This window comes from Plantactinospora sp. B6F1 (assembly GCF_040120695.1).
In the GTDB taxonomy this organism is placed as follows: domain Bacteria; phylum Actinomycetota; class Actinomycetes; order Mycobacteriales; family Micromonosporaceae; genus Plantactinospora.
Genome location: NZ_JBEEAC010000031.1, coordinates 1 through 57,671, shown reverse-complemented (window position 1 = coordinate 57,671; position 57,671 = coordinate 1). Strand labels below are relative to the sequence as shown.

General features: G+C 70.5%; 44 protein-coding genes and 1 pseudogene (1 of these 45 running past the window's edge). 16 read left to right on the top strand and 29 right to left on the bottom strand.

All coding sequences use genetic code 11. From position 1 onward, the window contains the following. The 4 genes in view from ABNF97_RS27725 to ABNF97_RS27710 are tightly spaced (at most 36 nt apart) and all read left to right on the top strand, a layout consistent with a single transcriptional unit that may run on beyond the window. Positions 1–612 carry the 3' portion of a hypothetical protein gene (locus ABNF97_RS27725; RefSeq protein ID WP_349340333.1) on the top strand. The gene continues 504 nt to the left of window position 1, outside the view, so the window shows 612 of its 1,116 coding nt (coding positions 505–1,116); its start codon lies off the left edge, out of view; it ends in the stop codon at positions 610–612. A 1-nt stretch (position 613) separates the two neighbouring features. Next, entirely contained in the window at positions 614–1,732 is a 1,119-nt protein-coding gene (locus ABNF97_RS27720) for a protein phosphatase 2C domain-containing protein (protein WP_130463371.1), read from the top strand. Next, positions 1,729–2,877 (top strand): hypothetical protein, encoded by a 1,149-nt coding sequence (locus ABNF97_RS27715; RefSeq protein ID WP_349340332.1) that lies wholly within the window; start codon positions 1,729–1,731, stop codon positions 2,875–2,877. The genes ABNF97_RS27720 and ABNF97_RS27715 overlap by 4 nt, the downstream gene beginning before the upstream one ends. Positions 2,878–2,913: 36 nt before the next feature. After that, positions 2,914–3,576: a vWA domain-containing protein gene (locus tag ABNF97_RS27710; RefSeq protein WP_349340331.1), complete on the top strand. Its 663-nt coding sequence runs from the start codon at positions 2,914–2,916 to the stop codon at positions 3,574–3,576. An 84-nt stretch (positions 3,577–3,660) separates the two neighbouring features. Here ABNF97_RS27710 and ABNF97_RS27705 read toward each other — a convergent pair. From ABNF97_RS27705 to ABNF97_RS27690, 4 genes and pseudogenes are all read right to left on the bottom strand, one after another. Then, positions 3,661–3,867: pseudogene (locus tag ABNF97_RS27705) on the bottom strand (IS5/IS1182 family transposase); the annotation flags it as partial. 78 nt (positions 3,868–3,945) lie between these two features. Next, the gene (locus tag ABNF97_RS27700) at positions 3,946–4,458 is read right to left on the bottom strand and encodes a hypothetical protein (protein WP_349340330.1); all 513 of its coding nucleotides are present in this window, start codon (positions 4,456–4,458) and stop codon (positions 3,946–3,948) included. An 856-nt stretch (positions 4,459–5,314) separates the two neighbouring features. Beyond that, positions 5,315–5,920 (bottom strand): methyltransferase domain-containing protein, encoded by a 606-nt coding sequence (locus ABNF97_RS27695; RefSeq protein WP_130463375.1) that lies wholly within the window; start codon positions 5,918–5,920, stop codon positions 5,315–5,317. Between the two features lie 43 nt (positions 5,921–5,963). Continuing rightward, on the bottom strand, positions 5,964–8,372 hold the full coding sequence (locus ABNF97_RS27690; protein ID WP_349340329.1) for an ATP-binding protein: 2,409 nt from the start codon (positions 8,370–8,372) through the stop codon (positions 5,964–5,966). Between the two features lie 403 nt (positions 8,373–8,775). Here ABNF97_RS27690 and ABNF97_RS27685 point away from each other — a divergent pair, with 403 nt between their 5' ends. Further along, complete coding sequence (locus tag ABNF97_RS27685; protein WP_130463377.1) at positions 8,776–9,057, top strand: hypothetical protein; 282 nt, start codon at positions 8,776–8,778, stop codon at positions 9,055–9,057. Positions 9,058–9,130: 73 nt separating this feature from the next. Here ABNF97_RS27685 and ABNF97_RS27680 read toward each other — a convergent pair whose 3' ends face one another. Beyond that, positions 9,131–11,122, bottom strand: a complete 1,992-nt coding sequence (locus ABNF97_RS27680) for an acyl-CoA dehydrogenase family protein (RefSeq protein WP_349340328.1) — start codon at positions 11,120–11,122, stop codon at positions 9,131–9,133. 1,240 nt (positions 11,123–12,362) lie between these two features. On the opposite strand from ABNF97_RS27680, the gene ABNF97_RS27675 reads away from it, so the two are divergent. From ABNF97_RS27675 to ABNF97_RS27635, 9 genes are all read left to right on the top strand, one after another. Beyond that, positions 12,363–14,471, top strand: coding sequence for an Agd3-related carbohydrate-binding protein (locus ABNF97_RS27675; RefSeq protein ID WP_130463379.1), 2,109 nt, complete (start codon positions 12,363–12,365; stop codon positions 14,469–14,471). A gap of 44 nt (positions 14,472–14,515) precedes the next feature. Then, positions 14,516–16,240, top strand: coding sequence for a GT4 family glycosyltransferase PelF (gene pelF / locus ABNF97_RS27670; protein WP_130463380.1), 1,725 nt, complete (start codon positions 14,516–14,518; stop codon positions 16,238–16,240). Next, positions 16,237–17,790: a hypothetical protein gene (locus ABNF97_RS27665; RefSeq protein WP_349340327.1), complete on the top strand. Its 1,554-nt coding sequence runs from the start codon at positions 16,237–16,239 to the stop codon at positions 17,788–17,790. Before pelF ends, ABNF97_RS27665 begins: the two co-directional genes overlap by 4 nt. A 35-nt stretch (positions 17,791–17,825) precedes the next feature. After that, positions 17,826–18,602, top strand: a complete 777-nt coding sequence (locus tag ABNF97_RS27660) for a sugar phosphate nucleotidyltransferase (protein ID WP_349340326.1) — start codon at positions 17,826–17,828, stop codon at positions 18,600–18,602. Then, on the top strand, positions 18,599–19,495 hold the full coding sequence (locus ABNF97_RS27655; protein ID WP_349340325.1) for an NAD-dependent epimerase/dehydratase family protein: 897 nt from the start codon (positions 18,599–18,601) through the stop codon (positions 19,493–19,495). The genes ABNF97_RS27660 and ABNF97_RS27655 overlap by 4 nt, the downstream gene beginning before the upstream one ends. After that, on the top strand, positions 19,492–20,574 hold the full coding sequence (locus ABNF97_RS27650) for a glycoside hydrolase family 191 protein (RefSeq protein ID WP_349340324.1): 1,083 nt from the start codon (positions 19,492–19,494) through the stop codon (positions 20,572–20,574). The genes ABNF97_RS27655 and ABNF97_RS27650 overlap by 4 nt, the downstream gene beginning before the upstream one ends. 164 nt (positions 20,575–20,738) lie before the next feature. Further along, on the top strand, positions 20,739–22,088 hold the full coding sequence (locus ABNF97_RS27645) for a nucleotide sugar dehydrogenase (RefSeq protein ID WP_130463384.1): 1,350 nt from the start codon (positions 20,739–20,741) through the stop codon (positions 22,086–22,088). Beyond that, positions 22,085–23,053 carry an NAD-dependent epimerase/dehydratase family protein gene (locus tag ABNF97_RS27640; RefSeq protein WP_349340323.1) on the top strand — a complete coding sequence of 323 codons (969 nt, stop codon included), beginning with the start codon at positions 22,085–22,087 and terminating at the stop codon, positions 23,051–23,053. The genes ABNF97_RS27645 and ABNF97_RS27640 overlap by 4 nt, the downstream gene beginning before the upstream one ends. Then, on the top strand, positions 23,050–23,745 hold the full coding sequence (locus tag ABNF97_RS27635) for a putative glycoside hydrolase (protein ID WP_130463386.1): 696 nt from the start codon (positions 23,050–23,052) through the stop codon (positions 23,743–23,745). Before ABNF97_RS27640 ends, ABNF97_RS27635 begins: the two co-directional genes overlap by 4 nt. 235 nt (positions 23,746–23,980) lie before the next feature. On the opposite strand, the gene ABNF97_RS27630 is transcribed toward ABNF97_RS27635, so the two are convergent. The 24 genes from ABNF97_RS27630 to ABNF97_RS27515 all read right to left on the bottom strand — a co-directional run bounded on the left by ABNF97_RS27630 (position 23,981) and on the right by ABNF97_RS27515 (position 54,689). After that, positions 23,981–25,870: an ABC transporter permease gene (locus ABNF97_RS27630; protein ID WP_349340322.1), complete on the bottom strand. Its 1,890-nt coding sequence runs from the start codon at positions 25,868–25,870 to the stop codon at positions 23,981–23,983. A gap of 125 nt (positions 25,871–25,995) precedes the next feature. Beyond that, positions 25,996–27,426, bottom strand: coding sequence for an extracellular solute-binding protein (locus ABNF97_RS27625; RefSeq protein ID WP_349340321.1), 1,431 nt, complete (start codon positions 27,424–27,426; stop codon positions 25,996–25,998). Between the two features lie 699 nt (positions 27,427–28,125). Further along, positions 28,126–29,580: an endo-1,4-beta-xylanase gene (locus ABNF97_RS27620; RefSeq protein ID WP_349340320.1), complete on the bottom strand. Its 1,455-nt coding sequence runs from the start codon at positions 29,578–29,580 to the stop codon at positions 28,126–28,128. Positions 29,581–30,227: 647 nt separating this feature from the next. After that, positions 30,228–36,320 (bottom strand): RHS repeat-associated core domain-containing protein, encoded by a 6,093-nt coding sequence (locus ABNF97_RS27615; RefSeq protein ID WP_349340319.1) that lies wholly within the window; start codon positions 36,318–36,320, stop codon positions 30,228–30,230. A gap of 221 nt (positions 36,321–36,541) precedes the next feature. Then, positions 36,542–37,741, bottom strand: a complete 1,200-nt coding sequence (gene pgk, locus ABNF97_RS27610; protein WP_130463391.1) for a phosphoglycerate kinase — start codon at positions 37,739–37,741, stop codon at positions 36,542–36,544. After that, positions 37,738–38,691: a transglutaminase domain-containing protein gene (locus ABNF97_RS27605; protein ID WP_130463392.1), complete on the bottom strand. Its 954-nt coding sequence runs from the start codon at positions 38,689–38,691 to the stop codon at positions 37,738–37,740. The genes pgk and ABNF97_RS27605 overlap by 4 nt, the downstream gene beginning before the upstream one ends. Beyond that, the gene (locus ABNF97_RS27600) at positions 38,688–39,284 is read right to left on the bottom strand and encodes a hypothetical protein (RefSeq protein WP_349340318.1); all 597 of its coding nucleotides are present in this window, start codon (positions 39,282–39,284) and stop codon (positions 38,688–38,690) included. The genes ABNF97_RS27605 and ABNF97_RS27600 overlap by 4 nt, the downstream gene beginning before the upstream one ends. Positions 39,285–39,292: 8 nt before the next feature. Beyond that, positions 39,293–39,781, bottom strand: a complete 489-nt coding sequence (locus tag ABNF97_RS27595; protein ID WP_130463394.1) for a hypothetical protein — start codon at positions 39,779–39,781, stop codon at positions 39,293–39,295. Continuing rightward, entirely contained in the window at positions 39,768–40,766 is a 999-nt protein-coding gene (locus tag ABNF97_RS27590; RefSeq protein WP_349340317.1) for a nucleotidyltransferase domain-containing protein, read from the bottom strand. The genes ABNF97_RS27595 and ABNF97_RS27590 overlap by 14 nt, the downstream gene beginning before the upstream one ends. A 3-nt stretch (positions 40,767–40,769) precedes the next feature. Continuing rightward, positions 40,770–41,414 carry a nucleoside/nucleotide kinase family protein gene (locus tag ABNF97_RS27585; protein WP_130463396.1) on the bottom strand — a complete coding sequence of 215 codons (645 nt, stop codon included), beginning with the start codon at positions 41,412–41,414 and terminating at the stop codon, positions 40,770–40,772. After that, positions 41,411–42,340, bottom strand: a complete 930-nt coding sequence (locus ABNF97_RS27580; RefSeq protein ID WP_349340316.1) for a methyltransferase domain-containing protein — start codon at positions 42,338–42,340, stop codon at positions 41,411–41,413. Before ABNF97_RS27580 ends, ABNF97_RS27585 begins: the two co-directional genes overlap by 4 nt. After that, positions 42,327–43,313, bottom strand: a complete 987-nt coding sequence (locus ABNF97_RS27575) for a hypothetical protein (protein WP_349340315.1) — start codon at positions 43,311–43,313, stop codon at positions 42,327–42,329. Before ABNF97_RS27575 ends, ABNF97_RS27580 begins: the two co-directional genes overlap by 14 nt. A gap of 53 nt (positions 43,314–43,366) precedes the next feature. Further along, the gene (locus ABNF97_RS27570; protein ID WP_349340314.1) at positions 43,367–44,050 is read right to left on the bottom strand and encodes a hypothetical protein; all 684 of its coding nucleotides are present in this window, start codon (positions 44,048–44,050) and stop codon (positions 43,367–43,369) included. Between the two features lie 86 nt (positions 44,051–44,136). Further along, the gene (locus ABNF97_RS27565) at positions 44,137–44,802 is read right to left on the bottom strand and encodes a dTMP kinase (RefSeq protein WP_349340313.1); all 666 of its coding nucleotides are present in this window, start codon (positions 44,800–44,802) and stop codon (positions 44,137–44,139) included. A gap of 190 nt (positions 44,803–44,992) precedes the next feature. Continuing rightward, on the bottom strand, positions 44,993–45,949 hold the full coding sequence (locus ABNF97_RS27560; RefSeq protein WP_349340312.1) for an isocitrate lyase/phosphoenolpyruvate mutase family protein: 957 nt from the start codon (positions 45,947–45,949) through the stop codon (positions 44,993–44,995). Between the two features lie 14 nt (positions 45,950–45,963). Further along, positions 45,964–47,028, bottom strand: coding sequence for an SDR family oxidoreductase (locus ABNF97_RS27555; protein WP_130463401.1), 1,065 nt, complete (start codon positions 47,026–47,028; stop codon positions 45,964–45,966). Then, a complete protein-coding gene (locus ABNF97_RS27550; RefSeq protein ID WP_349340311.1) occupies positions 47,021–47,428 on the bottom strand; it encodes a phosphopantetheine-binding protein in 408 nt (135 codons plus the stop codon). Before ABNF97_RS27550 ends, ABNF97_RS27555 begins: the two co-directional genes overlap by 8 nt. After that, the gene (locus tag ABNF97_RS27545; RefSeq protein ID WP_130463402.1) at positions 47,425–49,158 is read right to left on the bottom strand and encodes an AMP-binding protein; all 1,734 of its coding nucleotides are present in this window, start codon (positions 49,156–49,158) and stop codon (positions 47,425–47,427) included. The genes ABNF97_RS27550 and ABNF97_RS27545 overlap by 4 nt, the downstream gene beginning before the upstream one ends. Then, the gene (locus ABNF97_RS27540; protein WP_130463403.1) at positions 49,155–50,984 is read right to left on the bottom strand and encodes an acyl-CoA dehydrogenase family protein; all 1,830 of its coding nucleotides are present in this window, start codon (positions 50,982–50,984) and stop codon (positions 49,155–49,157) included. The genes ABNF97_RS27545 and ABNF97_RS27540 overlap by 4 nt, the downstream gene beginning before the upstream one ends. A gap of 55 nt (positions 50,985–51,039) precedes the next feature. Continuing rightward, positions 51,040–51,843: a class I SAM-dependent methyltransferase gene (locus ABNF97_RS27535; RefSeq protein ID WP_130463404.1), complete on the bottom strand. Its 804-nt coding sequence runs from the start codon at positions 51,841–51,843 to the stop codon at positions 51,040–51,042. Beyond that, positions 51,840–52,118 carry a phosphopantetheine-binding protein gene (locus tag ABNF97_RS27530; protein WP_130463405.1) on the bottom strand — a complete coding sequence of 93 codons (279 nt, stop codon included), beginning with the start codon at positions 52,116–52,118 and terminating at the stop codon, positions 51,840–51,842. Before ABNF97_RS27530 ends, ABNF97_RS27535 begins: the two co-directional genes overlap by 4 nt. Beyond that, complete coding sequence (locus ABNF97_RS27525) at positions 52,112–52,582, bottom strand: NUDIX domain-containing protein (RefSeq protein ID WP_130463406.1); 471 nt, start codon at positions 52,580–52,582, stop codon at positions 52,112–52,114. Before ABNF97_RS27525 ends, ABNF97_RS27530 begins: the two co-directional genes overlap by 7 nt. Before the next feature lie 69 nt (positions 52,583–52,651). Beyond that, positions 52,652–53,077: an NUDIX domain-containing protein gene (locus ABNF97_RS27520; protein WP_349340310.1), complete on the bottom strand. Its 426-nt coding sequence runs from the start codon at positions 53,075–53,077 to the stop codon at positions 52,652–52,654. An 82-nt stretch (positions 53,078–53,159) separates the two neighbouring features. After that, positions 53,160–54,689, bottom strand: a complete 1,530-nt coding sequence (locus ABNF97_RS27515; RefSeq protein ID WP_349340309.1) for a class I adenylate-forming enzyme family protein — start codon at positions 54,687–54,689, stop codon at positions 53,160–53,162. Positions 54,690–55,273: 584 nt separating this feature from the next. Between ABNF97_RS27515 and ABNF97_RS27510 the strand changes: the two genes are divergently transcribed. Together ABNF97_RS27510 and ABNF97_RS27505 are read left to right on the top strand one after the other, a co-directional pair. Further along, positions 55,274–56,317, top strand: coding sequence for a hypothetical protein (locus tag ABNF97_RS27510; protein WP_349340308.1), 1,044 nt, complete (start codon positions 55,274–55,276; stop codon positions 56,315–56,317). A 43-nt stretch (positions 56,318–56,360) separates the two neighbouring features. Then, positions 56,361–57,548, top strand: coding sequence for a cytochrome P450 (locus ABNF97_RS27505; RefSeq protein WP_349340307.1), 1,188 nt, complete (start codon positions 56,361–56,363; stop codon positions 57,546–57,548). Positions 57,549–57,671: the final 123 nt, after the last annotated feature.

Sequence of the window (57,671 nt, the reverse complement as noted above, 5' to 3'; positions counted from 1 at the left end):
GCCAAGCAGTACCTTCAGGAGCACAAGGAGATCGACCGGAAGTTGTCACTCGCTCAGCGCGGCCACGCGCTCAACACCCAGGAGCTGCGCAACGAGCAGGAACTGGAGCGTGAACGGCACACCGCGGTCGCGGCCATGGTGCAGGGCGAGTTCGGGCTGATCACCACGTTTCTGCGGCACCACCCGGATCAGTCGCTGACCGTGCTGCAGATGATGCGCGACCGGCAGTCCGAGCTGGAGCAGCGGCAGCAGGCCCGCTTCGCCAACGCCGCCGCGATTGTCGACAAGATGCTGGAAAACGGCATCTTCCAGGACGTCGACGCCGAGCCCCTCCGGGACGCGGCCGTGAAGAACCTTCTGGCCTCGATGACCGGGGGCGGCCCGTCCGACGGCGCCGGGCCGAGCTGCGGGGCGGCGCCCGCGACGACCTGGTACTCATTCGACCTGCCCCAGCAGGAGGCGCTGCGGCCGGCCGCCGGACTGTCCCCGGCGCCGGAACCGGCGACCGCCCAGGCGGGGTCCGCAGTGCCCGGCGAGAGCACCGACTCCACCGGCGTGGTCGGGTGGCAAGAGTTCAAGCCGCGGCGCAGCACCGGCGAAGCGGACCACTGAGTTGACGATCAGTGATGGCGACGGCCAGGTGCGGCCGGCAGGCGGGGTGCGCGAACTCGCCGGCCGGGTGATTTCGCGGGTCCGGCAGGTTCTCGATCCACGGGCGGCGCTGCCGCCCGTTCAGTGCGATGTCCCGCTCGCGACGGAGCCGCAGGGCGACGGCCAGATCAGCACCGGCTCCCCACGCGGCTTGCCAACGACTCCCCGGCACCCGCGCACGGGACCGCCGGTCGTCATCGCGCCGCAGAATCCGGCGACCGCGTACCCGCCGCGGTTCGGCAGAGGCTCACCGGCTGCCGCCCGGCAGTGGCGGCTGCCGGCCGGCTCGGCCTCGCCGTCCGGCCTGGCGGCGGACCAGGCCGTGGTCGGCGATCTGCACGTGCGGGGCGCTTCCGTGGTCGGCGCCGGCCACCGGTGCGAGCACCCTGCGCTGCCCCGGCAGGACGCCTACCGCGTCGCCCAGGACCGCGACGGCCGGCACCTGATCATCGCGGTGGCCGATGGCATGGCCGACAGCTCGCGTGCCGAACTCGGGGCTCAGGCCGCCACCGGCCAGGCCGTCGCGCTGGTCCGCCGGCATCTCGACTCCGGGCGGTGCCCGGAGTCGCTGCCCGCCACCAAGCTCTACGAACGCATCGCGAGCGCCATGATCCAGTCGGCCGAGGAGCGCAGCCTCACCGCCGGCGACGTGCGGACGACGCTGACCGTCGCGGTGGTCGACGCCCGTCCCCATCCTGACGGCAGTCGTTCGCTCTGGACGTGCCGGCTCGGCGACACCGAGGCCTGGTACCGCGTCGCGAACGGCTGGAAGGCCATGATCGGCGGGCCGAAATCCGCCTTCGACGGCAACGTCCTGCGCGAGTTCCTGCCGCACTACCCGGACGCCGTGGTGCAGAAGACCTTCACCATCAAGCCGGGCGCGGTCTTCGCGGTGATGACCGACGGCGTGAGCGACGCGCTGGCCGAGGTCGATGGGTTTGCGCAGTGGCTGCACGCCCGGTGGGCCGAGCCACCGCCGCTGGCGTCGTTCGCCCTCGATGTCGACTTCGACGCGCCGGGACAGCAGGACGACCGGACCAGTGTGGTGGTCTGGGCCGGGCAGAGCGATGACCGCCGGTGACCGCCACCCGTTTCCCCGCAGTCGTCGAGATCGGACAGCTCGGCCGGCTCCCGGACACACCGTTGGCCAACGGCGGCCAGTGCGAGGGGGTCTGGGTGGTGCCGGCGGCGCCGTCCCTCCTGTTCAAGAAGTACACCCTCGAGGTACGCCGCCAGACGGACAGCGCGGCGCTCGACCGGCTGATCGCGGAACCCTCCGCGATGAGCCGGGACCAGCGCCGCTTGGTCGAGACGGCCACCGCCTGGCCGAGCAGCCGGGTCACCGACGGCGGCGACACGGTGGGCGTGCTGCTGCCGCGGGCGCCGGATGCCTTCACCGTCGCGTGGCGCTCCCCGACGGACGTCGAGAACCCGGCCCGCCGCACCACGTTGGAGATCGACCTGCTGGCCAAGCCGGACAGGTTCCTCACCCAGCGCGCCATCCCGGCCCAACCGGCCGCCGAGCGGGCGACGATGTGCACCACTCTCGCACGGATCGCCGCGCTCTTCGAGGAGCGCGGGCTGGTCTATGCCGACTGGTCCTACGCGAACGCCTTCTGGCAGCCGGTCAAGCACGAGGTGTTTCTGCTGGACATCGACGGCTGCTCATTCGGACCGCGAGACTACGTCATCACCCCGAACTTCGACGATCCGAAGACGCCACCCGGCACCAAGGTGGACAACTACACCGACCGCTACCGGGCGGCGCTGCTGATCGCGCGGTGCCTGACTACGGTGCGCGACGTCGAGCCGCTGACCGCCGCGCTGTCGGCGATGTCCGGGGCGGCGCCCGCCACGTTGCGGCGTATCCTGGTCGAAGCCCGCCGCGACGCCCGTCCGCCGCTCGCCGAGCTCGCCGCGGCCTTCACCGGTACCATGTCGCCGGCGCCATCGACGAGACCGCAGGATACGACCGGCGTCGTGGATTGGGTCGAGTGGAGCCCGTCGGTCAAGCGGACGAAGCCGGCCCCGCAACAGACCCGGCCCGCACGCGCGACCGCGTCCACCTCGCAGCCGGCGACTCCGAAGCCCGCGCCCCCGAATGGTTCGGCGACCACTCAACAAGACGTCACGGCGGGCACGACGGCGTTCGGCTGCGGGGTGCTTCTTTTCCTCATCGCCGCTGTGGCCTTCGGCGTCGTAGCCGTCGTGCACTGGCTCGTCTGATCTCCTGTGAACCGTTGCGAAGGGTATGGCTAAATCGTGAGTGACACCGCCGTCAAGAAGAAGTGCCTGCCGGTCTATCTCGTGGTGGACACGTCCGGCTCGATGGAGAAGCACACCGACCTGCTCAACAAGACTGTGCAGCGCGTGGTCACCAACGTGGCCGACAGCCCCCGGGTCGCCGAGTTCGCGCATGTCTCGATCATCACGTTCAACACCGGGCCGCACGTCGTTCTCGAGATGACGAGTCTCGACGACATGACCCACCTACCGCAGCTCGCCTGCACCGGGGTGACCAACTACGGTGCGATGTTCGCACTGGTCCGGCAGCGCATCGAAAAGGACGTCGCTAAACTGATCGCCGCCGGGCGGGGTGTGCTGCGTCCCGCGGTGTTTATCCTCACCGACGGCGCGCCCAGTGACAAAGATTGGGCCACCCAGTTCAACGCGCTCACCGATGCCGGCTGGAAGCGCCGGCCACACACCGTTTCGTTCGGCTTCGGCAACGCGGTCGAAGCGGTGCTGGCCCGCATCGGCACCAAGGGCGCCTTCGACGCCGCGGTCGACGACACGGCCGCCATCACCAACATGCTCAACACCTTGCTGCACACGCTGGTCCAGTCGGCGCAGGCCGAGGCCCTGCGGATCCCGACGACGGTGCCCGGCTATCGCAGCATCCCCATTGAGTACATGGAGGAGTGAGCCGGCCTGCGCGGTTCCACAATGCCGTCACCGCCGTTGAGCTGGTCGACGTGGTGCCGGCGGTGGGGCTGGGGCATGATCGGGTTTCGAGCCTGGCTTGCGGCGGTCGACCGGGCTCGGTCCCCGGTTTTGGGCCCCCTTTGAGCGCGCGTATGTGGGGGCCGTCGATCACCGCCCGGGACATGTCCAGGTGACCGGCGGCTCGGAGCTTGGCCAGGAGAAACTTCGTGGAGTCGTTGCCACACCGGCGTCGTTTCAGACCCGCAGCCTGCGCCAGCAGTTCACGGCGGCTCCTCACCCCTCCTCACATCCAGACAGAACGATCCTCACCTCCACCGGATACGCCCACCATCATTTGGTTAGGAGTTCTTAGCCGAGGCGGACAACGAGCTGCGTCCGGTCGAGGTCGTTCCGCATGGGCGCATCGGTCGCCGAGCACGTGACGGTGGCAACGGTGCAGACGGCTAGCCGCCCGTGGCCGTCGGCCTCCAAGGCGACGACCTCGCTCCCGCCGCGCCACCGCAGCTGGGACACGTCGTGGCCGAGGTTGGTGACCGGCCGGGGCGTCCCGTCGCCGAACAGCTCATCAAGCGGGATGAGGGCCGGCGTGCCACCCGCGCCGGGCAGCGCCACCGTACGGCCGTCGGGCGACAAGCTGGACCAGTTGCCATCGAGCACTTTGAGGTTCAGCGCGAACGGGAGGTCGCAGCGCGGCGGATGCACCGCCGCGAACCGCTTCGTCTGGGCGGCGAGGATGAAGCACCTGGTGGTCGGCTCGTAGGTCAGGACTCGGTCGCCGTCGACGCCGAGCACCGATCCGCCTGTTTCGCCTGGTGTTGGCGTGTACGGTTCGCTGGGGTCCCAGTAGTCGAAATCACTCATCCATCCTCGACCCGGAGGCGACCGGGAGCCTCACCGTACCGACCCTGAAAAGGCACTTGATGGCCGCATTCGGAGAACAGCCGAGCGCCCCCGCCAGTCCCGGCCACGTAGGCAGCCCGGCAGGCGCTACCGAGCCGCCGCTAGCCCCAAACCCGCTGCCCCCCTCCCCGTCATCGAGGTACAACATCACGGTCACCGGATCGAAAGGCGTCCAGGTCGGCGACAACAACACGCAGCACAATCACTTCTGACGACGTCGGCCAGGTCGGGAGGCATCCCCGCAAGGTGGTGATCGACGATAGTCGCCTCGTCCTCGACCAAGCGCTCGTGTCCGATTCCGCCGTCGCTGCCCGTGCAGCTGCGATGCGAGCGGGGGCGGCCGCGTTCGAGTCGTTGTTCCCTCCACCTAGGGCACGATGGGTCGACCAGCTCACCCTCTCGGCGCAAACGCTGGCAGGGATCCGCGCGCGCCCGTGCTGCTCGTCCACGGCGCCGAGGACCGGGTCACCCCGCTCGGGACGGCAACCCTGCCCCTGCTCGAACACCTGGCCGATGTCCGTCTGCACGGGCTCGGCCGTTGCGCCGCACGTGCCGGCGGTCGAGCACCCGCACGAGTTCATGCAGCTTCTGTCGTGCTTTCTCCGCCGGGACCGAGGTCACTGACTGCTGCGGCAGGTCCGCAGCCCGTGCCCAAGCAGATCAGCATGAAGCAGGCGTGATCCGCGCGGAAGCCAATAGCGGGCCAGCTCTGCATCGCGGTCGGCCACCGTCAATGCCTCGGCCGTCCCCGCAGAGGTGGTCGACTACCTGGACCACCTGCGGGCCGCCGGGGCACCGGCGGTCGTCGTCGAGGTCGTCAGTCGGCCGGCCGGCGCAGCACGGTCACCGCGAAGTCGGCGCCGTCCCGCCAGGGGCGCAGATCCCACGTGGCAAAGCGGTGCTCCTGGCGCAAGCCGGCGGCGCGGGCGTCGGCGTCGAAGTCGGCGAGCGGGTAACCCCGATCGGTGCCGAAGCCGACCACCACAATCCCGTCCGGGCGCACGTGCGCCGCGATCCGGGACAACACCGCCCGCTCCGTGCCCGGTGCGACGAACGCCATCACGTTGCCCGCGCACACCGCCGCGTCGAACGGCTCCGGCTCGCCCTCGGCGGCGAGGTCCAGCTCAGCGAGATCACCCACCAGCCAGCGGGGACCCGGATGGTCGACGCGGGCCGCCTCGACGAGGGCCGGGTCGGCGTCCACACCGACGACCCGGTGCCCGCGGGTGGCGAGTTCGGCACCCACCCGACCGGTGCCACAGCCGGCGTCCAGGATCCGAGCACGCGGCGGAACCAGGGCATCCAGCAGCCGCGCCTCGCCGGCCAGATCCGCCCTCTCGGCCGCGAGCCGGCGGAAGCGTTCGATGTACCACTGCGAGTGTCCCGGCTTCGTCTCGGTCACCCAGCGGGTCGGCTTGGCCATGCGATCACGGTAACCGCAGGTCCCGCACCCGCTCATCCAGCCCCTAGGGGTCAGCGGAGGCGAGCCTCGCCCGGACCCCTTCCGCGTCTGCGTGGTCGAGGTCGGTGAGGATTGCCAGTGCCCGGCGCCACGCGGACCGCGCCGCGCCCGGCTGGCCCGCGAGCCGGTGGCTGTCGCCAAGGTGGATGAGTGTGCTCGCTTCCGGGTAGCGCTCGCCGAGTGCCCGCAGCCGCACCACCGCCTGCCGGAAACAGGTGACGGCACGCGGGTAGTCACCGAGATGGTGGTACGCGTAGCCGAGGCTGTCCAACGTCGCCGCCTCGCCGCGGCGGTCGCCCAGCCCGCGGAGCAGAGTGAGAGCCTCCTGGCAGGCAGCGACGGCTTGGGCGTGGTCGCCGAGGTGGACCTGGAACCAACCGACCGCGTTGAGGGCGGAGGCTTGCCCGTGCCGGTGGTCCGCCCTGCGGTACAGCGCCAGGGCCTGCCAGGTGTGGTCGAGAGCGACGGCGTACCGGCCCTGCCGTTCCCCGAGGTAGGCGAGGAGATGGTGATCGTGGGCCTGCCCGGCGAGGTCACCGCTGCCGGTGTCGAGGGCGAGGGCGCGTTCGAGGTGTGTGTGAGCGTCGGCGTGACGACCGGTCTCGATGTACGGACGGGCCAGGATCCGGTGCGCGATGGCCGACGCGCGCGGATCGGCGAGCCGGCCCGCGGCGATCGTCGCCGCGTCGCCGGCGGCGAGCTGGTCGGGCCAGCGTCGACTGTGTTCGAGATAGCCGGCCAGGATCCACGCGAGTTGCCAGGCGTGTCGGTGGTACCCGCCGGTCACGGCGTGGTCCACCGCCGCGAGCAGCACCGGAAGCTCGGCGGCGAGCCAGGCACGGGCGGCGTCCGGCGTGCTCAGATGATCCAGCGTGGCGCCCAGCCGGGGAGGTTCGAGGGTGACGGCGTCTCGATAGGGATGCAGGAGCCGGTCCGCGACGCCGGCGGTGTGCAAATAGTGATCGAGGATACGGCCGGTCGCGGCCTCCCGGTCCGGCTGGGTCTCCAGGACGTCGCACAGGCCAGCGGCGTAGGCGCGCAGCAGATCGTGGCAGGCGTACCGACCGGGGGCGGGTTCGGTGAGCAGGTTGGCGCGGGTCAGTCCGGCCAGCAGCGGCGGCACGTCGGGCAACGGCAGCGCGGCGAGGCTGGCCACGGCGGACGCGGTGACGTCCGGACCAGGATGGCGGCCGAGCAGCCGGAACACGCGCGCCGCGGCCGGCGCGAGCGCCCGGTACGACCAGGCGAACACCCCGCGGACGTCGGTGCTCGGATCGCCGGTGTCGAGCAGCCCGAACGCCTGCCTACCGTCGCCGAGTTGCTCGGCCAGCTCGCCGAGCGGCACCCGGCGGGTCGCGGCGTGGGCGGCGACGATGGCCAGCGGCAGCGGCAGCCGGGCGCACCGCGTGATGATCTCGTCCACCGCGTCGGGTTCGGCGGCGATCCGCGCGCTGCCGAGTCGGCGGGCCAGCAGCTGCCGTGCCTCGTCCCGGGTGAGCAGATCGACGGTGACGGATTGGGCGCCCTCGGCGGCGACGAGTCCGGTGAGCGAATCGCGGCTGGTGACCAGGACCAGGCAGCCCGCAGCGCCGGGCAGCAACGGCCGGACCTGCGGGCCGTCGCGGGCATTGTCCAGCACGACAAGCAGCCGCCGACCGGCAAGTTCGCTTCGGTACAGGGCAGCCAGTGCGTCCGGCTCCGGCGGAATCCGCCGCAGTGGCACGCCGAGGGCGTCGAGGAAGCGACGGATCGCCTCGGCCGGCTCCATCGCGGGCTCGGCCGGACCGAAACCGCGCAGGTCGACGTAGAGCTGCCCGTCGGGGAAGCGGTCGGCGACCCGGTGTGCCCAGTACACGGCCAGGGCCGTCTTGCCGACCCCGGCGGTGCCCCCGATCGCCGAGATCACCGCGGTGTTCGCGATGGCGGCGTCGGCCAGCAGCGCGTTCAGCGCGGCCAGCGGACCGGCCCGCCCGGCGAAGTGCCGCGTGGCGGCCGGCAACTGCCGGGGTACCGTCACCAGCCGAGCCGGCGGCGCCGGTCGCGGCGGCGCTGGTGGTGGTGGCGCCGGTGGTGGTGGTGGCGCCGGTGGCCGCTGCCGCGCGGCTTGCTGCAAGGCGTAGTCCACCAGGGCATACCGCGGGCGCCAGAACTCCTCGATCCCGATGGCCACCGACAGCCGGTCCAGCCGGCCACGGTCCTGGGCGTACTGGCGGCAGCCGTCCACCACGCCCCGGACGACCTCCCAGTCGGGCAGCCGTCCGATCCGGCCGTTGACGATCGACCCCAACTGGCTCTTGCCCAGCCGTACCCGCATCGCCAGGCTGCGCAGGCTCGGTCCGCCCGCCTGCAACCGGAGCAGCCGCAGATCGTCACAGAGTTGCCGCAGCAGCAGGCGGCCGTCGTCAACGGACACCGGCGGTCCCCGGCGCTGTCCGGCGCTGTCCGGCGCATCGGACGGCTGTACCGTCGCTACCTGCCACGTTGGCCCCGGTCGTCCGCACCTGTCCATCCCGAACGCCGTCAACGCTATCGGCGAACGAGGATGCCCTCAAGCATCCGACCGGAGTGCCCAGAGGAAGGACGGTCGCGCGTTGATGGCTACTGGAAAACTACGGCGAATCACAGCCACCCTCGGCTTGCTGGCTACGACCATGGTCGCGGCGGTTACCGCAGCGCCGCCGCCGGCCGTGGCCGACGGTACCCGGATCATCTACGGGAGCACGACCTGCTACGGGTCACCGGTGCCTCCGGTCGGGCCGTACCTGGGCGTGGACGGCGGCGGGTGGCCCGGTGCACCCGGCCCCGGATGGCTTCCGATGGACTCCGTCTCACCGTTCAGTCCGACCAACCCGACCAGGACATGGACCAAGGTGATCCCCGCGAGCGCAACCAGCATCAAGCTGGACGTGCGGTGCTACCTGAACTGGAGCGAGTACTACGGCTACGAGTTCTACCCGGAGGGCAGCTGGCAGGGCTCTACCTACAGCCTGACCCCGGGCACCTCGCCGATCAACTCGACCTGGTCCTGCGACCGGAGGCCGGTCAACCCCGGGCCGTGGGTCCGCACCTGCACCCTGACGGCGATCTCGTACAGCTGACCCGAGCCCGACGGTACACACAGTCGTCCGAACAGAGGCCATGCCCATCGATGGGGCATGGCCTCCTCGCCACCTACGCCGGGACTGCCTGCGGATCACTGGCGGCGTCGTGGGCGGCCATGGTCTCCTGCCGGTGGGGTTCCTCGCGCAGGATGGCGCAGTGCAGCCACTCCTCCGGAATGGCGAAACCGTCCACGAGCGTCCGCATGTGCGGACGCAGCTCTCTGAGTAGTCCGTTCACCACGCCGGTGATCGCCTTCGAGCGGGCCGGCGTGAGCCGGGCGTGCTCCAGGAACCATCCCTTGTTGACCTCGATGACGCTGAGCGCGTACAGGTCACAGACCCGGGAGAGCAGCGCCCGGACCGCCGGGTCGGCGGTGCCCTCGATGCCGGCGACGAACGCCTCCAGGGTGACCCGGTCGATGTGCGCGGCGGCAGCGGCCAGGACGTGGTCCTGAACGTCGTTGAAGATGTCGAAGGGACGGTCCTTCTTCGTGGCCGCGCCGTTGCGGAGGCGACGGACCGCGCCGTCGAGGAGGTGGTCCTCGCGGTCCTCGAACACCTTGAGCTGCCAGCCGCGGTCGGTGACGGCAACCTCCTCGTCGCGGCCGGGCACGGCGCTGATCAGCCGTTCGATGACCGACCGCGCGGCGGTGCGTTCGAGCACCATCGCGCGGACCTGCTCGGCGACGAAGGATGCGCGCCCCCAGCCGTCCAACGAGCCGAACTCGTCCCGGTAGCCGGTGAGCAGCCCCTTGGCCACCAGCTGCAGCAGCACCGTGTTGTCGCCCTCGAAGGTGGTGAAGACGTCGGTGTCAGCCTTGAGTCCGGGTAGCCGGTTCTCGGCCATGTAGCCGGCGCCGCCGCACGCCTCGCGGCACATCTGGATGGTGCGGGTCGCGTGCCACGTCTGCGCGGCCTTGAGACCAGCGGCCCGGGACTCCAGCTCCCGTTGCCGATGCTCGTCTACCGGGTCGTCGCCACCCTGCAACTCGTGCAGCGCGGCGACCAGTTCGGCCTGGGCGAAGTGCAACGCGTACGTGGTGGCCAGGGCGGGAAGCAGCTTGCGCTGGTGGGCCAGGTAGTCGTTGAGCAGCACCTCCCGGTCCGCATCGGGAATGCCGAACTGGCGGCGGACGTCGCCGTAGCGCACCGCGATGGTCAGCGCCGACTTGGTGGCCGCCGACGCGGCGCCGCCCACGCTCACCCGGCCACGGACCAGCGTGCCGAGCATGGTGAAGAAGCGCCGTGAGTCGTTCTCGATCGGGCTGGTGTACGTCCCGTCCTCCGCGACCTGGCCGTACCGGTCCAGCAGCATGTCACGCGGCACCGTCACATGGTCGAAACTGAGCCGTCCGTTGTCGACGCCGTGCAGGCCGGCCTTGGGCCCGGCGTCGCCGATGGTCACGCCGGGCAGCGGGTTACCCGCAGCGTCGCGGATCGGGACCAGCCACGCGTGCACGCCGTGCCGCCGCCCGTTGGCGATCAGCTGCGCGAAGACCACCGCCATCCGCCCGTCCCGGGCCGCGTTGCCGATGTAGTCCTTGCGCGCCGCCTCGTGCGGAGTGTGCAGCTCAAAGGTCTGCGTCTGCGGGTCGTACGCGCAGGTGGTGCGCAGCCGTTGGACGTCGGAGCCGTGGCCGGTCTCGGTCATCGCGAAGCAGCCGAGGATCTTGCCCGAGATGATGTCCCGCAGATAGGCGTCGTGGTGCCGTCGGGTGCCCAGGGCTGCGACAGCGCCGCCGAACAGACCCCACTGCACGCCCGCCTTGACCATCAGCGACAGGTCGACCTGCGCCAGCATCTCGCTGGCGACGACCGAGCCCCCCACGTCGGATCTGCCGCCGTACTCGGCGGGGAACGCCGACGCGATCCCCAGCTCGAGGGGAAGTTCGGAGAGCAGTCGAGAGATCCGCTCACGTGCCTGGTCACCGGTCTCGCCGTACACCGGAAGGAAGCGCGCATCGAGGTGCCGCCGGTGCGCGTTGCGGACCTCGGCCCACGGTCCGTCGAGAACCTCCCGCAGGCGAGCGAGGTCGATGTCGCCGGACGCGTGATCGGGCATGGTCACCCCTCGGTTAGCGGACATATGCACACAGTCTGTACCAACCAAGGGTACCGGCCCAAGGCGGTGATCCAGTCGCCGAGAGCACGGTGAGACGGGACACCCTCGACCAATCCCACGAAAGCCGCTGACTGCCATCCCTGCCGAGCGAGGGAGCGCTGAGGTGGTTCCGACCGCGAACGGCCCGGCCGAGGATGCCTACCGATTCGGCAACCAGATGCGCGATTCGATGCCTGTCGATCTGACCGTAGTGGTTTTGTTCGGCGTGCGATACGCTGCCGAACTCCATAGCGTGACTATCGAGCATTTCGGCTGGTCCTCGACGTGTCCGAGGTGCGATCCGAACGCGGTCCGACCGGCGTCGAGGCGTCGTCCGCAAATGCGTGTCCTGGGCTCAGCGCTGCCCTCGGCGTTCGATCACCGTCGCCGTCGGCGCCATGCCGCAGAGCATCTCGAATCTCCCGATCCACACGCTCACAGGGCCATCAGGCTGGATCTGCAGCTGACAGCGCGTGCGGGACCTCGGCATCCAGTACTCGGACTTTGGAATCGCCTATCCAGGAATTGCCGGAGCGGCCCGGCGGCCCATGCCCGGGACGCTGGTCGCGAGTCGGTCGACAGGGGCGGCCACCGTCGTCGGAACGAGGATCGCGAGCATCCTACCCCGACCCGCATCCCGCAGGTCTGCTGTCCATGCCCCGACCATGCAACGTCGCGAGCCGTTAACCCATCAGCTCGATATGTCCGTACGGCCGTGTGACGGCAAGGCTGGACAGCGCATAACAGCGTGCTGATGGTTGTCGGAATTCCCGCGAACGGATGAGGTTCTGCAGGCCATAGCTTGATCGTCGATTTGAGTTGGGGGCGCATGTAGTTTCTGCGGAGAAACCCAGGCAAACTGGACCCCGTTCTCGATCACCCATTTGTCGACCGTCGACGAAAGGCCACGTCAGAGGGCATTCTGTTAGCCACTGGAGGCCGGAACGGTTGCCACCGAAGTGCTCGAAAGTCATGCAAGCTCCTACTGGGACATATCACTGCAAGCAGGCTTCGAAAGGCGGTGGTCCTAGCATTCATGCCATGCCCGCGTCAATTGAAGAGACGACACCCGCATTTTTCGGCGACGACAGTGATCATTGATAGCCTTCGTGACACTTCGCTAGTCCTCGATGGACTGCTAACCGGTCTTCTCCTCATCGGAGGTCAGTACATGGTCCACACCGGGCCTACTCGCCAGCGTGTGACAAGACTCGCCCTCGCCGGGTTGACCGCGCTCGCGGTCGTCCTCGGCAGCCAGACTCCCGGCATCGCCGGACCGCCCACCACGCCCGCCCAGCCGCCGGCCATCCCCGGCCTCGGCGAGGTCGCGAGCCCGAAGCCGGCCCGCCCCGGCCCGCTGCCCAAGAAGTCCGGCACCGTCCGGTTGGATCCGTCCAAGGCGACCGCCCAGGGCCGCAGTCTCGGCGTCCAGGGTCTCAACGACCAGGTCGCGCTCAGGGCGCTGATCGTGGCGACCAACACGGACGATTTCGGCGTACCCACTCTCACCACCATGCTCGACCGGCTCGGTGCCTCCTACGACGTCCTCTACTCGGCGACCGACCCGCTCTCCCCGAGCACGCTGGTGCGTCCGGACGGCGTCGGCAACTACAACGCGATCCTGCTCACCAACAGCATGCTTCTGTACGAGTCCGGTGGCAGCTACATCAGCGGCCTGAGCAGCACGGAGTGGAACACCCTCTGGGCGTACGAGCGCAACTTCGGTGTCCGGCAGGCATCCCTCTACACCAGCTACGGGACCTGGCCGGAGGACCACTGCCTCACCGGCGTCAGTGAGGGTGGGGTCGGGGACACTCCCCTGCCGGTCTCGCTGACGAACGACGGTGCCGCGGTCTTCGACTATCTTGACAGTGCCGCCCAGATCCCCGTGACCCAGTCGTACGTCTACCGCACCGCCATCCGGCCCGGCTGCGCCGCCCAGGCCCTGATGACCAACGGCTCCGACGTGCTCGCCGTACTCACCACCTCCACCGACGGCCGGGAGCGGATCGCGCTGACGTTCACCTCGAACCAGTTCCTGCTCCACTCCGACCTGCTGGTCTACGGTCTCGTCCGGTGGGCGAGCAAGGGCCTGTACCTCGGCGAGCAGAAGCACCACCTCAACGTCGACATCGACGACTGGTTCAACACCTCGGACCACTACCTGGAGAACGGGACCGTCGAGTACACCCCCGGGTTCCAGGTCAGCGGCCACGACACGGTCAACCTCGACGCGCAGCAGACCGCGCTGCGCTCCGCACACCCGCTGGCGGCCGGATTCACCTTCAACATCGCGTACAACGGCGCCGACATCGACCCGTTCGCCGGCAGTACGTGCAGCCCCAACGGTGACGCCACCACCCTGACCGCCACCACCAAGTGCCTCAAGAACAACTTCCGGTGGATCAACCACACGTTGAACCACCCCGAGCTGAACGCGACGAACTACGCCACCTCCTACAGCGAGATCGACGACAACCGGACCGCGGGCATCGCGATCGGGCTCAACCCTCCGAACAGCGTGCTGAAGACCCCCGAGTACTCCGGCCTCGGGGTCTACAACGACGATCCGGACGACGACACCGGCGCGCCGACCGACCACGGGCTGGAAGGGTCCAACCCGGCGCTGCTCCAGGCTGCGGAGGATCTCGGCGTCACCGCCGTGGTGGGCAACATGTCGTTCACCAGCCACAAACCGGCGAACTTCAACGCCGGCATCGTGCACCCGCTGGAGTCGAGCATCCTGGTGGTACCGGCCTGGCCGACGAACATCGCGTACCACACCACCACCCCGGCCGAGCAGACGGTCTTCTACAACTCCTTCTACGGTCCGAACGGACTCTTCCCGTACTGGCCCACCGACCGCACCTACCAGCAACTCCTGGACTACGAGGCCGGGGTGGCGCTACAGCACGTCGCGTCGGGTTCGATCTACGCGCACACGTTCCACATCGCCAACGTGCGCGACTACGGGGCCGGAGAGACCCTGCTCACCGACTGGGTGGACGCGGTGCTGACCAAGTACGAGTCGTACTACTCCGTACCCCTGCTGAACTCGTCGTGGGTGGACATCGCCGCGTACGGCCGGGCGCGTACGGCCCACTTCGCCGCGCTCGACGCCGGGGTCGAGGCGGTCTACGACCGCAGCACCGACACCATCACGGTGACCTCGCCGGCCGCCGGCACGGTCCAACTCGGCGGCGTGACCAGCGCCACCGCGGGTGCCACCACGTACGGCACCGACGTCACCGTCCCGGTGACACTCACGGCCAACACCGCCGTGACGTTCGACGCCGCCCCCCGCCCCTGACCGGGCGGGACATCCGGTGACGCGCAAGTGAACGGGAGCACTCGGTGAGGATCGCACTGGTCTCGGAAGGCACGTACCCGTACGCCATGGGCGGCGTGAGCGTCTGGTGCGAGCAGCTCATCCGGGGCATGCCGGACCACCGGTGGGAGGTCGTGGCGCTCACCGTGGACGGGACCGAGAAGCCGGTCTTCGACCGGCCGGCGAACCTGGACCGGGTGCACTCGATCCCGCTGTGGGGCGGACGGCCGCCGGGCCGCCGCCCCCAGCGGGGGCTGCCGGTCCGGTCCGGGCGGCCCGGCGTGGGGTTCATCGAGTCCTACGAGGTGTTCCTGCGTGCGCTGGTCACCCCGCTGGAGTCGACCCGCTCCCAGGCGGGTGCGGTCAACCGGAGCACCTTCCTGCTCGCCCTGCGCGGCCTGTTCGAGTACGCCACCGACGGTGGCGACCTGAGCGGGGGCATGCTCTCCAACCAGGCCCTGGGGATGATGCTGGACGCCTGGCGCAGCCTCCGGGTCGACGAGGCCGGGCCCGCGCTCACCGTCGCCGACGCGCTGGAGGCGGCCTGGCTCATCTCGCACATGATGCGGCCGCTGAGCATGCCGCCGGTCCGGGCCGACATCGTGCACTCGTCGATGAACGGCCTGGCGATGCTCGTCGGGATGGCCTCGACCTGGGCCTACGGAACCCCGCTGGTCCTCTCCGAGCACGGCATCTACCTGCGGGAACGCTACATCTCGTATCTGCACGACAAGGCGCCGCACCCGGTGCGGGTGTTGGTGTTGAGCTTCTTCCGGTCGCTGGCCGGCGCGGCCTATCTCATCAGCCACGCGCTGGCGCCGCATTCGCAGTACAACCGGCGCTGGCAGTTGCACAACGGGGCCGACCCCGAGCGGATGTGGACGATGTACAACGGCGTCGACCCGGACGAGTTTCCTCCGGCCGTCGGCGAACCCGAGACGCCGACCATCTCGTTCATGGGTCGCATCGACCCGCTCAAGGACCTGCACACCCTGATCCGGGCTTTCGCGCTGGTCCGCGCGGAGATTCCGAACGCCCGGCTGCGCATCTTCGGCGGGACGCCGGCCGCCAACCAGGTCTACCACGCCAGTTGCCAAGCCTTGATCGACGAACTCGGACTGGCCGGGCACGCCACCCTGGAGGGGCGGGTCGGCAGCGCGGTCGAGGCCTACCACGCCGGCAACCTGGTCGCGCTGACCAGCATCTCCGAAGGTTTCCCGTACACCGTGGTGGAGGCGATGGCGTGCGGGCGGCCGACCGTGTGCACCAACGTCGGTGGCGTCGCCGAGGCGGTCGGTGACACCGGAATCGTCGTCGCGCCGCGGGACGTACCCGCCGTCGCTGCCGCCTGCGTGAAGCTGCTGCACGACCGGGAACTGCGACTGCGGCTCGGCGCGGTCGCCCGGGCCCGGGTCCTGGAGAGGTTCACGCTGCAACGTTCGCTCCAGGCGTACCGCGACATCTACGAGCGGCTCGTCGCGCAACCGACGGTCTCCGCGCCGTTGGCTCCGCCACGCGGCCAGGCGCAGGGCCGGGTCAGGGTTCCGGACCACAGGATCCGGCCCGGGGTGGCCACCGTCAACGCCCGGCTACCCCGGCAGCGCGACCGGGAGACACCGGAGCGGCCCAACGCGGCGCCGGTTCCGCGTCGTGCCCCGAGCCCGTCCGGTTGGCCCGGGCGGCCGGCGTCGGCGGGTCCCGCCGGCGAGCCGATGGACGAGACACCTCGACTCGTCGGCGAGTCGCGATGACGTCCGGCGACCGGACCGTGCCGACCTCCCCCGACGACGACGCCGACCCGACCCGGCGACGCGGCGGCACGGTGACCGCCGAGGCGGCACCGGCGCACGGCGACGCCCAGCCACGCGAGACCGAACGCACGATCCTGCTGCCGAGGATCTCCACCGATCCGGTGGACGACCTGGTCGAGCGGGTCCGGCCCCGGCTGGGCCGGGTGGTCGACGCGCTGCAGGTCGCCGCCGCGCTGGAGGCCGACGGGCACACCGACCGGACCGCGCAGGTCGAGTACGGCTACGCCGACGTCTTCAGACTCGCCTCCGAGGTGTTCTGGCGGATGGGGCCGCCCTCGCCGGTCGACGACCAGGCGGGCACGTCGGCGACGACCGGCGCGCACCGGTGGGACGGCCTGCGAACGATCGCGCACGGGCCGCTCTACCTGCTGCCGGGCGTGGCGTTCCCGGCCGTGCTGACGGTCGTGGGGCGGCCGGGTCTGGTACTCGGACTGGTCCTGGCCGGCACACTCGGCTGGATCTACTCGGGCGTGGCCGCGTACTCGGCGTACCAACTGCTCGGCCAGCGCCGGGCGCGTTCGGCGAGCCGGATACTGCGGATGGCGGCGCTGACCGGTCCACTGCTCGGCGTGGTGCTCGGCGCGGCGATGCTGCCGTACGGTGGCCTGCCGCTGGCCGTGATGATGGTCGGCCAGCTCGCGTACCAGATGGCCAGCACGCTGCTGATCTTCTACCGGCGGGAGTCCTGGCTGGCCGTGGCGATGTTTCCCGTCGTCCTGTCCGGCACGGCCTACCTGGTCGTCGGCGGGACGGCGCTGCGCCGGTCGGCAGTGGTGGCGGCGGCGGTCTGTGTGCTGGCGACGCTCGCCGCGGCCCTCTGGGCCGCCCGGCCCACCACCACCGCCGAGGAACCGGCGTCCCGGCAGCCGCTGTGGCCGGAGGCGTCCGTGCTGCTCGGCGTCGCCGGCTACGGCCTCTGCTCGGCCGCGCTGCTCTTCCACGCCCAGGTGCCGTACCTGTTGGGCCGGTTGGACATCGCGGCGGCCGCGATGCCGCTGTTCGTGTCGATGGGCTTCGTGGAGTGGCGGACCAGCCGGTTCCCGGCGATCGCGATCGCGTTGACCCGGCGCGCCCGCCGGCCGGGCGAGTTCGTCGCCGCGGTCTGGCGCATGATCGGCCGGGACGTCGCGGCCTGCCTCGCGGTGCCGGCGGTGCTCGGGGCGGCGCTGCTGGCCGGCCTCTGGAACGCGGGGGTGCTGTCGGCCGCCGGCACGGTGATGACGGTCGCGCACGTCGCGCTCGCCGGCGCCTACTACCTGGCGTTCCTGCTGGCCGGACGTGGGCGGTACGGCTGGCTGTGCCTGTCCATCGCGCTCGTCGTCGCGCTGCACGTCGGGGTCGGCGCGCTGCTCGGTGCCGCACCCGTGCTCGGGCAGGGTGACGCCGCGCTCGTCGACACCTCGCTCTACCTGGGCAGCATCGTGCTGCTCCAGGCGCTGTTCGCGCTCGGTCTCGTTCCGGTGATCGGGCAGGTCCGGCACTACCGGTAGTTCACTCGGCCCTTGGGGAGGTCAGGTTGCACGCGGTGATCCTCGCAGGCGGCAAGGGAGTGCGGTTGCGGCCGTATACGACGACGCTACCCAAACCCCTGATGCCGATCGGTGACAGCCACTCGATCCTGCAGATCGTGCTCGACCAGCTCGCGTCGCGCGGGTTCACCTCGGTGACCCTGGCGATCAACTATCTCGGCCAGTTGATCCAGGCGTTCGTCGGAGACGGCCGCCGATGGGGGCTCGACATCGACTACGTGGAGGAGGACCGCCCGCTGTCCACCGTCGGCCCGCTGTTCGCGCTGAAGGAGAGGCTGCCCGACGAGTTCCTGGTCATGAACGGAGACATCCTCACCGACCTGGACTATGCCGACCTGCTGCGCACCCACACGCTCTCCGGCGCCGGGTTGACCCTGGCAACCTCCGAGCGGGTGCACCGGATCGACTTCGGGGTGCTGGACGTGGACGCCGGACGGATCGTCGGATTCCGGGAGAAGCCGGCGCTGCGCTACCCGGTCAGCATGGGCGTGTACGGGATGTCGCGGAAGACGCTCACGCCGTACCCACCGGGACTTCCGCTCGGCTTCGACCAGTTGGTGCTGGACCTGCTCTCGGCGGGCGAGTACCCGGCGACGTATCCGTTCGACGGTTTCTGGCTGGACATCGGCCGCCCGGAGGACTACGACGAGGCGAACCTGACGTTCGCGAAGCTCAAGCCGCTGCTGCTGCCGAATTGTGAGGAGCCCGAACGCGCCACCGCGGCTGCCGTCGGCGAGTGGGCCGACACCGTGCGCTCTGGGGAGCGCGGATGACCCGGGTGCTGCTGTTCGGGGCCTCCGGCTTCATCGGCCGGCACACCCGAGCCGCGCTGGAGTCGGACCCGAGGACCACCGAGGTGATCTGCCCGGGCCGGACGACATTCGATCTGTTCGACGGCGCACCCGACCGACTCGCGGCGGTACTGCGTGAGGTCGCCCCGGACACGGTGGTGAACTGTGTCGGCGCGCTCACCGGTTCCGCCACCCATCTACTCAGGGCGAATACGCTGGTCGCGGTGAAGCTGCTCGAAGCCGTCGGTAGGGCGGCGCCGCAGGCCCGGCTGATCCGGCTGGGCTCGGCCGGCGAGTACGGCGTGGTGGCACCCGGCGCCTCGGTCAGCGAGACCGACCCGGCGCAGCCGGTCAGCGCGTACGGCGTCAGCCACCTGGCCGGGACCCGGCTGTTCCAGCTCGCCGGCGAATCGGGACAGGCCGACGCGGTGTCGGTGCGGGTCTTCAATCCGATCGGCGCCGGGATATCGGAGGAGAACCTGCTGGGCCGGGCGGCCGCACGGATCCGCACCGCGCTGGCCGGCGATGCCCCGGAGATCACCCTGGGACCGCTCTCGGCGTACCGGGACTTCGTGGACGTGCGGGACCTCGCCGCGCTGATCCTCACCCTGGTGTTCGCGCCCGAGCTACGGCACCGGGTCTTCAACGCGGGCAGCGGTCGGGCGGTCACCGCGCGGGAGGCGGTCGAGCTGTTGGCCGCCACGGCCGGCTACCACGGCAGGATCCGGGAGGCCGACGCCGGGCCGCCACGCTCGACCGCGGTCGGCTGGATCAGGGCCGACATCAGCCGGGCCGACGACGAGCTGGGCTGGTCCCCGGTGCGCGACCTGGCGGCGTCGATCAAGGACGTCTGGTCCTCCGGGAAGGCCCGGTGAACCACCGGAGCACGGGCGACGGGGCCCGGCGCCGTTGGCTCGTGGCCGGCCTCGCCGGGATGACCGTGCTGGTGGTGACCGCCGTGTGGGCGCTGGTCACCGGTCGGCCCGATGCCACCCCTCGGTCGGCACCGGCACCCGCCACCGGCACGACGCCGCCGGACGGTGGCCGGCCCGCCTCAGCCGGCACCGCCAGCGCCGGGGCGCGGCCGAGCCGACCGGCCACGACCACACCCGGTGGCGCCGCTGCCACACCGCCCGCACCCCGGACGATCGTCGACTGGGCGTACCAGCTCCAGGGGTACAGCGCCGATGGACTCGACGCGCTGGCCCGTGGCCGGTACCAGCTCGCCGTCGTCGACCTGGCCCGGGACGGACACACCGGCTACTTCACCGCTGCCGAGATCGGCGCGCTGCGCCGCAGCGGCAAGCGGGTACTCGCGTACTTCGAGATCGGCAGCATCGAGAACTTCCGCCCGGAGTACCCGGTGCTCCGGCGCCGCGCCCCGGACCTGTTGGCCAACGAGTGGCCGGACTGGCCCGGTGAGTACTTCGTGCACTACTGGGACGGCCGCTGGTGGGAAAGGGTCGTGCGGCCCCGGGTGGACCAGGCGCTGCGGGCCGGCTTCGACGGGGTCTACCTGGATACGCCGCTGGCGTACGAGGAGATCTCCCTCGACTCCGCCCAGGGTCGTGACCGGGCGCGGCTGGCCGTCGAGATGGCCGGCCTGATCGTCCGGATCAGTGCGTACGCCAAGGCCCGGCGGCCCGGTTTCCTGATCGTCCCGCAGAACTCCCCCGAACTGCGCCAGCAGCCGGGTTACACCGCCGCCATCGACGGCATCGGAATGGAGGAACTCTTCTACCTCGCCATGGACGAGCCGTGCACCCGGGACTGGTGCACGGAGAACCTGGCACACACCCGGGCATTGCGGGACGCGGGCAAGTTCGTGCTCGCCGTCGACTACGCCGTGCGGGCCGATCACGTGCGGGCGGTCTGCGATCGCTATCGCGCCGAACGGTTCGCCGGCACGGTCACCGTCCGGGAGCTCGACCGGCTCACCGCCCCCTGCGGCTGAGTCGCACCGTCCCGGCGAGGCAGTCGCACCGCCGCGACGGCCGAGGGCCGAGCACCACGCATCGGAGGAGTCCGGGCAATCGGACGGTCCAGGCATCGGAGGAGTCCGCGCAGCAGATCCTCGTCGCTGCAACCAGGACATCGCTGAGAACGGAAGGAAACAGTATGGGCAGGAAAGTCGGGGTCGTGGGTATGGGCTATGTGGGGCTCACACTTACCGCCGCGCTCGCCGACAAGGGCCACACGGTGTACGGCGCGGACGTGTCGCCGACGGTTCTGGCGTCGCTGTCCCGTGGTCGGCCGCACATCTTCGAGCCCGGCGTCGAGGAGATCTTCGCCGCCCGCATCGGCCGGGACATCCAGGTGGGCACCGAACTGCCCCGGGACACCGTCGACGTGGCGGTGATCAGTGTGTCGACGCCGGTCGACGACATCACCCGTCGGCCGAACCTGGCGAACCTGGCCGCCGCCGCCCGGGCGGTCGCCGCCACCTGCCGGCCGGACACCCTGGTCGTGGTCCGCAGCACCGTGCCGGTCGGCGCCAGCCGCCGGGTGGTACTGCCCGAGTTGCGGGCCGCCTGGGGCGAGCGGGTCCGGCTGGTGATGGCACCGGAACGGACCATCCAGGGCCAGGCGCTGCGCGAGCTGGTCGAGCTGCCCCAGGTGGTCGGCGGCCTGGATGCCGAGAGCCTGGCCGCCGGGGTCGAGTTCTTCACCGGGCTGGCCCAGACCATCGTGCCGGTCAGCGGGCTGGAGACCGCCGAGTTGGTGAAGCTCTCCAACAACTGCCACACCGACCTGATCTACTCCTTCGGCAACGAGATCGCGCTGATCGCCGAGCGACACGGCCTCGATCCGCTGGAGGTGATCAGGGCGGCGAACGTCGACTACCCGCGCCCGGATCTTGCCAAGCCCGGGTACGTCGGAGGTGGCTGCCTCTCCAAGGACCCGTACATCATGATCGACAGCGCGGGTGAGCGGCGGCCGTTCCTGGTCGGCAAGGCCCGGGAACTCAACGAGTACCTGCCGATCCACGTGGGAGAGACCGTGGTCCGGATGCTCGTCGAGGCCCGCGGCGGCAGCCTGGGGAGCCGCCTGGCGGTGCTCGGCTGGGCGTACAAGGGTTGGCCGCCCACCGACGACATGCGTGGCACGCCGATCGCCACCATGATGCGGGTCTTCTCCGCCGCCGGGGTCACCGTTCTCGGGCACGACCCGATGGTCACCGACGACGTGATCCGGCAGTACGGCGGCGAGCCGATCAGTCTGGACAAGGCGTTCACCGACGTCGACGGCGTACTGATCATCAACGACCACCCGGACTACCGGGCGATCCGGATCTCGGAGGTACTCGACGAGGTCCGACCGGCGTTCGTCTACGACTCGTGGCGGGTGCTGGACGCCGACGCGGTGACCGGGGCGGGAATCCGCTACGCGGGTCTCGGCTACCTTCCGCCCGCCCCCACCCCCGCCGCCGCACCGGCCGCCTCCGACGCGGGGGCGGTGCCGGCATGAGGGCGCTGCTGCTCGGCGGGGCTGGTTTCATCGGCCTGCACCTCGCCCGCCGGCTGGTGGCCGAGGGTCATCAGGTGACGATCGTGGACGACTTCTCACGCGGTCGCGACGACGCCGACCTCGACCGCCTCCGGAAGGACCCGGCGGTCCGGGTGGTCTCCGGAGACCTGACCGCACCGCAGACCTGGGCCGCCCTGCCACCGGGCTGGGACCAGATCTACCTGCTCGCCGCCGTCGTCGGCGTCCGCAACGTAGCGCAGGACCCGGCCCGGGTGGTCCGGGTCAACACCTTCGCCGCGTTGCACCTGCTCGACTGGGTCACCCCCGGCGAACGGGTGTTCTTCGCCTCCACCAGCGAGGTCTACGCCGGGGGCGTGACCGCCGGAGTGGTCCCGGTACCGACGTCCGAGACCGTACCGACCATGATCTCCGACATCACGGAACCCCGGTTCGCGTACGCGGTCAGCAAGCTGCTCGGCGAAGCCGCCTTCCTGCACACGGCCCGCGCCCGAGGTTTCGAGACGGTGGTCGGCCGCTTCCACAACGTGTACGGGCCACGGATGGGCACCGATCACGTCATCCCGGAGATGTCCCTGCGCGCCATGCGAGAGGTGGACCCGTTCCCGGTCCCCGGCGCCGACCAGTTCCGGGCGTTCTGCCATGTCGACGACGCGGTCGAGGCCATGCTGCGGCTGATGTCCACCCCGGCCGCCAGCGGCCAGATCGTGCACATCGGCAACGACCGCGAGGAGACCAACATCGGTGACCTGGCCAAACTCGTCCTGCGAGTGGCCGGGGTGAGCCCCGCCATCGAGGCGCAGCCGGCGCCGTCCGGTTCGGTCGCCCGCCGCTGCCCGGACCTGTCCCGGCTCCGTGAACTGACCGACTACGAACCCACCGTCAGCCTGGAAGAGGGCGTGCGCAGCACGTTCGCCTGGTACCGCGAGCACGGGTGGCCGCGATGAACCGACGCCCGATCTGCTTCTACTACGGCGACGGACGGCTGGACGACCTCACCGGATATCTGCGGGTGGTGCTCCAGCCGGACTTCTACCAGCCCGCCGAGCTGCGCTACCTCGCGGGGCAGAACGTCCAGACCCTCGGCTACCTGTCGCTGTCGGAGGACCAGGGACCGCCAGCGCCCTGGCAGCGCCAGGAGCGCAACCCGGACTGGGGTGGCGCGTTCGTCCACGTCGGGCACCCGCTCTGGGTGGCGCACGTGGTCGGGGCGGCCAAGGAGGCCATCGCCCGCGGCTTCGCCGGGCTCTTCCTGGACACCCTCAACGTGGAGCTGACCTACCCGGAGGACGTACCGCACCTGCTCACCCTGGTGGCTGCGATCCGGGAGGAAGCGAACCCGGCGTACCTGCTGGCCAACCGGGGCTTCGGCATGCTGCCCCGGCTGGCCGAGATCATCGACGGCATCGTCTTCGAGTCGTTCTCGGCCCGGTGGACCGAGGACGGCTACTACGCCCCGTGGCCGCCCGACGTACTGGAGTTCCACGCCCAGATCGCCGAGCAACTGCTGCAACTGGAACTGGACCTCTACAGCCTCGACTACGCCGACAGCCCGGGGCTGGCCGACTTCGCCGAACGCCGGGCCCGCCAGTTCGGCCTCCAGTCCTTCGTCGGCGACCGCGCCCTGTCCCGTACCTGACGCTGCCCGCTCCGCCCTCCCCCGCCGCGCTGTGGCTGATCCGCGTGTGTCGGCCGCTTCCCACCACGCGGGGCGGTCCCGGCCCGGCGGGGAGCCGGGGCGGGCGATCGTGCCCGGACCGGTGCGGGCACTGCGGCTCATGGCCGAGGACCCGTCCCTGCCCGCGGTGGAGTCGGGCTCGGCGCTCCCGACCATCGAGGATTCGTGTCGTTCGACGGGATGCTGGGATCCCGGGTCAGCCCTTCACCGCGCCCGCGGTGAGTCCTTCGGTCAGGAAACGCTGCCCGAAGGCGTACATGATGACCACGGGGATGCTGACGAGCAGCGACGCCGCGGCGAGCTGCCCCTGCGGCACGACGTCTCCGATGATCATCGACTGCATCCCGACGGGAAGGGTCTTGTACTCGTCCTTGGTGATGAACACGAAGGCGAAGAGAAACTCGTTCCAGGCGTTGGTCAGGGTGAACAGCGCGACCGCCAGCAGTCCCGGTTTGGCCAGCGGCAGCACCACCCGGCGGAACGCCTGGAGGCGGGTGCAGCCGTCGACCAGCGCGGCCTCCTCCAGCTCGACGGGGATCGACGAGAAGTATCCGACCAGCAGCCAGGTGGCGAACGGAAGTGTGAAGGTCGGGTACGTCACCACCAGGGACCACAGCGAGTCGGTGAGCCGCATCCCGATGAGTAGCTGGTACAGCGGGATGAACAGCAGCGCGCCCGGCATCACGTAGGTGATCAGCACCGTGACGGTGAAACTCTGCGCCCCACGGAACCGCAGCCGGGCCAGGGCGTAGCCGGCCAGCGCAGCACAGACCAGTGCCGCCGCGGTGGACGCCGCCGACACCAGCACCGTGTTCAGGTACCAGCGGCCGAAGGGTTTGGTGGCGAAGAGGTCGGCGAACTGCTGCAGAGTCCAGGGCGTCGGCCACAGGTCGTGGTCGCGCATGACGATCTGGCCCTCGGACTTGAAGGCCGTGACGGCGATCCAGTACAGCGGGGCCAGGACGAACAGGAGCAACCCGGCCAGCGCCACACCGGACGCCAGGTTCGACACCAGGGACGACGCCCGGCGACGTCCCCAGTTCTGGAGCGCCGAGACGACCCGGCCGACCACCGCCACGACCAGCAGGATCACCCCGAGGACCAGGGCCGCCTTCCAGACGATGTGTGGCGACGCCAAGGCCAGCAGAGCGGTGAACGCCAGGGCGACCGCCCACGGCAGCCCCTTCCGCGCCTTCCGCGCCGTCCGCACCGCCCGAGCCCGTCTGGGCAGCTCGGTGCCGGCGTCCCGGCGCAACAACCGGACCAGGACGAAAACCAGCCCGCCGATCACCGGCAGCATCACGAGGGTGACCGCTGCCCCCGCGCCGTACTGCAGTTGCAGGATCGCCTTCGAGTAGGCGACCAGCACGTACGGGGTGGTCGCGTTGCCCGGGCCACCCTGCGTCAGCAGCCAGATGAGGTCGAAGTTGTTGAACGTCCAGATCGACGACAGGGTCACCGTTACGGTGATCACGTGACGCAGTCCGGGGAGCGTCACGTGGGCGAAGCGCTGCCACACTGAGGCGCCGTCGACCGTCGCCGCCTCGTACTGCTCTGCCGGGATCGCCTTCAGGCCGGCGAGGAACGCGACGGTGAAGAACGGCACCCCCTTCCACACGTTGACGAGGATCACCGACGGCATGGCCAGCGACGCGTCGGACAGCCAGCCGGCAGGCCAGCTGTCGACCAGGTGCGCGCTTGCCAGCAGCGGGCCGATCCCCGACTCGGTGAGCAGCATGTTGACACTGCCGAAGATCGGGTCGAACAGCGCGCGCCAACTGAATGCCGTGACCACCGTCGGCACCACCCACGGCAACAGCAGCAGCCCGGCCAACACGGCCCGCCCACGGCGCAGATGGTGCAGCAGCAGGGCCGCGGACAACCCCAGCACCACCTTGAACACCTCGGCGTACGCGGTGAAGACGAACGAGTTCAGCACGCCTGCGCGGAACTGCTCGTCGCCGGCCAGGGCGACGTAGTTGGCCAGGCCGACGAAGACGCTCTCCTGCCCGTGCCGCTCCGTCGTGCTCGTGACGACCGACCAGGCGATCGGCACGAGCACGAGCCCGCCGACCAGTACGGCCATGGGCGCCAGGAACAGTGCCGCCAGTCGCCAGTCACGACCCAGTCGCCGCTGGACAGCGGTGAGAGAGCCGTGCCCCGGCGGCAAGGATGCCCTCGCCGCCGGGGCCGGTGCCGGGCGGACCGATGTCACTGCGGCAGCCCCTGCTGGATGAAGATCTGCACCATCTTGGCGTGGGCGGCCTGCACGGCCCGCGCGGGCGGCGTGCCCTGGATGACCTGCTGCATCATGTCGGTGAGGACGTAGGCCCCGACGGCGGCCTGCTGGCCCGCGCTGGCCTTCTGCGGGAAGTTGAGGCCGTTCTTCGTGGTCAGCGGCAGCGACTGCTCGGTGATCCTGCGCATGATCGGGAAGGCCGGGTCGCCACTGGTGAAGAAGGGGTCGGCGTCCCAGACCTTCTCCCAGGCGGGCAGCGCCAGGCCGGGCGCCTCCTTCGCCACCCCGAGCAGCGCGGGCGCACTGACCAGGTACTGCGCCAGGAGCTTGGCGAGTGCGGCGTTCTTGGCGCCCTTGAAGATGACGAAGGCCTGGGACTGGCCGAGCAGCAGGGGGTTGTCGGTGGCTGGCCCGATGCAGTCGGCGAAGACATGGGTGTTGTCGTAGACGGGATTCTTCTTCGTCTTGGAGTCGGCGTAGACGCTGAACTGGTTGCGGGTGTAGCCAAGGATCCCGGCGAGCCAGTTCTCGTTGTTGCTGGAATCGGTCCAGGCGGCCACCCCGGGCGGCAGCATCGGCTTGTACCTGGGGTTGGTGTAGATGTCGCCCAGGAAGGTCACCGCCTGTACCGTCTCGGGCGAGTCGAAGGTGACCTTCCTGCCGTCGTTGGAGGCGATCGCACCGCCGTAGGAGTTGATCAGTGCCTCGATGAGGCCGTTGGCGTCACCGGACCGGTTCACCGTCATGCCCCAGCCGAACCGACGCTTGGACGGATCGGAGATGGCCAGGCACAGGTCTCGCAGCTCCTCCCAGGTGTAGATGTCCTTGGGAGTGATGCCCTTGTCCTGCATCCAGTCCTTGCGCAGGAAGGATCCGATACCGATGAAGTGGTAGGGGATGGCGAACCACTTGCCGTCGAAGACACAGAAGTTCTTGGACTCGGCGGTCGGCTCGCCGTACCTGGCCGTCAGCGCCTGAACGACGTCCGTCACGTCCTCCAGGTCGCCCAGCGCCTGGAACTGGGCGACGAACCGCGAGTCGGTCATGAACGCCAGGTCCCGCGCGACGCCACCCTTGACCTCGGCGTCGATCTTGGCCACCACATCACCGGCGTCGGCCTGGACCAGACTGTTATCGATCTTCGTACCGGTGGTGTCGGCGAACTTCTTGATCGAGCTGTCGAGCGCCGCGTTCGCCGACTCGGAGTAAAGCTTCTGCGACAGCATCCCCATCGAGGAGCCCTTCAGGGATGCCGCAGCATCGACCAGCTCCTTCGGGACCTCGGCCTGCACCCGGGGGGTCGACGGCGAGCCGCCCCCGCACGCGGCCAGACCGGCCGCGCCGAGCAGCCCCACCCCCGTTCCCAGAAAGCCGCGTCGGGACCACAACGGGTTGTCCTCCATGGCCATTGCCTCCTTCGTCTCAGCTCACCGCTACACGTCGAAGGGGGCCGAGATGCCTGCCGCCTCCCCTGTGGACGTCCGCATAACCCGCACCCAGGAGACGGATCGCCCGATCGAGCGGTCGCAACCCGCCTCTGCCGCGCAGTCAATCGGAAAGGTGCGCGGCGCGACCTTCCCCCGACCTGCCCCGACACACGCGCCGCCGGCCCGGGACGTCGGCCTGCTCGGCGGTGCGCTCACCTTACACATTCCGGAAAGTCGCGCCTAGAGGTAGAACGCAGATCAATGCCATTTGTTACCATCAATCACCTCGACCGAGGTGGTGACGCGACTTTCGGGCCCTGCCATTGAGGACGGTCGCGCCCTCCGTTGTGCCGCCGGTGTCTGTCGACGGGGATTGCCGCGTCCGTCGGCCCGTTGACGAGAAGGGCCTCGCGCTCCCGGCGGCCCGGCGGGCGGGCGCTCCCGGCGGCCCGGCGGGCGGCGCTCGGCTGGCCGGCGTCGAGGATCCGGCGGACCGAGAGCGTGTACCTGGAACCGGTCGTCGAAGGTCGGCGAACCTCGTCGCCCGCCCGGCATCGGCGGGCGGACGACGAGGGTGTCACGAGAGTGGACGATCAGATCCCGCTACGGAGCGCCGTCATCAGCGTCGGGCCCGTGCTGGACGGACGCGGGCCGCCCGTCCAGCACGGGTGGTGCTCAGGTGGCGGTGCACACCGGGCTCAGGCCGGTGGCCGTCCCGACGCCCTGGAAGCCGAACTCGGTGGACTGGCCGGCGTTCACCGACCCGTTGTAGCTGACGTTACTGAACTGCACGGTGCCGCTGGAGCCGCTGCGGTTGGCGTTCCAGGCGTTGGTCACGGTGACCCCGGACGGCAGGGTGAGCTGGACGCTCCACCCGCTGATCGGCGCGGCGCCGGCGGTGACCCGCACGGTGGCGACGAAGCCACCGGTCCAGGAGTTCAGCGAGACCGTCGCCGAGCACCCGGTGGTCGGGTTCGGCGGAGTGGTCGGGTTCGGCGGAGTGGTCGGCGGCGGAGTGGTCGGGGGCGGAGTCGTCGGGCCGACCGGTGGCGTGGTCGGCGGGACGGAGGGCGTCACCGGCGGCGTGGTCGGCGGCGGCGTCGAGTTCCGGCCCTTGTTCAGCTCGTCGAGGACCGCGTGGTAGGCGGCCTTCTTCTGGTAGTTCCCGTTGCTGCCGGTGAAGAGCAGGCCCCGCTCCGAGGAGCGCCACGACTCGCTGTCGGCAATGCCCCAGACGGTGATGCCGGTGCACTTCGCGACGTTCAGGCAGGCCCGGACGACCTTGCGGTAGTTCTCCGCCTGGCCCGTGCCGATGTCGTTGTTGCTCAGGTCGTCGTCGATGTCCAGCTCGCTGATGTGCACCTCGACGCCGAGGTCGGCGAAGCGCTGGATGTTGGCTTGCAGGTCGTCGGTGATGATGCTGTTCGGGTTGTCGTTGAAGTGCGCCTGGAACCCGACGCAGTCGATGTACTGCCGGTAGTTGCGGACGATGTCGTACAGTGCGTTGGCCTTGCGGTTCGGGGTACCGCCCTGGACGGTCAGGCCCTCGACGTCATAGTCGTTGATGCAGAGCTTGGTGGTCAGCCCGCCGGCCTGCACGACCTGCTTCGCCCGGATGAACGAGTCCCGGATGACGTCGGTGTCGCCGGAGTCGAAGAAGTCACCGTCGCCGTTCGCGTCCCGGTTCATGGTGTGCGGCCACTGGTTCCGGCGCCGGCCGGTGTTGTTGTCCTCCAGCGCCTCGTTGACGACATCCCAGTACGCGATCCTGCTGCCCCAGCGGTTGATGGCGTTGCCGATGAAGGTGTTCAGCGTCGCCTGGCTGGCACCCTGCAGCGCGCCGGCCTGCGAGTGCCACACCAACGTGTGGCCGCGAACCAGCATGTTGTTGGCCTGGGCGTGGTTGACCAGGTTGTCGGCGCCGCTGGTGTTCTGCAGCCCGCCGCTCGAGGTGGCGATCCTGTCCGGCTTCATGTCGTTCTCGGGTGTCAGTTGGTTGAACTCCTGACCGACGATCGAGTGGAGCCGGTTGGGTGAGGCGGCGACGCCGAAGAACAGCCCGGCCTTGGCCGCCGCGGCCCGCAGCGTGGTCTCGGCCGCAGCGGCCGGGTCCATGGACTGGACCGTCACAGCGCCGCCTGTCAGCAACAACACGGCGGCCGGCAGAGCTATCCGAGTAATCTTCTTACGCTGTCTCAGGCCGCTGGTCACCGGACCTCCTTGATGCTTGACGTCAACAATTGACGCGTATGCATGCCTCAGAAGGATCAGTATCGATACCGGCCGGCCACACTGTCAACGGCTTCCGGAAACGTTCCGGAAGCCGACCGGATGCCGGCAAGCCGGCGGACGCAGGTCGGTGCAGGTAGGAGAGGGGAACGACCCGAGCCGTCGGGATCGGACCGGAGGACCGATCCTCGATCGCGTCCACCGTCGACCCACCGGTACCGAAACATTCGCCCGTGCGACTTCGGCGGAATGTCGGGGCGATCGGGGCGTCCCAGTTCTCTGGAGCGATCTGCGGACGCCCCGATCCTGGGTCAGTTGGCGGACTACGTTGGCCCGGTGCCCCTGAGCCGATCGGTCCGGCGCCGTCGTCCGTTGTCGCCGGCTTCGCCAGCCGGTCGGCGGAGTCGGCACCCGGCTCCGGCCCGGAGAGAAGGACGAGGGCATCCCCGGGCTCCGGGCGAGTTTCGGCACCCGCCGGGGTCATCCGCGCGTCGGGGCGGCCCGTCGATCCGGGCCGCCCCGACCACGGCGCGACTATCCGCGCCGGCTCACTTCCAGGCGAAGTTCCCCTGCGGGTCCCTCCAGCCGGTCACGTACACCGGTGGGCTGATGTAGCGCCAGATCTTCTGTGACGCGCCCGCGGTGGCCTTTCTCGGATCGATCCGCTGCTTGTTCACCCGGTTCCTGCGGTTGCCGCCGATCGTGGTGATCGTGCCGTCCTTGTGCACCTTGGTCACGAACTCCACGTGCCCGTCCGCTCCGGGCTTCCCGAACACCACGATGTCGCCGGGACGTGGATCTCGGTGTTTACCGTCGTTCCGGCCCCAGTTCGTCGCCCACGCCGCCCCTTTGGGTAGGTCCTTGGGATTCACGCCGGCCTTGACCAGCACCCAGGTGGCGAAGACCCCGCACCAGGCCGTTCTGGCGTCGGCGTTCTCGAACCAGGAGCCGAACTTCTCGTTGTAGAGCTTCTTGCCGAGCATCTTGCGAAGCTCCTTGAAGTACTTGTCGAACTCGGACTCGGGGATCTTGTCGAGACCGCCGTACTTCTTGGCGAGCTTCTGCGACCGCTTCCACTCCGCCTCAGCGATCTTGACAATCCGCTCCCGCATCTCCTTGTCCCGCACCCCGACCAGGCGCGGGTCCGGCTTGCGCTCCTTCGGCTCCCTCGGCTTCTTCGGCTTCGGCTTCTCCTTCGCGTTGGCCAGCAACCCGTCCGGGTCGGTGAACGTGACCGGGCTGTTGTTCGCGTACGCGTACCCGTGCAGCTGTTGAGGATCGTCGGTGTCGATCAGCGGGTCGACGGACACGAACCGCCCGATGTCCGGGTCGTACTCGCGGGCTCCCAGCTGTACCAGCCCGGTGCCGTCGACGGTCCCGCCGACGAAGCCCCGCTCACCCGGCCAGCCCGGCGGCACCGGGCCGCGCGGGTTGCCGAACGGCAGCAGGTACCGGCGGGTGACCTGCGAGGTGGCGGCGTCGATGGCCAGCTGCCCGGTGCCGTGATGGTCCGGCACCAGCCAGGTCAGCTTTCCGGTGGTACGGACCGCGACGGCCCGCTCGCCGAAGGCGTAGTACCGGGTACCGGTCACCGTCGTCGCGCCGGCCGCCAACCGCAGCTCGGTGTCACCCAGGTAGACGGTGGTGCCGCCCGGGTCACGCCGGATCAACCGGGCGCCATCCGCGTCGTACAGGTAGGAGGTGTCCGCCTTCCCGTTCTCGGTGACCGAGCCGAGCTGCCCCTGCACGTCCCAGGTCAACTGCTGCGCCACCCCGTCGACCGTCCGGACCGTGGTGTTGCCGTCGGCGTCGTGGGCGTAGGTGTCGGTGCGGGAGCCGCCCGGCCCGGTGGTGGTCACCGATCGCACCGTGTGCGGCTGCGGGCTGCCGGCGGCCGGATAGGTGTAGGAGCGGACCGTGTCGCCGCCGGCCGAGCGGAAGGTCTCCGAGGTGCGGTTGCCGACGTTGTCGTAGCGGTACGAATGCCAGTACAGCGCCGGCCCGCCGAGGGAGGCCACGCTGGGCGGCGTGCCGCAGTCCCCGGACGCCGGGGTCCAGGCCTCGGTGAGCCGGCGCAGGTAGTCGGAGCGGAAGCACTGGGTGTCGGCCACCGCCGTGTCCGCGATCCGGGTCACGTTGCCGCTCGCGTCGTAGCTGTAGCCGACCGACGACACCGTGGTCTCGGTGCCACCCGCCTTCGTCCGGGTCACCGCGCTGGCCTGCCGCCGGGTATCGGTCTCGTAGCCGAACTCCCGGGTCACCTGCACCGGCGCGGCACCCAGCGACAGCGCTCGCAGCTCCCCAAGCTCGGTGTATGCCGTCGAGGCGACCAGCGTCGTGCTCGACGTGTCCAGCGTGGTCGGCAGGCTCAGCACGCCCGCCCCGTACCCGTGCCGCAGCGTTTCCGCCGGCAGGTCGCCAGCACCCGGCAGGTGGGTCGCGGTGACCTGCCCGCCCGCGTTGTACTCGAACCGGGTCTCGTACCGCCCGGCGAGCGCCCCCTCTGCGGCCGGGAGCACCAACGCGTTCCCGGTGGGCCGACCTGCCCCGTCGTACCCGAGCACCTCGGTGCGGTACGCGTGGCCGCCCGCGTGCCGGGTCGCCCCCGCGACCAGTCCCCGGCCGCCCGGTGCGGTGTCGTAGCTCCACTCGGCCAGCTTCGCCCCGCCGGTCGAACCCTCGTACGTGCCGGTCTTGCGGCCCAGCGCGTCGTAGGTGTGCGCCAGGGTTCGGCCCCGCCCGTCGGTGGTCGAGGTGACCCGACCCTCGTGGTCGTAGCTGGACGTGCTGGTGCCGGTGTCCGGATCCTCCGTACGGGTCTTGCGCCCGCGCAGGTCGTACGAGTTCCGCCAGACGTTGCCGGCCGGGTCGGTCACCGTGGCCAGGTTCCCGGCCTTGTCGTAGCCGTACCGGGTCACCTCGTACAGCCCGGTCGGGGCGCCGCCGACGAACTGGTGCAGCTCCACCACCCGGTGCAGTCCGTCGTAGACCTCACGGGTAGCGGTCTGGCCGGCGGGCGGGTCGACCGCCATCCAGTTCCCGCCGTACGTGGTCGTGGTGCGCCACCTCTCCACCCCGTTGCTCAGGAAGATCTCGGCCGTCTCGCGGTTCGCCCCGTCGTAGAGGAACCGGGTCAGGGCCGGGATCGACGAGTCCGGTACGTCGAGCAGGGTCCCGCCCGGACCGGCCTGGTTGTTCCAGTACGGACCGCTGGTGCGGTCCACCCGGCCGTGCGCGTCGTACCGGGTGTCGACCACGATCCGCCCGCCGGCCGGTGACGGGGACTGCGTCTGCCGTTCCCGCAAGAGCCCGTCGTGCAACGTGAAGCTGCTGCGGTAGCCGCTGCCGCCGGGTAGCAGCGCGCGGGTCTCCACCACCGACGGCCCGGTGTTGCGGATCGTGTACCCGAACTCCACGGTCGGGGTCTGGCTGGCCCGGTCCCGGCCCGGACCCCAGGCCCGCAGCACCCGCCCCAGCGCGTCGTGGGCGGTCTCGACCACCCGGTTGTTCTGGTCCACCGTGCGTACCGCCACCCCGAGCAGCGGGTGGAAGTTCGTCGTGGTGACGTGCCCGAGCGGATTGGTGACGGTCAGCACGGTCGGCGGCGCGCCGGTCGCCGGGCCGTACGTGGACATGGTCCGGTTGCCCAACGCGTCGAACTTCTCGACGATCCGCCCGTGCGCGTCCCGCACCATCCGCTCGGTCACCACGTAGACCGGCGCCCCACCGCTGTGACCGGTCGCCTCCTCGACCCGGGTGACGTCTCCGCTGCTGGGCGTGGCACCCCACACGGTCGATCCGTCGAAGTAGAACCGACGGTCGGAGACCAGGTCGGCCGGGTAGCTGGGGGTGGCGTCGCAGGACACCCCCACGGTCTCCACCCGGGCCTGCGCGTTGAGCACCCAGGCGGACAGGTTGTCGAGGTAGGTGGCCCGGTTGCACACGTCGTCCCCGGCCACCGCGACGTCGCCCAGATCGTTGGTGCGGATCAGCCGGCCGTAGCTGTCGTAGTCGTTGCGGACCTCGGTGGTCCGGGTCGCCCCGGAGAGCGTGGTCACCGTCTGCGCCACCTTCTCGCCGATCAGGTGTGCCTCCAGCGCGCCGTGCGGCCGGACCCGGGTGGCCGTGCGTCGGATCTGCATCGGCTCGGACAGGGTGGTCTCGACGGCCGCACCGGTGGCCACCGCGAACGCCGTCTTCTCCCGGGCGAAGCCGCGCCAGTACGGCTGGTCGTTCACGACGCCGCCGCGTGAGTCGGCCACCCGGACGGTCTTGGTCGTGCCGTCGAGGTTCGGGTCGCCGTGCATGCCGCGCAGGAACAGGTGCTCGGTCAGGGTCTGGGTGCCCGATCCCGGGCTGCCGGTGCGGACCCGCACCTTCTCGTACCCGCGCCACTGGTTCCAGGTCCGGTCGGCGGTCGGCGTGGCGTCCGAGTCGTCGTACCGCCAGGCGGCCCCACCGACGTACTCGTATTCGGTGACCTGGTCCGGGTTGCCGCCCACCAGGTCGCGCTCGGTCACCCCGGCCACCAGGTACTTGTAGAACACGTCGGGACCGCCGTACGGCGACGGGAGGTCACTGTGCGGGTAGCAGCGGCTCACGTTGCGGTCCGGGGCGAGGTACGGCTCGACGCCGCACTGCGCGGACGAGTACCGCACCTCGGTCCGGCCACCGGTCTCGTTGTTGATCGCCGCGACCCGCCACTTGTAGAGGCTGGGGAAATCCTGGTTGGAGTTGTGCCGGTTGGCCAGCGCCACGCCGGCGAAGGTCACCTCGGGCAGGGCGATCGTCCCGTCCACCTGCCCGGTACGGGTGATGCCGTTGAGCCACAGCGACCGGCTGGCGTCGCCCTCCTCGCCCCACGGCTCCGACGACGGGTACGGGTCGGGATAGGAGTGGCGCAGGGTCCACGAGTCCACCCGCGCGTAACCGCCGCCGGTCTGCACCTCGGTGGCGACCGAGGCGAGCCGCTTGCCGCTCCAGAACGTCGGCTCCCAGTAGTACGTGCAGGAGCTGACGCAGCTCTGGTCCCACGGGGTGTCCGGCCAGTTCTTCCAGTTGGCCGGGTTCGCCGGGTCGCACGCGGTGCCGGTGGTCCGGCAGCGGTCGGCCACGGTGTAGACGATCCGGGCCGGGGCCGGGCGGGTGTAGATCGAGTCGGCCCGCTGGCCGTAGTCCACCCGGGCCAGGTAGCCACCCCGGGTGTACGGCGTGGTCTCGCCGAAGTACGGCATACCGTTCCAGCGCCCGTAGGAGTTGGTTTCCTTCTGGTAGTGGTACGAGATCACGTCGCCGTGCCGGTCGACGACGTAGTCCAGGTTCCACCGGTACGCCTGGTGGCACCAGGAGGTGGCCGGGTTGCTGGTGCGGCACGGCTCGTCCGGGTGGTTGCCGAAGACCGGGACGGTCCAGGCGGACTGCGTCTCGGTCTGCCCGCCGGTCCAGCCGGGTAGCCGATTCAGGCCGAAGTAGTACTGGGTGCCCTCGGGCGAGGTCAGCCGCCAGTGCTCACCGTCGTTGTCACCGTTGTTGGCGCCGGTGAGCAACTCGACTCGCCAGCCGTTGTCCTCCTGCGCCCGCCACGTGCCGGTGACATCGTCCCGGACCAGTTCCCCGCCCACCCCGTCGAAGACCGAGGTGGCGTTCTGCGACACCCAGCACTGGTCGAGGGTGCCCGCGTTGCCGCCGCTGTCCTTCTGACACTGCCGGTACGAGCGCTGGATGTAGCCGGGCGCGAGGTCGAAGCCCTCACCGACCCAGGACGGCTGGTTGTTCGACGAGCCCATCCGGCCGTCCACGCCGCCCGACGAGTAGGTAAGGGACAGCTCAGGCTCCGGGCCCGGCACCTGCGGCGCCTTCATCCCGTACGACCAGGTGAATTCACCGGACTGCAATCCGACCTGCCATCGGGCGGACGGGGCCAGTTCGGTCGCGGCGAACGAACCGGTGCTGCCGGACGGGGCGGCCATCACCGCGTACAGGGCGCTGCCGGTGGCCGGCACCTCCACCTCGGCCCGCAGCCGGCTGTCCCGGAACCGGTTGCGGGTGGTCACCTCGGCCGCGCCGGTCGCGCAGCTGGCCGACAGCGCGCAGTCGGGCAGCCGGACCAGGCGCAGCCGGGCGGCGAACTCGCCGCCGACCGCCGCCCGGAAGGCGGAATAGTCCACCTCCAGCGCCACCCGGGCGGGCTTGGTCCCCGCAGCCGGGTCCGCGCGGCCGAGCCGGATCAGCATGCCGGTGATGCCGAGTCGCCGCGGCTGGTCCGGGGCGAGCACCTCGACCCTGGTACGGACGCTCTCCGGTCCCGCCGCGCCGAGCCAGATCGGCAGGTCACCGGCGCGGCTGGACGCTGCCGCGACGCCCGCACCACCTCTGGCCGGCGTGGTCACCTCCGCGGTGCCCGGCGCCGGCCAGACGGCGACCGGGGCGGGTCCGGCCGCGGCTCGTTCCGCCGGGTCCGGCGGCACCGGCTTGCGGGCCACCGGCGTACCGGCGACCGAGAGCGCCGCCGGCGCGACGGCACGCGCCTCGTTGCCGGCGGCCGGCGCACCCCGGGCGGGTACGTTCCCGGACAGCAGCAGGGCGAGTGCCGTACCGCCGATCAGTGCGGCTCTTGCACGTACCCGTGCCGTCCCGTCCATCTCGAACCCCCGACCATGCATCGACACACATCAGTGGTCGTCGAATGGTAGCGACGGGTCCCCTCCGACCAAGGCCGTGAGATGGCACAAAGCACTCTCAACCGGACGCGAGTCGGTCACCGGTTGTACGCGCGCGTGTACCGTCGATGTGCGTTCCGCCGCACCAACCGCCTCGATCGGCGACCGCTACGCCGGGACGGCGGCAGGTCCTGCTCCGGCCGTCACCGTCGCAGGACGTCCAGCAGCCGGCAGCCCCCGGTGGCGAGCACGGTCAACGCCGACCCGCCGCCGGTGCTCGCCGGACCGCTCCATGGCAGCTCGGCGACGGTGTCACCGCCCAGCAGCAGCGAGCGCGCCCCGGGCGAGGAGAACGCGGTGAGCAGGAGATCCGTCGTCCGCCGATGACCCTGCCGGTACAGTGCCGGCGTACCGGCCAGCAGTCCCCGCCCCCCGGACCCGCCAAGCCGGGCCAGCCGGTGCAGGACTCCCGGTTCGAGGATGAGGTCGACGATCCACTCGGCATCGCTGATCGGCTCGCCGACCCGGCACACCCTGGCCGGCCCGGTGCCGTTCCTGGGCGCGACGACGACCTGTGCCGGGACGTACAACTCTGCCCTGGTAGGCCGGGCCAGCACTTTCCGGGCGGCGGCCACGCAGCGTTCCGGGTGGCTGCCGAGTTCCGAGCCGCCGACGGGGTGACCGAGCGCCACGAGGACGGCGTTGAGCACGGCCCCGCCCACGATGACGAGGTCGTACCGGTCCACCAGGTGCGCCAGCCCGACTTCGGACTTCTCCAGCTTGGTGCCGCCGAGGGCCGCGACCGAGTATCTCGCTTCGTCCGTCCGCGCCCAGGGCTCCAGCAGTCGAATCTCGTCTGCGATGCTGCGGGCGACAAAGCCCGGCCGGTACGCCAGGATACCCACGTTGGACGCGTGCACCCGGTGCGCCTTGGCGAACCCACCGACGGCGACCAGGTCGCCGAGCTGGGCAAACTCCCCCGCCAACATCGAATCGTTTGCCTGCTCACCGGGATGGAACCGGGTGTTACCGAAGATCACGACGTCTCCGGGGCGCATTGCGCGGGCCGCCCGCCTCGCCATGTCGCCGACGCTGATCGGCAGGTACCCGACCCGCCGGCCCAGGGTGCGGCTCAGATGACGGGCCACATGGCCGAGATGCCGGGCGTTGTGCGGCCCGTCGCCCTGATGCGACAGCACGGCCACCCTGGCCCCATGGTCGGCGAGCCTGGCCAGGTCGGCCCGCTCGATGTCGACCCGTCCCATGCTCCGGCTACCCGGCGCGACGTTGAAGCCGGCGGTGTAGATCCATCGCGCGCCCGCGTCGATGGGCACGTCCGCCAGCAGTGGTACCCCGTCGAGCGGCCCTCGGATGGTTGTCCCGGCCGGATCGGATCGCCTCATCCGGCACCCGCCCTCGGCTCCGATGCCGGTCCCGGACCGGACGCACCCGTGGTCGGCAGTTGCCGGGTACGTACCGCGACGTCGGCGGCGACGCCCTCGTGCGAGGCGATGAACGCGTGTCGGGTACTGAGGCGGGCCAGAAACGCCCCCGGCGAGCGGTACACCGGCCAGGCCGGATCCAGTAGATCCCACCGGATCAGGCCACGGATGATCCCCGGGTCGGCGGGCACCCACCGCCCGTCGACGAGCACCTCCGCCCAGAAATGCGGCGCCGAGTACGGGGGCGCGACGATGAGCCCGAACACCGGCCGCATGGTGAGTCCCCTGCGCACGCCCCGCTCGACAAGCAGGCGCGCGGTCGCCGCGCAGTCACCGAAGCCCTGCCCGAGCAGGAAACCGACGTCCCAGCGGAGGCTGTCCGGCACGCGGTGGAACTCGATCCCGTCGGTTTCCTGGATGACCGCCACGAGTTCGTCCGGGAGCGGTGGCCAGTCGTTGAGCAGCCGCACCCGCACCGTCAGCAGGGCGGTCGCGCCGTCGCCGGCGCCGCACCGCACCGACTCTCGGCCCTCCGGCTCGCACAGCAGGAACCTGCAGTCGCCCGGGTGCCCGGGCGACGGGCACACCGGGAGATAGGAGAGCTCGTACTCGCGACACTCGCCGACGGGTCGGTCGAGCACCGCCGCCCAGTACCGCATCGCCACCCGCTGGGGCGAGCGCCGGTGCAGACAGAGCGAGACGTTGAGCAGGTCATGGTGGTCGAACAACCGGTCTTCGCCCGTGCCCACGTGCGGCAGCCCGGCCGCCACGAGCAGTTCGAGCAGGTCGGCGTCGAGCCGGTACGAACTCCGGGCCGCCGCCGGCGTCAGTGCAAATCGCCGGGCGTGCAGCGGAATCCGGCGCAGGAGCGACACCAGCCGGTCGATCTCATCCACGCTCACCCCGGTCACCGGGCCTCCCCGGTCGGTTCGTCCGGGTCAACCCGTACCTTCCGGAATCCCCGGCCCGGTGCCTGCGTCGGCATCATCCGCAGGTCCTCCAGGATCCCCGAGAGCGCCTCGCGGCTGTGGGTACCCAGGAATCCGCCGTCGGCGTCGAAGACCTGAAGGCTGAACGGACCGGCACAGTGACGACGCCAGCCGGCCATGGCGACCGGCGGGGCCGCCTGGTCGCGCAAGCCGGACAGCACCCCGCACGGCACGTGGATCATGGGTGGCCGCTCCGGTCGCCACACGGGCGGCCGGGCGTGCGCGATGAAGAGCCGAACCGGACGGTCGTTCCCGGACAGCCCGGCGATCGCGGCCACCGTGTCGTGAACCACCGGGCCGGAGGCGAACACGGCGTACGGGCCGCCGCCGGTCGATCCGGCCAGCGTGGAGGGCCCGGGCGTACCCGGCCAACCGTCCTCGGCAGGGTCGAGCACGATCAGGTCCGCGGTCAGTTCGTCCGCGTCGGACCAGGCCGCGCGGATCGCGGGCCGCTCCGGGCCGGACACCACCATCACCAGTGCCAGCGGGGCCGCGCCGGCCTCTCCCCCGCGCACGCCCTGCCTCACGGGATCCAGTTGCGCCAGAACGTCTTGGGCATCTGCAGGGTGTCGCGGAGCTTGTCCAGGTCCGCGCCGAGCCGCAGCGCCGGGAAGAAGCCCTCCGGACTGCGCAGCATCGGCACGTAGATCGGCAGCCGTTCGACCAGCCGTTCCTCAGCTTCGAACGCCAGTCGCGCGGCGGATCGGGCCTCGGCTTCACCCGCGCCGATCGGTACGGGCACCCGACTCATGGTCTCGACCAACTCGGGTTCGAGGGTGAGCAGAGATGCGTGCACCTCCGCCTCGAACGGCGTGTCCCGGTAGCCGTGCAGAGCCAGCGTGCAGACCCCGATCTCCTTGAGCATCAACCCCGCCGCCTCGGTAGCGGTCGGCCACTCGGTCGCCGCCAGCGCCGCCTCCACATCCACGTGGAACGGCTGTACGTGCAGGGCGTAGACCCAGGTGGCGACGGTCGCGCTAGTCGCCATCCAGTAGGCGTCATAGCTGGTCACTGAGCACCGCATCCAATCGTGACGGATCTACTCTGGGAATCAACTCCTGGCTGCCCACCGCCCGCAACACCGCTTCCGGGCCGACGTCGGCCAGCGCGTCGCCGAGCGGCCCCGCAGGTACCCCGGTGTCCTGCACCAGCCGGGTCTTCGTCAGCAGGATGAACCTGGCCGGACCGATCTTCACTGGCTCGGCGTCGTCGGGCCGGCGCAGCACGACCACGTCCTTCGGGTCGAGCCCCTCGACCCCGAGCCGGCCCAGCACCTTCCGGAAGCCCGCGCCATCGGTCAGCCCGTACAGGTCGCCGGCCAGACTCGCCGCCACGCCCGCCCGAGCGATCCTCCGGGGTAGCCACTTCTCCGCGACGAAGAGATCACCGGCCGCCCGCACGACGGTCTCCAGCAGCCAGCGTCCGGTGCGCCGCCAGGTGTAGGCGGTGGCGGAGGCGCCGGTCTCCTCGGCAAGGATGGCAGTTGCCGCGCACAGCAGGGTCTCCTCCACCGCGCCACGGACCAGGACCGCGTGGACCCAGGACTCGTCGTCCTCCGCGAAGACCCGTGCCGGCATCTGGTCGGCGGAGAACGGCAGAGCGTACAGCCAGTGAGCCATCCGGCGTTGGGTGGCGCGCGCCGGCGCCTCACCGCCCACCGCACACGGCCCGATCTTCAACTGCCGGACCGCGGCGTTGGCCCGGAACCCGGCCATGAGGCCCCGGGGTATGCCGAGATCGAACTGCTGCACCTCGACCGGCCGTTCGCCCGCGAACAGCTCCATCAGGCCGACCGGCGCGTCACCTTCGGTGAAGACGTGTACGTCGATGTCGCTGCCCTCATTGCCCAGTCCCGCCGCCAGGGAACCGACCAGGAAGGCGGGTCGGTCGGCGAAGATGCTGCCGGCAAGCCGCTCCACCTCCTGCCTGCGCACGCCGACCACCCGCAGCGCGTCGGCGGTGCTGAATCCGCTTTCCCGTCCCCAGTAACCGGCCATGCCTCACGCCCTCCCGGTCCGCTGGCCGAGCAGGTTCGGCACCACCGACGCGTCGATGGCCTCCCGCAGCGCGTCGGCACCCTGCATGGCGTCCAGAGTGATCACCTCGACGCCGTCGGTCGCCAACAGCGCCAGCACCCGCTGGAAGCTGTCGTACAGCCGGCCCACGGTTTCCTCGCTTTCCCACCAGGCCCGCTCTTCCGGCTTCTTGCCTCGGAGCCGCTCCAGCACGGCGTCGCGGGGCCGGTCCAGGTAGACGACCACGTCGGGCAGGGGCACGTCGGCGGCGCGGTACCGGGGATAGACCAGTTCGGGCGTCAGGCCCCAGATCGCCTCCTGGTACGCCAGGTCGCTGGCGACGTACCGGTCCGCGACGACCACACGCTCGGCCCGGTGCGGGTTGATCAAACGATCGGCGAGCGTCTGCTTGTCGCTCAGGTACGCGTCAAGGATCTCCTCGGCCCGCGTCGGCAGGCCCTGGTAGTAGGCCCGGGTCAGCACCCGGGCCTGCGCCGGCACCAGCCAGGAGATCTGGTTCACCGTGAGCGGCGGCTGGCCGCGTTGGGCGAGCGCGTGGAACAGGTGCTTTCGGACTGTTGTCTTGCCCGCACCGGACACCGCCTCGATGGCGGCCAGCGGCCATGTCATCGTTCGCCTCCTGACGCTGGATCTCGGGGAACCGTGGACGGCGGCTGGGCGCCTTCCCGCCGGCTACCCGTCCCGGAAGGACCTCCTGGTTTTCGGCCGCGTACGCCGAACCCGGTGACCGCGGCGAAGAACTCGTGGCGGCTGGCGCGTTCCCCGAGGTCCTCCAGCCATCCGTCGGCGGCCCGCCGGTCGACGGCGCCCGAGCGAACGGCACGCTCGGCCATCAGATCCAGTTCCAGGACCTGCTGGGCGACGGCGAGGTCGGAGACCACGAAGGTGTCGGCCGAGACCGTCACATCCCGCAGACCGGCCTGGCGGAACAGCAACGGCAGCCGGTGTGCCACATAGGGGCTGGCGAGACCGGCGGCGTACGCCCGGACGATGGTGTCGGTGAGTTCCGGGCGCGCTGCGTCGATCACCACGGTCGCGTAGTCCGGGTCGCTGACGAACACCACGCCGCCCGGCCGGCAGACCCGGGCGAGTTCCCGCACAGCCGTTCCGGCCTCCGCCACGTGGACGAGCACCCGGTCGGCCCGGCACGCGGTGAACGACCCGTCGGGAAACGGCAGGTCGGTCACGTCGCCGAGGTGGAACCGCGCCCGTTCGGACCAGCCCTCGGCGGCGGCACGGGCCACCGCCTCGTCCACGAGATGCCGATCGACGTCGACACCGTGCACCACACCGTCCGGCCCGATCCGCTCGGCCAGGGCAAACGCGTCGGTGCCGACGCCGCAGCCCGCATCCAGCACCCGGGCCGCGGCGTCGAGGTCGAGCGCGGAGTACGAACGCTCCTTGTATCGCTGGAAGAACCGCAGGGTGCTAGTCAGGTCCAGGTAGTGGACGAAGGCCTCGCCACCATCGGCTGCCGTCCGGCTGCCTACCGGAACGGCGGCGCCGGTGACCGGACGGATGTCAGTGCTGTCCAAGTCCGCCGCCCTCCCGGTAGCGGACGAACCGGTGCTCCCCCGGCAGCAGGCCGGCGACGAGGTCGTACGTGTTCGGCTCCGCCAGCCCTTCCTGGAGCGGCTCCAGTACGGCGGCACACTCGGGCAGCAGGGCGTCGAGCGCCGTCAGCCGTCGGCCGACCCAATCCGGCACGCCTGTACCCGCGCCGCCGCCATGCCTCGGGCCGCCGCCCTGGACGACCGCCCGGAGCAGTCGCCACTCGGCCGCCACACCGATGATGTCCGCCGCCACCTCGGTCACCGGCCGCTCGGCGCCGCGCACGGGCGAACGAAGCCGGCCACCGCCCCGACCGGCGTCGGCGGCGCGGGCGAAACAGGTCAGCATCTGCCGTGCGGCGGCGTCGGCCAGCAGGGCGGCCTGACGCAGCGGCGACGTTCCGATGGACACCAGAACCGTCGACCATGGCGCCGCACCGGGAGTGTCAGGGGAGCCCGACGCCCCCGGTGCGTCCGACGCGGACCCGTGCGGGGTCAGCAGCACCACCTCGGCGCAGAGCGTCAGGAGGTAACTCAGGCCGGCCTGCTCGAACGCCGCCCGGATCACCTTCTCGGTGCCGTCCGGCCACGCGCTCGTGCCGGCGGCCACCGCGTCCACCGGCACGAGCGGCACTCCGGCCGCCGAAAGGCACGCGGCTTCGTCGACCACCACGGCCAGGCCACCTGCCGCGGCCGACGACGTCGGCGGGGTGCCGTGGGACGGCACCTCCGGTCCACCCGGGCGAGCCGGGTGCAGCAGGTGTTCCAGCGGCCCCGCGCCGAACCGGGAGACCAACTCGGGCAGCGGTGGCAGGGTGGCCCCGCCGGGCCGCCGCCGGGCCAGTTCGTGGCACCGTTCGAGTTGCCGGTCCCGGGCCGGTTGCACCTGCAGGTAGTACCTATGGACCTGCAGGCCGTCGATGAGCGTGGTCCAACCGTCCTCAAGGGTGAGACTCACCCCTCGCTCCCTTCTCTCCGCGCCGCCGGTCCGCGGACCGACCGGATCGCCGTTCAGCCCACCAGCCAGCTGATGACCTTCCGGATCCGCCCGGAAGTGACCGGTTCCGTCCCGTGCACCAACTGCGATCCGTACATGAAGGCCGTGCCCACGGCGGGCGTCGACGTCCAGCGGGTACGCGGAATGGAGCGGAACTCCTCGGATGAGTCGTTGGCCCGGCGGATGAGCCGGGTCTCGCCGTCCGCCTCGGTCCAGATATCGGGCGACCCACAGGTCTCCACGTAGAACTCGCCGCCGGTGAAACCGTCGTTGAGCTGAACACTCAGCCCGCCGATCTTCGGGTGTTCCGGGGCATTCTTGTTCTTGTACTGGTCGGCGTGCGGCGTGATGAACTGCCCCGGCTCGTACTCCACGTAGAACCATGGACCGACGGTCCGCACCTCGGGGTAGGCACGACAGATGTTGGGCATGTTGCGGGACACCGCCTCGCCCAGAATGTCGAGCACCCGCGGCGGCAGTTCCAGCACCTCGACCCGTCCCTTCGGCTCGTACACCTGCACGGCCTGCTCGACGGTCAGGTTCTTGACGGTGTGAATCGAGTTCCCGCCGCCCGCGAGCACCCGCTCCTGGGGCAGGCCCGCCTTGTGCATATCCATCTCGTCGCAGATTTCGGCTGCCTCGGCCGGTCGCAGGAACCCTTCCACCGAGTAGCACATGATCGTTGGTAACAACACCATGACCAGTTCCTTACGCTCTAGTTGTCGGACGTCGTGCGAGGGACTTCTCCGGTCGGTCACGCCTGTCGTGACATCAGCGCATCGCATCACCGTCCTTCTCTGGACGTCGATTCCGCGCCGACCGCCTTCACCAGCGGCAGCACGTGTCGGTCGACCGCGGCGGCGGTCTGTTCGAAGGAGCCCCGGTTGTCCACCCGCACCACCGAGCCGAGTCGGGGGTAACGCCCGCTGAAAAGCGCTTCCTGGAAGGCCTCGTACAGGGTCTTCTGCGCCTCCAGCGTGTCCCATCGGTTCCGCCGGTCACCGGCCCGGTTCTGCAACCTGGCGTACGCGGTGTCGGGGTCGGTGTCGACGAATACCGTCAGGTCGGGAAAGCGGATCGAACTCGCCGCGTACGCCTCGTACGTGCGTTCCGGCGGTATGTCCCAGAGCAGCCGGTGGTAGACCATGTCACTGGCGACGTAGCGGTCGCCGACGACATGTCGGAACGGCAGGTGCGGCTCGACGAAGTACCGTGTCGTCGCCTCCTTGTCGCCGACATAAGCCCTCGTGATCACCTCCGGCGGATATTCCGTCTGGTGGAACCGCGCGTTGGTGATGACCTCGGTGTGCTCCGGCACGAGCCAGGACGTCTGTATGACGGTCAGCACCTCGTCACCGGCGTCCACCAGCCGTCGGAAGAGGTGCTTCCGGACGCTGGTCTTCCCGGAGCCGTCGCCCCCTTCGAGGACGACGAACATGTGTCGCTTCAACAGGTCTCCATTTCCTCGCGGCATCCGGCCGTGCCGTGAACGTCGCCGAACGCCGTCATCGTATTCGTGCGCGGACCTGGGCTATGCGAAACAACTCATGCTCGAAGCGGGTCTGACCGGTCATCGAACAACTTCACCGGAGGGTGCCCTTCGCCGCTGCTTCCGTCCGGGCCGGGGAAGCGAGCAGGGTTCATTCGGGAGGGGGCGTGCCGGCCGCCATACCGGCGCCGACGACCGCCTCCAGGCGACGTTTGTGCAGCGTCTCCCGCCGCTGTTCCGGCGAGGCGCCCACGAGGTCGTTGAGGTCGGTCACCGACCACATCCCGTCGGCCTGGGCTGCCGGCGGGCTGAGGGCGTCCGCGAGCGAGTGCAGCGTCGCGTCGGCGGCGTACCCGGCGGCTCTCAGCAGTTGGTTGGCGTAGATGTAGACGGCAAAGCCGTTGCTCCAGAAATGTTCCGGCGAATGGTTGGGGTACATGGTGGGCGCGGCCACCAGCGGCACGTCGGACACCGCACACCAGCGCCGGCACACCTCGTCGAGTTCGTCGATCGGGCCCGTCGCCTGAACCATCAGGGCGTCGGCACCTGCCGAGGCGAACGCGTCCAGCCGTTCCAACGCCGCGTCCACGCCCTGACCGGCGACCAGCGCCTCGGTACGAGCCACGATGGCCAGGTTGTCGCGATGCCGGGTCCGGCTTTCCGCCGCCGCCCGGATCTTCTCGACGCACACGTCCAGCCGCTCCAGGTGCTGCTCGTCCCGTCCGTAGAAGGAGTTCCGCTTGGGGAACACCTTGTCCTCGAAACAAACGGCCGCGATCCGGCTGGTCCGGCAGATCTCTTCGATGACGTGCCGGAAGACGTCGGCGTCCCCGTAACCGCAGTCGCAGTCGAGGACGACCGGCATCCCACCGGCCGCCGTCTCCACGTACCGTCCCACCGCGATCATCTCGGTCGAGCTCACGATCGACGCGTCCGGGCATGCCCGCAGGCTCGCCGACACGCAGAAGCTCGATACCCAGAGCGCACTCTCCGCCGGCAGGGTGCCCGCTAGCCACGATCTCGCCACCAGCTTCGCGGAGAACCCGTCATACACGCCGATCCACAGCGCCCGCGGGCCGAGTAGCCCTCGTGCGTTCCTCGTCTTCATCGCTAGGCGCCCTTTCACAACGGTCCGTTTCCAGTTGACCCGAGCGACCACCGCCACGGTGATCGAAGCGCGATACGAGAACGGCGGCGCGCCCACCAGCGCACCGCCGTGTCGACCGCAGGCCCGACATCGGTGACCTTGTCGGTGATGTTCTGAGTGATGGATTCCGCGAAGTACGGCCGAAACGCGTCGAGGATATCGATCGTCAACCGTTGACGCTCGTTCAGATGCGGTTGGGAGAACGGGAGGTAGAAGCGTTCCCAGGCGTCGACCCCGACGAACGGGGGCGACTCGACCGGTTCGACGCCCTCGGCCCGACGGACGGCGTTCAGCGCGCTGAATCCGATCTCCATGATCTCCCGCAGGGTGAGGCACTCCTCGCCCGCACCCAGCACGTGCACGGGCACCGAGTCGTCCCGGTCCCGGGCCAGGGCGAGCACCAGGGCGGCCGTGGCGTCGACCGGTACCAGTTCGACCCGCGCGTCGGGATCGCCGACCACCACCGCCAGCAGGCCCGAGGTGGCAGCACCGAGCACCGTGTAGATGCCGTTGAAGCGGGTGATCACCCCGTCGGTCGACCGCCCGATGATCATGGGTGGGCGGACGATGACGGACCGTGGAAACGTGTCGCGGACGAACCGCTCGGCGGCTGCCTTGGACCACTCGTAGCTGTTGCGGTAGTCCTCCGGTGCCGGCGAACGCGCGGTGCCGGTGCGACCGGCGGCAAAGAACGTCGAGAGGTGCACCACGAAGGTCTGCCGCCCCACGACCGTGGTGAGCGCCTCGGTGGGGGCCAGGTTCGCCGACCGGGCCTCGGCGAGCGGCAGATTCCACCGGGTGTCCGCCGCGGAGTGAATGACCACGTCCCACGGCCGGTCGATCTCGGCCGGCGGCGGCTCGGCGCCCATCCGCCAGGTCAGCACGCCGTTGGCAGGGTCGCCCCGCCGGCCCACGCCGACGACATCCCAGCCCTGGGCGCGGGCCTGGGCCATCAGCTCACTGCCGACGATACCGCTGGCTCCGGTGACGAGCATGCTGCCCGGACGCCCTGCCGGGGTCTCCCTCGCTGGCTTACTCATCGGCCCGCTCCCGCGTCGGGTCCGGCACGGCGTCGCCCGCGTTTCGGGCGGAATCCGCCACCGGTCCGAGCCCCGTCCGCCCACCTCCGGGATCGACCGCGTCAACCGGCCCGGCCGCGGTCAGAACCCCAACCACGTGGTCCTCGACCGCGCCGATCGTGCGGATGCCCCGGGCGACCGCCTGGTTGATCTTCGGGAGGTCGAACTCGTCCTCGAGGGTGAGCGCCAGCTCCAGCAGGGCCAGCGAGTGAAAACCCAGGTCCTCCACCAGCCGCGCCTCCGCGGATGGTGACACCGCCGGGTGCGGCGCGAGTTCGAGGACCAGCGCCCGCACCGATGACCGTAGCCGCTCCTCGTTCCACACGGCGGCCGCTCCGTCGCCGAAACCGTTCCTGGTCAACCGACACCTCCGGTCGTCGCTACAGCCGAGTTGGACACCGCCTGGTCGCCGGGGGACCTGACCACGCCCGGCAACTGGCCGCGCAGGTAACGCGACCAGAGCAGACGCCGCCTCGGCTTGCCGCTCGACGTCCGTACGACAGTGCCGCGAGGGGCGTCGAGCAGGACCATCTCCACCCCCTCCGCCCGGGCCCGGGCGCAGGTGGCGGCGTATGCCAGCCACTCGGGCCGGGCGGACTCGAACACCACGACCAGGGTGGGTACGCCGGCTCGCGCCCCGAGCAGCGCCACCGCCCGGGACGGCGGAATGCCTCCCTCGGCGAGCACGGACTCGATGTCCTCGGCGAACACCGCCCGGCCACGTACCTTGATGCTGTCGCCGAGCCGGCCCAGCACGTACAGCTGCCCGTCCTCGCCGAGGAAACCGGCGTCGCCGCAGCGCAGGCCGCCGTCCGGGAGGAACGCGCTGGCCGACCCCTCGGCGGTTCCCTCCAGGTAACCGGCCGCGACCGAGGGGCCGCGTACGACGATCTCGCCGAGAGTGCCTGGCGGCAGGAGCCTGCCCTCGTCGTCCCGGATCTCCACGGTGGTACCGGCCAGAGGCCTGCCGCAGCCGACCAGCCGCCGACCGGCGCCCGGCGAGACGGGCGTCGGCATCCGCCGCCCGGCTTCCAGTCCGCCCGGGTCCACGACCGTGGCCCGCCACTCCTCGGCCAGCGGCAGGCCGGTCACGGCCAGCGTCGACTCCGCCAGCCCGTACGCGGGAAGCAGGGCGCGGCGCGAGAAGCCGTGCGGGCGCAGCAGCGCGTCGAACGCCTCCAGCATGGCGGCGTCGATCCGCTCGGCGCCGAGGATGACCGCGCGCCACCCGGAGAGGTCCACGCCGCGCAGCGCCTCGGCGCGCACCCGACGGACGATGTGCGCCAGGCCGAAGTTGGGCATCGCGGTGAGCGCCGCCCCGCCTCCCCGGGTGGCCCCGGACGTGTCGAAGCAGCGCAGGTAGCGCGTCGGGTTGCGAACGAACTGCTCGGGGCGCATCAGCCAGAGGTCGCTCCGGTTGACCACCGGTGCCAGTAGGCAGCCGATCAGACCCATGTCGTGGTGGACCGGCAGCCAGGACGCCGTCACGTCGACCTGCGTCATCTCCAGCCACCGCCGGATGGCCGCCACGTTGGCCTCGACCGCCCGGCGAGGCACCCGTACCCCCCTGGCCGCGCCGCTGCTGCCCGAGGTGAACTGCACCAGTGCCAGTTCCGCTGGGCGCCGCGCCTCCGGCGCCGGCCCGTCCGGCGGGCATCCGAGCGTCAGTTCACCGGCCGTGGTCACCCAGCGCACGCCGGCCACCGCAGCCAGCGGCGCCAGGTCGGCCACCAGATCCTCGTCCGCGACGACCGCCGCTGCCCGGGACGACCGGAGCAGCCCGACGGCATGCGCGGCGTACGCGTCGGCGTCCTGGAACGCCAGCGGCGGGGCGAGCGGTGAGGGTACGCATCCGGCCGTCATCGCGCCGAACAGGGTCGCCACGAACGACGGGCCGGATCCCTGCACGATGCCCACCACCGCGCCCGGCTCAAGCCGCGCCGCCAGTCCGGTGGAGACACGTCGGGTCAACTCGGCCAACCGGCGGTACGACCAGAACTCCCACTCGTCGCCCGGACCGGCGAACCGGATCCCGCGCTCCTCGGCGGGGTCGTCCAACCACGACAGCAGCCCCTCGGGCGTTCCGGTCATGACGGAAGCCCCTCCGTCGAGGACCGCTCCGCGTGCGACCCGGGGCCCACCCCGGTCAGCGCCCGACGCCCCCGCCGCCGGGCGGCGGTCCACCCGGCGGCGGCCCGACCGCTCGTGACCGGGTCGGCGGCAGCATCGTCGGCCCCGGTCCCACCGGGCGGTGACGTGACCGGTGCGCCGAGGTCGTCGGCGAGGGACTCCAGTCGGCCAAGCAGTTCCGGGCAGCGCCAGCCGAGCGCGTAGTCCAGGGCTCCCTCCAGGTCCTCCGGGTGGACTCCGGTCAGGCCCAGCGCGCGCCGGCAGTCCGGGTCGACCAGCTCGCAGGCCGCCAACAGCGCCTCGGCCTCGGCCAGGATGGCCGCGGCGGCAAACCACCACGCCTGGTCGTCGGCGTCGGCGGGGACCCTGGCGCAGACCGCGCACAGCTCGGAGACCAACCGGTGCAGATCCCGCACCCGTGCCGACCCACTGGCCGTGGCCAGGCCCGCGCACCTGGCCGCGATCGGTGGTAGGTAAGGCCTGGATCGCCGCCGGGCGAGGTCCACGAGCGCCCGGGGCGCCGCCGCGTAGGCGTCGGCAAGTCGCGCCACCGGTTCCGCGGGGGCCTCCGCGGCGGCCGCGAAGCGTCGCAGGCGCCAGCGCAGCTGGTCGAGGATGACGTGACTGGTGCCGTCGAACACGCCGTACAGCAGCACGTCCCGGACGAAGCCGGTGTAGTGCGTCTCTTCCAGCAGCGCACGGGCACCGAGCACCGCCCTGCCCTCGCCGACAGCCGCCTCGGCCAACGCGCAGCAGGCATACTTGGCCACGGCGGTGAAGTGCGTCGCCGCCGTTCCCATCGCGTTGGACAGGACGGTCGCCTTGACCGACGTGGCGGACACCAGGAGGTCGAGTGCCCGCATCCGCACCAGGTGCTCGGCGATGGCGCCGAGCCCGATGATCGGGCCGCCGTAGACGTCACGGGTCGATGCGTACCCAAGCGCCTCCGCGAGCGCGCCGCCGACCGCGCCGGAGGCCAGCGCGCCGATACCGCCCCGGGACAGCGCCAGGGTCTGCGCGATGATCTCCAGCCCCTCACCGGGCGCGCCGATCATCCGCTCGGCCGGCACCAACGTGCCTTCGAACCGTACTCCCGAGATGTCCGCAGCGGGTACGGGCAGGGTGGCCCAACCGGGCAGCGGACGTACCGTGTCGTCGCGGTCGATCAGGAACAGTGCAAAGAGCTCCTCCGCGGTGGACGGGCCGTCCTCCTGCCCCAGTCTCAGTAGTGTGACCAGCAGGTCGTGCTCGGTCCCGCCGTTGATCAGATGCTTCTCCCCGGCCACCCGGTAGCGGTGGGCAGCCCCGACGGACGGGTCGCCCCCGGTGGCCGGACCGATGGCCGTGGCCGTCGCGGTGTTGCGGGACAGGTTCGAGCCGTGTGACCACTCGGTCAGCAGCAGACCGGCCAGGACGCCGTCGGCCTGCCGGACCCGGACCAGGTCCCGCTGGGCGGGAGTGGCTCGGAGGTAGACCGGAAGCAGCGCCAGTCCGTTGACCCCGATCGTGATGGCCAGGCTGCCGCTGTGCCGGGCCAGCAGTTCGTTCAACGCCCCGATCTGCGCGGCGGTCGCCGTGTCCGGGTCGAACGCCGTGCCCGCGCCCAGACTCCACAGCTTCTCCACCACGTCCCGGGGGTAGCTCCGGTCGAGGTCGTGCTGCCGGAGCCGAGACCGGATGTCCGGCCGAGCGATCAGGTCCTCGACCGGCTCCAGCCAGTCCGCGTCGACCAGCAGGTGCCCCGGGATCAGCCGGCGCCAGGTCGAGGCGTACCCGTAGGACCTCACGGCCGGCCTCCGCCGCTGCACCCCGGGATGGCCGCCCGGCACACCGGGACCGCCATCACGGCCGCCCCGGGACGCTGTCCGCGCCGTCGGCTCGCCGGTCGGCGAACAGTTCGAAGGTGGGGCTCTCCTGGTCGGACGGCGCGAAGAAGTCGTACTTGTCCAGCGAGAACCGCTCGGCCAACGCCCCGATCAGATGCTCGCCGACCGGCTGGGCGCGCCATCGCTGCTGACCCACGAGGTAGACCGCGGAGGCCGGGAACAGCACCCGCTCCAGATACCACTGGCGCATCTCGTACGGCACCTCGCTGACCGCGAAGAAGGAGAGCGCGACGTCGTACCGGGTGGCGCTCAGCTCGACGACATCCTTCTCGTCCTCCACGTTGAGGACCCGGGTCCGGGCGAGCTGCCCGGCGTCGAGCACCCGCGCGGCGTAGCGGCGCTGCAGGTCGACAACGCCCGCGATGTCCACCACGTGGTAGCTGCGACACAGCCCGAGCTGCACGAGCATCCGCATCATGTTTCCGTAGCCACCCCCGATCTCGCAGATCCGGTGTGGCTCCGGTGATCCCAGTTTGGCGACCAGCCGAACCAGGTAGTAGAAGTGCTGCGCGGTACGGGAGGTGGGCGAGATCCGGCCAGGCGCTTCCTCATCCAGTGCTCCGGAGCAGCGCTGCCGGTAACGCCGCATCAGCTCGTCGTACACCTCGGGGTGCGCCTGCTCGGCCAGACCGAGGAAGTCCGGGAAACGGCCCTCGTTCAACATGTAGAACCGCACGTACGGGTGGTCCTCGATACGGTCGGGGTGGTAGGTGGCCAGCCCTTCCTGCACCACCTTCCAGAGCGGGTCGACCCGGTTCATCGGCTGCTCCCGGGCGTCGCTGTCCGCAGCGCGGTCCACAGTGCCCCCGCGGTGGCGAAAACCTCGTCGCTCAGCGTTTCCTCGCCCAGCTCCACGCCGTACCGCTCCTCGATGGCCGCAAGGATCTCCAGGGTGGACACCGAGTCGAGGCCGAGGTCGGCCAGCGGTGCGTCGGCGGTCAGTCGTTCGTCGGCCGGCAACAGCCGCAGGTTCGCCCGCAACAGGCTCTCGAACTCGGCGTCCCAAACCTCGACCGGATCGGTGCCGGCTACCATCGGTCGACCAACGGGTCCGCGCGGCCGTCCTCGGCCAGCGCCGCCTTGATCGCGGGGGTGACCTTGGGCAGCAGGACGAGCTGCTCCATCTCGTCGAGCGGCACCCAGCTCACCGCGGTCTGGTACTTGTCGTCGAGTTCCTCCGGCATGGCGGGACGCGGGCTTCCCGGCGCCATCCGGCAGAGGAAGTTGAACTGCACCTTCTGGTAGTCGCCGAACTCGTAGTCCCAGCGCTCCGGCACGTACTCGACCACGAAGAGCAGTCGGTCCACCTCGACCTCGGCGCCGGTCTCCTCCCGCACCTTGCGGACGAGCGCCTCACGCAGCGGCTCGCCGTAGCGGGCCCGGCCGCCGGGCAGGTTGTAGTGGGTGTCGCCCGGATACTGGTACTCGACCAGCAGAATGCGGTCGTCCTCGATGACAACGGCCTTCACGCTCACGCTGATGGCCTGCGCCCCGTTCATCGTCCCCGTTCTCCCATCCTGTTGTCGGTTCCACCGAAGTACCACCCGTGGGTCACCGCGCCGCAGTGATCACCACGCCAGCAGGTCTCGCCCGCCGGGACCGGCCAACGCCTCGCACAACGGTTCCGCCACCGCTGGCTGCAACCGGATCCGGGGCAGTTCGGTCAGCGGCATCCAGTGCACCGCGTACTGGCCCGGCTCGTGCGTGTCGGGCATCCGGGGTTCCTGCCCGGTGTCCAACGCTGTGCACCGGAACAGGAGCTGGACCCGGTGCAGGGGCCCGTGAACCTGCCCGTGCCGGTCGGGCACGTACTCGACGACCAGGAACAGCGGTCCTACCCGTACCTCCAGGCAGGTCTCCTCGCGCACCTTGCGGGCGAGCGCCTCAGCGAGGCTCTCGCCCGGTCGGGTACGGCCGCCGGGCAGACTGAAGTGTCCGGTGTCGCCGGGGCAGCGGTACTCGACCAGGAGAAGTGCTCCGTCGCGTACCACCACCGCTTTGGCGGTCAGCCTGATCGACGGCCCGTTCGGTCCGGCACCCGTGGCCCCCGCGCCGCCCAGGCCCGGCCCGGGCGGGTCAACCGAGGGCGGAGAGTTCTCGCCCAGACCGGGTCCGGCCATCATTCTTCTCCTCTCCCGCCCGTTCCCGCCCACCGGCGTCGGCCGCCCGTTCCGCCAGGACCCGCTTGAGGGGCTTGCCCAACGCGTTGCGGGGAAAGTCGTCCACCAGGTGAACTCGCGCCGGCACCTGGTGCCGGGCCAACCGCTCGGCGCAGAACCGAATGAGAGCCGCGGAATCGGTCCCCGGGGACTCCGGGTCCACGATCACCGCCGCCTCGACCACCTCACCGAGGACGGGGTGGCGCCGGCCGAAGACCGCCACCTCCAGCACCGACGGGTGCTGACCGAGCGCGTGCTCCACCTCCAGGGTGGAGATCTTCATACCTCCCGCGTTGATCGTGTCGGCCCTCCTGTCCACCAGGAACAGGTATCCGTCATCGTCGAGGTATCCGATGTCACCGGTGCGCACCCAGCCGTCCCGGAAGGTCTGGTCGGTGGCGGCCTGGTCGTCGGCGTACCGCCGGGTGCCGGCGCCCTCCGCGCGCAACAGGACCTCGCCGCGCACGCCGGCGGCTACCTCGTCGCCGTCGTCGTCGACCACGCGCACCTCACAGCCGTCGTCCGGTCTGCCGACGGAGAGCGGCCGCGCCGGGTCGAACACGGTGCCCACACCCGCCGGTGCCGCCTCGGTCGAGCTGTAGTAGTTGCGGATGGTCGCGGCCGGGAACAGCAGGCTGAGCTGGCCGAGGGTGGCCGGTTGCAGCGGAGCGCTGACGAACGTCACGCCGGTCACGGAGCTGAGCCGGAACCTGCGGTGCGCACCGGCCCGAACCAGCATCGCGCCGACCGCCGGGGCCATGCCGATCCAGCATGGCTCGTGTGCGATGACCAGTCGGCAGAACCGTCCCGGGTGGAACTCGGACATCACCACGAGTGTCTGGTGGCCGCGTACGGCGTCCACCATGAGCATCTGGGCGGCGGCGCTGCCGAGCGGCAGTGGGTGCATCAGGACCCGGGGGTCGGGTCGCTTGCTCCGGTACAGCATGCTGCGGTGGGTCGCCTCGACACCCTTGGAGAGCCCCTGGGTGCCGGACGTGAAGATGATTTCCGCAACGTCGTCGGGGCCGATGGTGACCGGTCGTGGCTTCGCACCCGGCTCCACGCCACCCTCCAGGTCGGCGTGTCGGAGCACCGCGCAGGCCTCACTGGAGCCGACGTCCCCCGACCCCACGACCACGAGTGCCAGGCGGTAGGTGACCGCCAGCCGCGCCAGCTTGTCGGCGGGCGGCTGCCCCGACAGCAGCACGGCGGTGGCGCCACAGGTCAGGACTCCGAAATAGGCAACGGCGTAGTCCAGCCAGTCACCACCGGAGTAGACCAGGCCGACCCGGTCCGCCTGTTTGACACCCCGGGTCTGAAGCGCGACCGCAAACCGGTCGGCCCTTTCCCGCCAGCGTCCGTAGGTCAACTCACGATCGCCGTCGAGAATCAATGCAATCGTTTCCGGCACGGCCTTGGCCGCCGCATGCAGCATGCCGGGAACCACCAATGACTCCATCACGCACTCTGCTCCCACCACGAGGAGAACAACCAATCAAGGTGCATGCGAAATGTGCATGTGAGGGCAGAGCACGCCGTGGCCGTCTGCCCAGGAGATCACCGCTACACCGGCGTCATGACACGCAGACCCGCGTTCAGCCAGGCCCTACGGTCGGGTTGCGGTCAAATCACGATCAAGCGTTGGTCGCATTCATCAATGTCCCCCGTCAATCATCCGTCGCCGGCATCAGGTCGGCTCCTGTCGATGTCTGCCAGACAGCCAACCACGCCAACGCCGGCTAGTCAACCGGCATCATCATCAACAAGAGCGGTCACGTCTCCCCCGGCGCCCTCGATTCCGAGTTCCAAATCGTAGGAAACCTTCGGCGTTACGGCATCGCGACCATTCCCGCAATGGAGCGCCTGGTACCGCCACGCAGCATTTGGTAGGATCAGCGCACCGCGATTGAGACGGCTATCGCTCTGCAGGAGTGACCCCGCGACGCGCGGCTCGTACGACGGCAGCGCGCCTTCAGCAGGATCCTCCGCCACCCTCGCTGACCCGTGCCGCGGAAAGTGGAGACGACGGACGTGGTGACTCTTCAGGACGCGTGGCTGCTGGCCGCCGACGGTCTGCACATCCATCGCTGGTACCTGCACGCCGAACCGTTCCGATGGGACCGCGTCCGGGACCGGTACCACCGGCACGAGCAGCGCGACGAGATCGACAAGGCGACCGGGGGCCGACCGATCGAGGACTCCGGCCGGCGTCTCGGGGTCACCATCCTCGAACACCTGCTCTGCCAGCCGGTCACGTCCGCGACAGTCGAACTGCTCCGCGACGGCTGGACGGGCGTCCCCGCCCTGGCCGTGGGCCCGCACCGGGCACTGGTCGCGGACGCGGACCGGTGCCTGCCGGCCGGGGAGAGCTATGTGGTGCCGGCAGACGTGATCCGCGACCCGGCCGGAGCGCCGCCGTCCCGGTTCGCCGCCGCCGTGGACGCGCTGCTGGCCGCGACCGGCCTCGGCTACCTCGTGCGGCTGGCCGGCGGCGCCATCATCCACGAGGACGGCGTGCTGCCCGGGGAGCGCGACGTCATCTCCGACGACGAGCCGTTGACCACCCTCGTGGTGTCGCGCAACGACGACCCGGCGGAGTACACCGCAGACCTCGTCGCGGCGGCGGGAGTGGAGTTTCTGCGGCTGTTCATCGAGACCGGCAACATGTACGTCAACGCCACGAGCGGCCCACCGGACGCCCGGCCGGCCAAGCGCTTCCACACCATGCCCGACGGCACCAGGGTCAGCAGTTGCCTGCCGGCCACCCGCGCCTTCGCCGCCGCCGTGCGGCACCGGTACTGGCAGCGCCTCGCGTCGGCGCTGGCGCCCGGCGACTCGGCACCCGTCCCCGGCGGATCGGCCGGGGCACCCGACCTGCCGGTGGTCTCCCGCGACCAGATCGAGCGACACCTGGCCACCGCCTCGGCCGAGCTGCGCGCGGTCGAGGACATCGTGTATCCGGTGGCCGAGAGCCTGTCGTGCATCGACTCGTTCGACCTGATCAATTCCTACGTACCCGGGCCCCGGCAGTTCGAGAAGAACCTGATCGGTCTGGGTCCCGGCCAGGGTCACTGACCTCGCCCGGAGACAACCGATCGCCATACACCATGGGGGAACAGTGGACAGTCCATCGATCATGGCGCTCTTCGACCCGGCCGTCCGGGCCGATCCGTATCCCTTGTACCACGCGCTGCGGACCCACGACCCGGTCGTGTTCCTCGACCCACCGGGCTTCTGGTTCCTCAGCGGATACCAGGACATCTCCGCCCTGCTGCGTGACAACCGGCTGGGCCGCGACCCGCGCCGGATCAGCGGAGACACCCCGCCGGTCACCGACGTCTTCCTGGAGGGCGCACAGGACATCCTGTTCCTCGACCCCCCGGACCACACCCGCTTGCGCCGGCTGGTCAACAGCGCCTTCTCCGCCAAACGGATCGAGGCGGTACGGCCACGCGTCGAGTCGCTGGTCGACGAACTGCTGACCAGGGCCGCCGCGAACGGCGGCATGGACGTCATCCGGGATCTGGCCGTCACCCTGCCACTCACCATCATCTGCGAGCTACTCGGCGTACCCGCCGATGACCACGGCCGCTTCAAGGAATGGTCGACCACTCTGTTCTACCTGCTCGACCCCGTCGTCTCGGCGGAGGCCAACGAGGCCGGGCGGAGGGCGCGGCGGGAACTCCGCTCCTACTTCCGGCACCACCTGAACAGCCGGGCGACCAGTGACGACACCCTGCTCCGCGCCATGGTGGAAGCCCGGTACCAGGACGACCGGCTCACCGAGGACGAGGTCCTGTCGATGTCCGCCCTGCTGCTGGTCGCCGGGCACGAAACCACCAGCAGCCTGATCGGCAACGGACTGCTCGCGCTGCTGCGCAACCGGGACCAGTTCGACCTGCTCGCCGCCAGGCCGGAGCTGGCCCCCTCCGCCGTGGAGGAGATGCTCCGCTACGAGGCCCCGGTCCAGATGACCAGCCGCGTCGTCCACGAACCCATCTCGCTACGCGGCATGGACCTGGAGCCCGGCCGGAACCTGGTCCTGCTCATCGGCGCCGGGAACCGCGACCCCGAGCGGTTCGCCGACCCCGACCGGATGGACATCACCCGCACGGACAACCAGCACCTCACCTTCAGCGCCGGCATCCACTTCTGCCTCGGCGCGCCGCTGGCCCGCCTGCAGGCCCAGGCGGTCTTCGCCGAGATAGCCCGCCGGTTCCCGGACATGAAGCTGGTCGACGAGACGCCGCGCTGGCGGGAGACCTTCACCCTACGCGGCCTGGACACCCTGCCGGTCTCGTTCTGACACGAAAATCGGGCGTCCTGCCGAGGGTTGAGATCAGGTGGCTTCGATGGGTTGGATGGTGGTCTGGTAGCCGAGTTGGTGGAGCTGGTCGAGGAGTCGTCGGGCGTGGCGGGCTTTGCGGTG

Bases quoted from the DNA above. Each gene is read 5' to 3' on its own strand.
- ABNF97_RS27655 (WP_349340325.1), top strand. From the start codon at position 18,599: ATGACCCGGGTGCTGCTGTTCGGGGCCTCCGGCTTCATCGGCCGGCAC.
- pgk (WP_130463391.1), bottom strand. From the start codon at position 37,741: ATGAGGCGATCCGATCCGGCCGGGACAACCATCCGAGGGCCGCTCGAC.
- ABNF97_RS27535 (WP_130463404.1), bottom strand. From the start codon at position 51,843: ATGAACCGGGTCGACCCGCTCTGGAAGGTGGTGCAGGAAGGGCTGGCC.
- ABNF97_RS27570 (WP_349340314.1), bottom strand. From the start codon at position 44,050: ATGGTGTTGTTACCAACGATCATGTGCTACTCGGTGGAAGGGTTCCTG.
- ABNF97_RS27585 (WP_130463396.1), bottom strand. From the start codon at position 41,414: ATGACATGGCCGCTGGCCGCCATCGAGGCGGTGTCCGGTGCGGGCAAG.
- ABNF97_RS27545 (WP_130463402.1), bottom strand. From the start codon at position 49,158: ATGACCGGAACGCCCGAGGGGCTGCTGTCGTGGTTGGACGACCCCGCC.
- ABNF97_RS27560 (WP_349340312.1), bottom strand. From the start codon at position 45,949: ATGAAGACGAGGAACGCACGAGGGCTACTCGGCCCGCGGGCGCTGTGG.
- ABNF97_RS27700 (WP_349340330.1), bottom strand. From the start codon at position 4,458: ATGAGTGATTTCGACTACTGGGACCCCAGCGAACCGTACACGCCAACA.
- ABNF97_RS27525 (WP_130463406.1), bottom strand. From the start codon at position 52,582: ATGAACGGGGCGCAGGCCATCAGCGTGAGCGTGAAGGCCGTTGTCATC.
- ABNF97_RS27635 (WP_130463386.1), top strand. From the start codon at position 23,050: ATGAACCGACGCCCGATCTGCTTCTACTACGGCGACGGACGGCTGGAC.
- ABNF97_RS27630 (WP_349340322.1), bottom strand. From the start codon at position 25,870: ATGGCCGTACTGGTCGGCGGGCTCGTGCTCGTGCCGATCGCCTGGTCG.
- ABNF97_RS27685 (WP_130463377.1), top strand. From the start codon at position 8,776: ATGGACTCCGTCTCACCGTTCAGTCCGACCAACCCGACCAGGACATGG.
- ABNF97_RS27695 (WP_130463375.1), bottom strand. From the start codon at position 5,920: ATGGCCAAGCCGACCCGCTGGGTGACCGAGACGAAGCCGGGACACTCG.
- ABNF97_RS27625 (WP_349340321.1), bottom strand. From the start codon at position 27,426: ATGGAGGACAACCCGTTGTGGTCCCGACGCGGCTTTCTGGGAACGGGG.
- ABNF97_RS27530 (WP_130463405.1), bottom strand. From the start codon at position 52,118: ATGGTAGCCGGCACCGATCCGGTCGAGGTTTGGGACGCCGAGTTCGAG.
- ABNF97_RS27615 (WP_349340319.1), bottom strand. From the start codon at position 36,320: ATGGACGGGACGGCACGGGTACGTGCAAGAGCCGCACTGATCGGCGGT.
- ABNF97_RS27645 (WP_130463384.1), top strand. From the start codon at position 20,739: ATGGGCAGGAAAGTCGGGGTCGTGGGTATGGGCTATGTGGGGCTCACA.
- ABNF97_RS27590 (WP_349340317.1), bottom strand. From the start codon at position 40,766: ATGGCCGGTTACTGGGGACGGGAAAGCGGATTCAGCACCGCCGACGCG.
- ABNF97_RS27555 (WP_130463401.1), bottom strand. From the start codon at position 47,028: ATGAGTAAGCCAGCGAGGGAGACCCCGGCAGGGCGTCCGGGCAGCATG.
- ABNF97_RS27640 (WP_349340323.1), top strand. From the start codon at position 22,085: ATGAGGGCGCTGCTGCTCGGCGGGGCTGGTTTCATCGGCCTGCACCTC.
- ABNF97_RS27665 (WP_349340327.1), top strand. From the start codon at position 16,237: ATGACGTCCGGCGACCGGACCGTGCCGACCTCCCCCGACGACGACGCC.
- ABNF97_RS27680 (WP_349340328.1), bottom strand. From the start codon at position 11,122: ATGCCCGATCACGCGTCCGGCGACATCGACCTCGCTCGCCTGCGGGAG.